We start from the raw sequence: 57,671 nt of genomic DNA, 5'->3' as shown, positions 1-57,671 counted from the left end.
TCGATGGAATGCAGATCGAGTCCGCCAGTGAACCCAAACAATACCCTAGCGTGCTCGATGGCGTGGAAGTGACCATCGTTGAACAATCTTTTCGCATTACAGCACAACAGGCGGGTAGCTTTAATCTCAGTGAGCCAATCTTAAAAGCAAGCCTGCTCTACGGTAACCAATACAGTGGTGGTACACGTTTAATCCCACTGCTCACTCAACCCAAAACGTATGCGATCACCGTGCTCAAAAAACCCGCAAATTATCAAGGCTTCTGGCTACCGACAGCCAAATTACACCTTAGTCAAAACTGGTCTGATGGTCAGAAAACACTAAGTTCACCTGAGCAATACGAAACACAGGTCGGCCATGCCATCACGCGAGAATTGCGTTTACAAGTGAGTGGCCTCACTCAGCAACAACTGCCTAATTTCAGTATTGAATACCCCGAATCCGTTAGCGTGTATGCGGAAAAGCCCCAGTTCAGCACACTCGACAACGGAGAGACTCTGATGACGCTTAAGCAGGTGCTGATCCCTCGTCAAGCGGGAGATATTTCCTTGCCCGAAGTCAGACTCCATTGGTGGAACACGCAGAAACAAACAGCACAAATGAGCCAAATTTCAGGTTTAGTTCTACACGTCAAGCCCAGTGAAGAAGCCGCGTTACCCACCGTGCCAGCGCTCTCAACGACAACACCGAACAACCCACCAATTAGTGATGCAGGTTATTGGCCATACCTGACCTTACTCTTTGCACTACTGTGGTTAGCCACTAGCCTATTCGCTTGGTGGCAATGGCAACATACAAAACGTTCACAACAGATAAGCTCCAACCGTTCTGAGCTATCATCTGCGTATCAAACACTCCTTCAGGCGATTGAGCAGCAAGATCTTCTAGCAATCAGCCAAGCAATACGTACATGGCAAAGCGAAATCATCTTAGATCAAGATGAGCAGCAAGCGCTGACGGCATTGCTTTATCCTTTACAACAAGCCTGTTATTCAGAGCAACCACAAACTCCAGATTTCAGTGAATTAAAGCGCTGGGTTATGGTCAAACAGAAGCAACAACGTAAAAGCACTCGCCGACAAGAGACAGAATTACCTCAGTTATGACACTGCTGCAATTTCGTGTTACTGGGGGATAGCGTGTTCGTTGCCACAAGAGTAATTTATGGCGAAGCAACACCAAGTACAGCCAAACCGCTGTGACTTCAATATAGAAAAGAATAACGGTCAAATAATGGGAGGAAAACCATGACCAATATGAATACCAAAACCGCCAGCGTACTTGGCCTGAGCCTGATTATTGGGCTGGCCGCACTGGGTTTTTTGGTACAGCAAATGGCTGTTAAGTTTAAAGAATATGAACGAGTCGTCACCGTAAAAGGGTTATCGGAGCGTGAAGTCGTTGCTGACACGGTCATTTGGCCTATTCAGTTTACGGTTGCAGATAATCAGCTTTCTTCACTCTTTGAAACGGTGGATCAACAGACTCAACTCATCACTCACTTTTTAGTTGAGAAAGGTATTGATAGTACGGCAATTTCCCTTTCGGCCCCAGCCGTAGTCGATAAAAAAGCCCAGCAATATGGGGAAGACCGTTCAGAGTTCCGCTATCTGGCAACGCAAACGCTCACGGTATACAGCAAGAAAGTGGATTTGGTGCGTAACATCATCAGCGAGATTGGTCAGCTCGGTAAACAGGGCGTCGTATTTAACCAAGATCCTTACAACAATCGCGTTGAATTTAGCTTTACAGGGTTAAATGACATCAAGCCAGACATGATCGAAGAAGCGACCAAGCAAGCGCGAGAAGTGGCACTGAAGTTTGCAACCGACTCACAAAGCACGCTAGGTAAGATCAAAACCGCCTCACAAGGACAGTTTTCTATTTCAGATCGTGATAACAATACGCCGTACATCAAAAATGTCCGCGTAGTCACCACGGTTGAATACTATCTCTCTGATTAACGGCAATCCGATTTCTAGTAAATCGATACGAAATCCTCTTTCTAGCCTGCTAGGAAGGGGATTTTTAGTATCTGTAGGCATATTACGTAAAAGCAAGCCTTCGGAGAGTCACGGCTTAAACCTCGGCTTCGAGGAATGTAAAAAGGGGCGTGGTTTTCACCACGCCCCTTTTTTAATTAATCTGTGCTAATTACAGCGCAGTTACTTGAGCCGCTTGTGGGCCTTTTTTGCCTTGCTCAACTGTGAAGCTTACACGCTGACCTTCAGCCAGAGTTTTGAAGCCTTCAGAAACGATAGACTTGAAGTGTACGAACACGTCTTGACCGCCGTTGTCTTGAGAAATGAAACCAAAACCTTTAGTTTCGTTGAACCATTTTACTGAACCAGTCATTTTCTGAGACATAGTAACCTCTAATATAAATTTGCTATGGGTTGATTTGGCTGATAACGAAAGCTATTGAATGGTATATCAAGACAAAGTTGACGCAGGTTTAACGAGAAATCGATAACGATCTGAGATTGAACTTTCACTGAATTTAACATTAACAACTCTTACCTAAGAGCCGAGGTAAACTATACACGTATTTTCCTGAAACGCTACACTTATTTGTGAAATTTGCCATACAGCAAGAAATCTGCTGAAAAATGCTACATTTCGGCCTCTATACAGTCGATATTTTCAACAATAACACCAACCACCTGATTTCGCCCCTGACTTTTAGCGCGATACAAAGCTTTATCCGCTTCTGCATAAAGTTGATCAAATTGAATCTCCCGAGGTTTGTAGCGTGAGGCAGCATAACCAATGGAGACGGTAAGTATTGTTCCACTTGGGTTTTCACAATGCTCAATTTTTTCGGTTTCGATACTCTGACGAATACTTTCTGCCAGTAAACGAACTTCATCCACACTGCGATTGGCGGTCAGGAGCAAAAATTCCTCTCCGCCAATCCGACAAAATAGCTCGTGTTCAGATTGGGCATGTTGGCTAAGAATGTTACCAATACGCATCAGGGCAATGTCCCCTTCCAGATGTCCATAGCAGTTATTAAATAGGCCAAAGTGGTCAATATCCAATAAGATGACGCCGTAGCTCACCACCTCTTTCATCGTCTGTTCACAGGTCTGCTCAAGCAGATGTTCTAACATACGGCGATTTCCAAGACGCGTTAGAGGATCTAACTTCGCCATGAGATCCAGTTTTTCGTTGGCTTTTTGAAGATCACGAGTGCGATTGCGCACTTCAAGCTCCAAAGTTTCGTTGAGTACCGATATCGCCTCTTGGGCTTTCGCCCGCATTAACACTTCCGTTAAGTTTGAAGCAAACATGCGGATCACTTCTCGCAGTTGTGACGTCAACGGTGAACGACGGATCAAATTATCTGCCGCAATAAAGGCTATCGGCGTGCCTTTATCGGTCAACATGGTCATTGCCGTCCAACCATAGCCGACAATTTTGCAATCGTGGTAAATGGGTACCCCTTCTTTGAAAACGACTTCATTTGGATAAAGTTTCGCAAGATCGACGATGTCATTTTCGTGGGTCGACCCTCGGAAATAGGATTCATCAACGATATTGCCTTGAATGTCGGTTCCCCATGTTCCTTGAATATACGAGCACGCTTCATCGGTCAGAAATACAGCCATGCGATCAATCCCCATCCGGTTAATCGCGAAACTGACGGCAGACTTACACACTTCGCTGACGGTCATACAACGGGATAGTTCCACCATGCTGGCATGCAGCATACGGACATTCTGTTCTTGTCGTTTCCGAATGTAGATTTGAGCCAATAATGATCCAAAAGACTCCAACATTTGCTTTTGGTATTCAGTGATCGGCTGACGATGAATGTAATTGTCAATCGCTAACCAACCAATGGTGTCGTTACCATCACGCAGGATCAGCATCCCATTCCAACCTTGGCCAACCACTTGGCCTGCGGTGTACAGTGGCACATCTTCAACCACCATTAAATTGCACTCATCGTTAGACAAAGCTTCTAAATACTGGGGTTCCACTTGGTGCAAGTCATATTGGGTATGGTGTTCATCAACCGTATTACCTTCTTCATTCGTACCATAAGTACCACTGAAGCAGCGCTTTTTCATATCCAGTAATAAGAAAGCGGCACGATCAAAACCGAGACGATGACGCACCGCTTCTACTGATGCACGATGCAGCTCATCAAGATTGGCTGGATTGGAGAGTTCGACAGCGACCTGATGCACCAACTTCATGTTGTCAATGAACTGTTCTCGCTGACGAATTTCACTCAGGTACTTCGCTTCTCGTAAATCACGATTCTTAAACTCTTTCGAGGCCTCAATCTCGGCACGTAAGCACTGCCATTTTGACGCAATTAGCTGTAAAAAATCTAATTCGCCCGACTCGGTACTCAAATGCACTTTATCCGCGCTAGCCGCTTGAATAATTAAGTAAGTACGATGTTGAGGGTGGTTATCCAACATTAAGATGAACGACTCTCCCCCCATCTGTGGCAGGTAATCCCAGCGACAAGTATTGATTGCAAAAGGAATTAAACCATCTGACGTATCAAACTGTGCAGCCCATGTCCAAAAGGCTTCAGGGTAGCTTTCTAAACACAAAAAAGATTCATGGGCTAAAACCACCTCTGCTGCGGCCGCGTTTGATGGCGCGTAGACAATCCCCGCGGCTTGTGATTCTAAAAACGTGGTTAAATACTCGAACGTGGTATCGGCCAACATTCGATAATTTCGACTTGAGGTGACTCTTTTTAATAGGGTTCTAGGAAACATGCACAGCCTGACATTGGAATTATGTTTTATTAGAAATAATGGCTGATTTTTTAATAAGCAATCAATTGGCTACCTGACTGGCTGTTAACTGCGCCGCATTTTTTCCAGATAACTGATTACATCCTCGGCACAGGCAGCATTTCTGCGATGTTGTTTCCATTTATTGCATCTATAAGCAATAGTTTTTAATAATTTTCTCATTATTGATTCAACCACACATGAGGTTCTCGGGCTGTTTTGCATACTTGATCAACCATGTAAATCATAAGTACCGTCATTCGGCTCCCTCTTCAGCAAAAAAGTTCCTCACAAAGCGGTATCGATGCGGGCGAGAATAAACAAACGTCACGGACATCACTGCAATTGCAATGAGGAAGCCGCTAAAATCAGGTTCGATTGCATTGACTATGGATTCTTTATGCGCCTTTTCTCTTTTGCTTTATTAATACTATGGATTTTCCCTTGCGTTAGTTTTGCTCAGGTCGACCTCGTCAAAGTCGATAAGTCGAAACGACGCCTGTATTTGTTGCAAGGAGATCAAGTGGTTCGTGAGTATCGCATCGCTTTGGGTAAGTCCCCCAAAGGGCATAAACAGCAAGAGGGCGATCAGCGCACGCCCGAAGGGAACTACTACTTAGACTTCATTACTCAAGATTCCCATTTTTACCGGGCGATTCATATTAGCTACCCCAGTCCACAAGATGAGCGACATGCGGCTCAATTAGGTGTTAGCCCTGGAGGTGATATCAAGATCCACGGATTGAAAAATGGGGAAACGGCAGACCCCGCATTTATTCAAAGTTTTGACTGGACCAACGGCTGTATCGCGTTAACCAATAGTGAAATGGATGATTTTCTGAGCTTAGTTCAGCCTGGTACGCCTATTCACATCGAGTGGTAATCAAACACAACCTACTTGGTGTCGGTCCCTATCGATCATTGTTTTAAAGGTTTGACTAATGCCTCTAACCCTTCAATTTTAAGAGCCAAACAGAGTTCCAGTAGGACACCGAGCTCACCTTCTGGGAACCCTTGCTTTTGAAACCACAACAAATAAGGTTCAGGGAGATCAATCAGCACGCGGCCGGCATATTTACCAAATGGCATTTTCATTCGAGCCAATTTTAAGAGATGTGTTTTTTCAAACATGGATAATTCTTAACTTTTCGCAAAATGATGGGTAGCCTAAATCTAAGGCTTGGAAAAGTAAATCCTTCTCTGCATCTGGATGCAGGATGAAATAGCTGAGTAAATGTGATTCATCACCCATGATTTTATTTTTTGTTAGCGCATTCTCAATTTATTCATTTCCCAGATGACGAAACTCTATTTTCATACATAATCAATCTGGGTTTGAAATGAATCATTTCAAATAGGTGAAAATATGAGAACGTACAACAACTCTAGCTTTTGGTTTACCCTCGATTATAAAATCGCTTTCTTCTTTCCTGCGTAATCCTTTCTCGCATGGATAACGTGCCATTCTGCGCAATCGCTTATTGCATGGAGGGCTTGTTTATTCAGCCATCTTACTCACTTATAGCTTGGTATTCATAATACTGGACATCTTTTATCAATGAATTTTATATTCGTTGTACAGAGGACTTTGATGGTTATTTGTTATTCTTAACTTTCATTCATCAATGTTCGCTCCAGCATTTCACCTAAAAGTCAGTAAGAATTAAAAATTCATTCTCCATGGCGTAAATTTATTTTTTAACGCCAGAGGGATCTTATTTAAAAAATTCATAAGCAAGGAATATTAAATTTATTCCTGATAAGACTTTTTTTATCAAAATTTAGGACTAACCAACATGGAAAACTTTAAACACTTACCAGAACCTTTTCGTATTCGTGTTATTGAACCGGTAAAACGTACCACACGTGAATATCGTGATCAGGCGATTTTAAATGCCGGCATGAACCCTTTTTTACTCGATAGCGAAGATGTGTTTATTGACCTACTGACCGATAGCGGCACTGGCGCAATCACTCAAGAGATGCAAGCCGCGATGTTCCGTGGTGATGAAGCCTACAGCGGCAGCCGCAGCTACCATGCACTCGCGAGAGCGGTTAAAGATATTTTTGGTTATGAATACACCATTCCAACTCACCAAGGGCGTGGTGCAGAGCAAATTTATATTCCTGTTTTGATTAAAAAACGTGAACAAGAAAAAGGCTTAGATCGCAGTAAAATGGTCGCCTTATCGAACTACTTTTTCGATACCACTCAAGGCCATACCCAAATCAACTGCTGTGTTGCCAAAAACGTATATACCGAAGAAGCGTTTGATACTGGCGTAAAGGCCGATTTTAAAGGCAATTTCGACTTAGAAAAGCTCGAACAAGCGATCCTTGAAGCGGGTCCGGCGAACGTCCCATATATTGTCAGCACCATCACTTGTAACTCTGCTGGCGGTCAACCGGTTTCGATTGCTAACTTGAAAGCCGTGTATGAGATTGCCCAACGCTACGACATCCCCGTGATCATGGATTCCGCTCGTTTTGCTGAAAACGCGTATTTTATTCAGCAACGAGAACGCGATTACCGCAACTGGACCATCGAAGAAATCACTCGCGAAGCCTATAAATACGCAGATGGGCTCGCGATGTCAGCCAAAAAAGATGCTATGGTGCAGATGGGCGGCTTACTCTGCTTTAAAGATGAACGTTTCTTTGATGTGTACACCGAATGCCGAACTCTGTGTGTGGTTCAAGAAGGCTTCCCAACCTACGGCGGTCTAGAAGGCGGCGCGATGGAACGTTTGGCGGTTGGCTTGTATGACGGTATGCGCCAAGATTGGCTCGCATATCGCATTAATCAAGTCGAGTATTTGGTGAACGGTCTCGAAGCGATTGGCGTGGTTTGCCAACAAGCTGGTGGCCATGCCGCGTTTGTCGATGCCGGAAAATTGCTACCTCACATCCCAGCAGATCAATTCCCTGCACATGCTTTAGCTTGTGAACTCTATAAAGTCGCAGGTATTCGCGCAGTAGAAATTGGCTCACTCCTGCTTGGCCGTGACCCGGCAACGGGCAAACAGCACCCTTGCCCTGCCGAATTGCTCCGTTTGACCATTCCTCGCGCGACTTACACTCAGACACATATGGACTTCATCATCGAAGCGTTTGAGAAAGTGAAAGCCAATGCCCGTAACGTAAAAGGATTGGAGTTTACTTACGAACCACCAGTGCTACGCCACTTTACGGCTCGTTTAAAAGAAAAAGCCTAATACGGTGTTTAAAAAGTGCAGCCTGCAAAGGCTGCCTTTTTTTGACCTAAACAACATAACAACAAAATCAACAATAACGTGAAACCCAAGGATTTTATCATGTCTAAACAACCCTCTCTGTTTGGGGGAGCCTGCATTATTGCCAGCGTCTGCGTAGGTGCTGGTATGCTTGGTCTCCCTAGCGCAGGTGCTGGTGCATGGACTCTCTGGTCAATGCTGGCACTGATATTAACAATGGCCGTGATGACGCTTTCAGGCTGGATGCTGCTTGAAGCCTTTAAACATTATGATTTGCGAGTCTCCTTCAACACTGTTACCAAAGATATGCTTGGCAGCCATATCAATCGCTTTAACAACCTTACCGTTTACTTTGTCGGCGGCATTTTGCTGTACGCCTACATCACCTCTTCTGGCTTAATTTTGCAGGATCTACTGCATATCAACAGTAAGCTCGCTTCTGTATTGTTTGTGGCGGTATTTTCTGCGTTTGTCTGGCATTCAACTCGTGCGGTGGATCGTATCTCAGTCGTGTTGATCGTGTTTATGGTATTGAGCTTCATCTTTGGTGTATCTGGTTTAGCCATGAATGTGAAAACCTCGATCCTGTTTGACACGCTCAATCAAAGTGGTGAATACGCGCCCTATGCTATGGCGATGCTACCTGTCGCTCTGACATCTTTTGGTTATCACCATTCTGTTTCATCCATGCGCTCTTACTATGGTGAAGAACGTAAAGCTAAGTACGCCATATTAGGAGGAACAGTGATTGCGTTAAGCCTTTACGCCCTTTGGTTATTCAGCATTTTTGGCAATTTGCCCCGCACCGATTTCGCTCCAGTCATACAACAGGGGGGAAATGTGGATGTACTATTGAAAGCCTTAGGTTCAGTGGTGGAATCAGAAAAAGTCTCTCAAGCCATCAATGCCTTCTCCATGGCGGCAATCCTCTCCTCTTTTATTGGCGTTGGCTTAGGGGTGTTTGATTTTCTGGCTGATCTATTCCAATTCAGTAACTGCAAACAGGGGCGAACCAAAACTTGGCTAGTGACTTTCTTACCGCCACTCATTCTCTCTTTACTGTTCCCTTTCGGCTTTATTATTGCGATTGGTTATGCCGGCGCGGCGGCAACCATCTGGGCCTGTATTATCCCTGTACTCCTCGCACGTAAATCGCGCACTTTAGCCAATGGTGCACAAGGTTTTGTTGTACCTGGTGGTAATGTGGCACTGGGTGTCGTGCTGATCTTTGGTGTGCTTACTGCGGTTTTCCACATGATGGCGATGGCCAATTGGTTACCGACTTTTGCTGGGTAAAATGATAACCACCTACTTAATAAGTAGGTGGTTATTCACTTGTTACTCAAGACTCCAACATTTTTCTACCTGCGCTTCTGCCACAAAATAATCATCATGACTGACGATAATCAATGCGCCTTGGTAATGCGCCAGTGCCTTGGCTAAGGCTTGTTTGGACTCCAAATCGAGATGATTATCCGGCTCATCGAGCAGCAAAATAGGTTCATTGGCAACATGGCTGACCATGAGCATCGCCAATTTCATTTTTTCACCGCCACTGAGGTGTTTGGCAAGCCGATACACCGTGTCTCCACGAAAACCAATCCCCGCCAAAAGCAGGCGTGCATCATTAGCGGTTAAACCCTCACAAAACCCCGTCAAATTGTCGAGCAGTGACTGGTTTAAATCCACTAACGCATAATGCTGATCGAGATACATCACAGGCGCGTTGCGCTGGATATGGCCTTGATATTCATCATGCAGACTCGCAACCGCTTTCAGAAAACGGCTTTTACCGCCTCCATTGGCAGCCGAAAGACGGCAATGTTCTCCCTGCCTTAGAAGCAAAGTCAGTGGTAAATGGTTAACCCCGTCAGCGCGGTAATTCTCGACACTCAACAAGGTGCGTTTTTTGCCGTTACTGATCTCGGTAAGATAAAGTTTGGGATCCGACTCTCGCACCAACGTCGATTGCAACCCTTGCAATTGCTGCTGATTTCGCTGGCGTTGGTTGCGAGCGTTCACTAACGCTGCAGAGCGGCTTTTCTCGGCACTGTTCTTTTTCGCATCCATCAATATTTTCGGTTGGCTACCCGATTTCAGCGCTTTAGCACCTTGATTGGCACGCTTTTGCGCCTTCTCCTGACTCTTTTGTATTTCACGCTCAATCGCTTTCTGCTCATTTTGTAATTGAACCACACGCCGACTCAGCGCCTCTTGTTGTTGCTGCCATTGCTGTTGATAGTGAGCGTAGTTTCCTTCAAACCAATGCAAACCCTCAGCCGTGATCCGAACGATGCGATCCATCTGCATTAACAGCGCTCTATCATGGCTCACCACCAACACTGGGCGATCCTCTTGTCGCAACTGATCAATCAGCCATTGGCGCCCTATCTGATCGAGATGGTTACTTGGTTCATCCAGCACCAACGCATCACAGTTCGACAGAAACAGGCGTTTGAGCTTGAGTGCTGCCAGTTGCCCACCACTGAGCAGACCACAACGGGCATTCAGAGGTAGCGTGATGCGTAGCTCATCGAGCAGCGCTTGGGTGGTTTCAGCAATGTCCCACTGATCTCCTAAGTCATCAAAATGCTGTTGTTCTATACTGCCAGTTTCAATTGCACGCAGCGCATTGAGCGCTTTAGCAACGCCAAGAAACTCGGCAAGGCAACTCTCGGTGTCGAAATCAGAAGAGTGCTGAGCGTAGTAGCCTATTTTCCCATGGCACACCACATGCCCAGAGGTCGGTTCTCGCTTACCGAGCAATAACTGAAGCAATACCGATTTGCCGATACCATTACGGCCAACAATCGCGGTGCACCCTTGCGGAAAATGAAAATCAAATGGATGAAACAGCCACTCACCACTTTCTAATTGGTAGCTTAATTGGTGGGCATGAATAATGGGCATAACAATCCCCTCTACTGTTCAAAGAAAAGTAAAGAAGCCAGTAAGCAAATAACCACGCGAGATAGGCATTTTTGGGCGAATCATAGCCAAACACATGCGCTAAAAAGTGGTGAATCAGGTCAAGGTCAACACTCTGTTAACCAATAGAAATGCAATAACGCCTACTAACTCCAAGAGCCGAATGAAATTAAGATCATCGGTAATAAGGAAGTTAGATATCCATGTTGGCGTTATCTCCGAAAGAAAGGATGCCGGGAGGTTAACAAGAGAGCGACGGCATTGTCAATCCGCGGCGTCGCTCTCTAAAAGTCATACAAAAGAAATTAGCGCATGACAAATTGCTCTTCGTGGAACTGGCGCGGTAGGTCAACTTGGTACGGTTTAAGCGCTTTTTTCAAACTCTTAGAAAATGCCACTGGCCCACAGAAATAGAATTGAAAACGGCTTAAATCTCCGCATCGACGCGCTATATCTTCCGCCGATAGACGAGGATCAACGCTCGAATCAATAATGGTTAGAGCACACTGACTCAACAACGCATCTGTCGTCGCTACCAAGAGCAGCGATGGCGGAGCCATAAAAATAAAGCCAGTCGTTTGACTGGCTTTGCAATGAAGAACTTAGAACTGGCCGAGATATTCCCAGTTACCATTAGTTGGATTGGGATCGGTAGGGAAAGGGAAATAACCATACTTAGTCACTTTCAAGCGGTAGTAGTGGTAGCCGCCACGGAACACATATTGGTAGATGTCGTTCACTTTGCCACGCTTACCATCACTGCCCCATACGCCCATCGCATCTTGCTGATACCATTCAAGTAGCGCGCGCTCAAAGCTCGCCAGATCACGATTTAATTCCGCAAGATAGGTTTGAATGGTGCTGTCACTCCCCAAGAAAACCCAGTCTTGGTTTGACTCTTCAAACGTCGGGAACGCATCCCCTTCTCCTGGGCGTTTTTGGATAAAGTAGTGGTTTTCACCCTCGATTTGTCCAACAAATACGGCATTCGGCGCATTATCCCAAGTGGTTGAGGTGCGCTCATCCCAAGTCAATAAACGAGATACTCCAAAGTAGCTTTGTACACGAGCTTCAATGCTCACACCGGCGGCTCTGTTGAGCTTGATTGGGTTGAAAGCAAAGTTAACGTGATCATCAGCCGAACCTAGGTATTTCCAACCTTGATTACTGGTTTGATCGATCGGGAATGCACCTGCATCCACCATGCGCATCACAAAGTAATCACGTGTTCCGGTTTCTGGGTTAGCAAATACGTACAAAGCTCCTGCTCTGCGCTCGGCTTTAGTCACACCATTATTCAGCATGCCACGGTCGTACTGCTCTGCCACAAACGCATCAAACTCAGCGATGGTTGCAAAATCCGTGTTCACCAGAGTTTCATTCTGTGCGAAAGTCGGGGTCATATCGACCACTTGGCTGTAACCGTACTCTTGGCCAATGATGATTGGACCTTTCAGTTGATCTAATGGTGGATTTTGATCCGGCGTGAAAGAGGTCAGCGCAGTGTTGCCGTTAAGGTCACTACAGCTCAAACTCACTTGGGTAGGCACACCCTTTTCCATCGATAAGTTAACATGGAACTTGTTGCTTTCGGTCGATTTGTGACGATTACCAGCCAATGCCACACGAGTTGAACCATTGCGGTGTTCTACCACCAACTCACAGCGACGTTGAGAGGCTAAGGTTCTCGACAACACTTCGCTATTACGAATTGCATAGCTCCAAACGCGACCTTCAGCGTTATTTTTCACGCCTTCGACTTGCTCACAGCGGCCATTGCGAACAAAGCCTGCCCCGTCATGACTACCGTTATTGTGCGGCTTGTTTAGAGTACACAGTTGCATTTCTCCAATCTCCGCATTCGGAGTGTAGGTGACATTACCTGCACCAAATTGTGAAAGTAACTCATACTGCCCTACTGGCGAATCAATCTGATAATCGTTATACCAGCGCATATCTCGGCTACCTTCACACACGTTACGCTGTGCATTTAAGCCGCCAACAAACGTCGCGCTTTGACCATTGGTATTGGTGTAATCAAAGCGGCAAATTGGCAGTTGTTGCCCATCAATCAATAACGTCTGCCATTGGTTGTATTGGATTTCGGCTTGAGTGAGATCCCCGGCTGCTTGCCAACCTTCTAGCTGATACTCACCTTGCTCTGGCTGTGGCAGTTCAAACACGTTGCCATAATTTGAATAAACCAGAGGATAGATTTGGCTAGGGTTCTCATTCTGCGGATCGTAAATCCCCAATAAGGTCACTACCGGCACACCCACTTGCTGGGGTTTGGGTGTATCCGTTTCGACGGCTTTATAACGTTGCGTCGCCTGATCCCATTGCACATAGCCGCTTGGGCTGTGGCTATCTAGGTTGAAGCCGTTGTTCATCCAACGCTGTGCTTTGCGCGACTGAGCCGGATGCTCCAAGGTAAAGCGGCTGATGGTGCCAACGTACTCTTGCTCTCCGCCATTTTGCGCATCAACTAAGAAACGGAAGGCATCTTTAAACGGTGGCACAATATCATCACCTTGCTGTTGGGTGTAAACATCGCCTTTCCAGTGTAAGTTACCAATAAAGCGTTGGTGGAACGCATCCCACCCCCAACCGGACTCCAGATCGTGAATCGAGGCCATGTACGGCCAATGACCTAGGCCATAGTTATGCCCAAGCTCATGAGACCACTCGTTACCGGTCGTCGCTTCCAATGTCACGATGCCACCGCCACCGCTGCCGCCATGCACGACGACTTGCGGTAAATCCGTGTCTTTTTTGGTGTAGATGCCCACATTGGTATGGGCAGTGATGTGGTTAAAACGTCGATTGTACTGCTGCGAATAACCCGCACTGCTCACAATACCGACGTTGGCATTGTTGATACCCGTAGAGACCATGGCTTTACCGATCGCTTCACGCATATCACCGCTGTGCCAACCGCCCGTACTTGCGCTCTTATCGGTATACACCACACCATTTGGCATGGTCACGACGGGAAAATGCGCAGGGGTATAATCGGCCATCACCAGTTTAGAGGCTGGAATTTTCTGGAAATAATCCGCCGCAAGCGTAGGCAAGTTTTGGATCATGGTGTTGCGATCCCGCGGTGGCATTAACATGCCGATATCGATGTTCTGGATCACCAACTCAGGCGCACCGCCAAACTGGATTTCACCTTGGCTGAGCACACCCTCACGGCCTAAGTTGTCAATCAGGCGCAGCGATAGTCCCGGCTTCATCCAATCCCATTGCAGGGGCAGCGACCATGCATGATGCGAAAACACCACTTTCATGCGACCATTCTCTGGCTGATCCGACGCAGCCAGAGCGCTTGGCGGCAGCATCAAGGTGGTTTGCACTAATTCGCCATCGAGGAACACTTCGGCGCGGACTTGGTTAATCTCCTCACCTTGCTGCGGCGTAAACAGCAGTAAAGCTTCACGGTTCATGATCGCATCGAGATGGCCTTGTCCAGTCAGCTCATTGCCATTGGGCATCACTGACGTGTGCGTTTGAGTAATGCCTAATCCTCCCATTAAACTGCCTTGTAGGTGATTAGGTACTGCGATTTCATCCGCAAACCCTTCACGCGCATCTAGCGTGGTAAAACGAGCTGATTGAGGCTTCGCACAATCGATCGCATTGCAGGCGTTCAACACCATTTCGTATTGGGTTTGTGGCTTCAATCCGCCAACAAAAAAGCCCGCAGAAACACTCTCAAATCGGCGTACATCGCTAGCATCGCTCAAATTGGTCAACGTGAGTGTGAGATTGTCTGTATCGTGTTGCCCTTGCCAGTCAAAAGAGACACCTTGATCTGATACGCTAGATACAGTCAAAGAAGAGAGGGTTGGCAGGCTCAGAGCACCACAATCAGACGTTTCAGTGCGGTAAATAACATCACGCTCCCACACATAACTTCCATCAGCTCGTTTCGAACCGTGTGCCGCAGGTATGTATTCAATGAAGCAGCCTTGTTCATCTGATTCGTAAACACCAAATTTGCGGCTCATCAAATAGAAGCCGCCGTTATACATTTCAAATTCCCAACTCGGATCGACAAAATCAATCACATTGCGGTAAGGCGTATCATCGCCACCTTGATAAGGCAGGAATGGGAATTGCAAATCGTTTTTGTAACTGAGGCGATATTCAATCCCTTTGTAATTGATCCAGCGTTCGCCATTACGCTCAAATACCCCTTCTCCACGTTCAGTCATCGCTTTAATCGATTCTAGCCGCTCGACCGTTTTTTTACCGATTTGAACCAGAGTAAGTTCATCTTGCGCCCACGCTGGTGCGCTCGCTAATAGCCCTGCTATTAGAAGCGTTAATGGTTTCTTATTCATCATTAAATTACTCATTTTAGTTGTAGTGGTGCGCCTAAATTTAGGCAGCAGTAACCCTCGAAATCTAAGCAGCGCAAGCAGCCGTAGATTCCGTTCGTAGACAACCGAGTTACCCGTTTATTATTAGTGACAGAACGCTATTCCGATAGAATCATCAAGAACACAACGAGAGAACCGTTCCAACTCCATCCGTGGAACGTTATAAAAGTGAGAACCTCTGCCATAAATAGGCAATTAACTTCATATAAATTCAGTAAATGGCAAAATGTAAAACATAGAAATTGATAATAACAATAATGATAATAAGGACAATAATACCAGCACTTTGAGTATGGTTATTCTTAAAGATAGGACAATATGATGCGAGAAATGTGCAGAAAAAAGGTCGCCTTATGGCGACCTCGATACTGTTGATAATTAGTGGTCAAGGCCACAATTTGCATGGTCGTGCTCACTCTCAACGTCTGGCAACGCGCGACCGAGAGTCGGTGAACTCCAACCGCCAGAGTACTTCACTGGTGTCCAATTCGAACTGAATGTCCAACGATTTCCGTTTGACCAGTACACGTTCGGTAGTTGCGTACACTGTCCACGGTCATTGACGAATCCAGTACCATAGAATCCCTTAGTATCCACCTGACACAATGGTTGACCATTGGAGTGCATAACAGGCTCACCACTCATCTCTGGGTTGTAAATGGAAAGCCATTCAAAGGTGTTCAATTCAGATTGTAGCGGTACTTTTGAACCATCTGGGCGTCGATAAGAAATACTGCTACCCGCTTCACAACGTGCGCTATCGCCTTGCTCAGCAACAAAGCCAAAATACTGTTCACCATCTTCGAAGGTGAAACGGCACAGGTAAGGCTTTTGCTCACCCATCGGGTAATTCGCTACATAAATTCGCTCTAAAAAGTTCAAGTTCTCAACCGCGCTGGTGCTCATCTCCAAACCATTTTGTAACCAACCTTGGGGCATGTCAGATTGAGACATAAAGTAGTTCTCAAGTGGGTACATGTGGTTTGGATCGCGGTGTTTACGTTTACGAACATCGACATCAACATGATGATAAGGAGCATGTTCTGGCTTATAGAAGCCATTGATATTGTCATCCATATAAGGCAAATCACCTTTGCGGATATGGTAATTAGCGAGCTGGGTGATTAAGGGTTGCCAGCCATTGCCACCATTCGCGAAGCTGGTGTCATGGCTATATCCAGGACCACGACCATCGAAACCGTGGCCAAATTCGTGAGCAATAATGCCCCAACTTCCGTAGTAGTGGGTGTAGAACATCCATGTATCGACTCCGGTAATCGATGTACCACCTAAACCTCCGCCAATTTGGGTTACCCCTCCGTTGACATTAGGTCGTGTCATCAAAGAATCATAGTAATACTGATAATCTTCTGGGGTGAAATAACCTCCGGGCTTTTGAACCGCTCCCGCAGGGCCGTGCATGTTATAGCCAAAGATATGTTCAAAGTTAAACCAGACGTGTTTGAACTCTTCTTCAGATACCATGTAAGCCAAATTGGTGAGGATAATCAGCCATTCACGCGCATAAAGTGCGTTCATCTCACGCCAACCACCCTCTTTATTCGGAGCAAAACGTACACTCCATATCGGCTTCAAGGCGGCCAGTTTTTTAGCAAAGACATCTGTATTTGAGCTAAAACGGTAATCAAACAGGTTGGCATACTCCATTGTGCTGGAAAACACGCTTGCCAAATCAAGCTCACCAGCACCATCACTGGTATTGAACTGACCGGTACCAAAAGAGCTCAGTGGCAGCGTAAATTGCGCATAAGCGGGAATACGGTCAAGATTCGCGAGTACAACCCAATGATCGACACCTTCCAATTTCAGTTCCAGATTGATATCCGTCAGCTCTACGGCAGCATAGCTGGTGACCTGTACGGTATCCTTATCGAGCAATACGGTTTTGACGGGGGAATTAATTTTTACTGAACGTAATGATGGATTAGTCAGGATATGATGCGGCTCATCAAGTGACAGAATTTCGCCGATAGAAAATGGCGCCAACTCGTCAAATTTGAGTTTGGTTGTCTCTACGGAAGCATTAGGGGTAAATGTCACGGCACTGGTGCGTAGTGCATCAAAGTGAATTTGTCCTGCTGCCGCCGTTATCAGTTCATCATGCGCGAAATGCAGATCATTCAGGTTACCGATCGGTGCGCCATTCAGTTGGGTAATCGTTCGGATTGGGTTGGTAAACTGGAATTGGTTGGCAATCACATCGCTCACCTTATGCCATTCCAATCTGCCATTGCGGTTCACGATCAGCTGTTCACCATCTTTATCGATTTTCTGCAGTTTTACATCCAGTCGTTGTTCCGCTTGCAACGGAACGCCCGCCGCAGCGGCAGATTCCACTTTGTTCAAGTCGTAGATGTAGTAGTTTTTATTTTCACTCTGCACAAGCAGGTAGTGATCTAACACGTGCATTTGCACCTTACGGTGAGTGTACTTACCTTCAAACTGTAAAGTGGCGAACTGCGGTGCACGTAAGTTATTTTCTGGTGTTGCATCTTGCTGGCGGTACACCTTGATTTTGTCTGAGGCGTCAGAAACCACTACATAATCACGCGTTGTAGTAACGGCTTGTGCATGCAACAACGAATTTGTACCCGAGTGGTGGCCCGTACCTAAACTCATTACATGTTGATGGTTGTTATCTAAATCAAAAATATCGACACGGTTGGAGGAGAGTGATGCCACATAAAGGAGATTGTTGTCGATATAAAGTTCATTGATCCGTCGATAAGTCGACATGCTAGAACCTTGTTGAATGCCTTCGATTTGCCCTAGCATGCTTCCTGTCTGCGCATCAAGAATCAATACCACACCCGGCGTAATATCATGCGTGACGTAAAGTCGGTCTTGGTAACGTTCAACCGCCGAAATGTTCAGCCCAGAGATACCCAGCATGTCACCATTTAAGGTAAGCCCACGCTCAAAGTATTCAAAGTGAGTAGTGACAATGTCACCCACCGGTGGAGTTACATCATCGCTCTCTTCTGAGACCCATACCCAAGGCGAATCCCAGCTATTTTCTGTGATACCGGCAGGAGACTGACCAGCATTCGCCCACCACTGAGTTTCATAAATATTGCCATTGAAAGAGACTTGCTCTCCGGCTGGATAATTTTGACTTGGGTTATAAAGCTCTGCGGCTGACAAAGAGCCAGAAAGCATGATGGAAAGGGCAATCAAGTTTAGTTTCATTTTAGACTAGCTCGCTTATTGATTCATTCAAGGAGGATAAAAGCGTATTTTTGTTATGCCGCCAGAGAATTTAGGCAGCAGTAACCCTCGAAATCTACAGCAACAGATTCCGGAAATAGACAATTGGGTTACCGCCTTATTATTAGTTACCGAATGGCATTTCGGTAGAATCACTACCGCGACAACGAGACAGGGGTTCCAACTGCGTCAATTCAATATGCTAAAAATGAGATCTTTTGCCAAGAATAGGCAATTACCATCATATAATCCAACCGAGAGGTAATAATGAAATCAATTTAACACACTGATAAGTAAGAATTTACTGACGATAGGTATTTGTGGAGAAGAAAATGCCCACAATACCCCGTGAGCATAAGGAAGATTAAAGGGTTAACTTTTCAGCGATTTTGTCACACAGATATTCGCCAATGGGCATTGCGGAAGTGGCCGCTGGAGAAGGCGCGTTACACACATGCAAACTGCGCGGACTTTCGGCAAACAGAAAATCGTGCACCAGCGTACCATCACTTAATACCGCTTGGGCACGAATGCCTGCGGGGTAAGGCTCAAGATCGGTCAGTTCGATACTTGGGCAGTATTTACGTACCAACTGTAAGTAGCCCGCTTTCCACCATGAGTTTTTCATTTCGACCATGCCCGTTTTAAAGTGCTTGGCACTCACTTTCCAAAAGCCGGGGAAGCGAAGCATATCCCGCACATCGCGTAGGCTAACATTCCATTTGCCATAACCTTCACGCTTAAAACCTTGTACGGCATTGGGGCCAACGGTCACGCTGCCATCAATCATGCGAGTTAAATGTACGCCGAGAAACGGCAATTCAGGATCGGGGATCGGGTAGATAAGATGACGCACCACTTGGTTATGCTTGGGTGCCAAACGGTAATATTCGCCACGATAGGGGATGATCTGAAAATCCGTTGGCAAACCGAGCATTTTGGTTAAGCGATCGGCCATTAATCCTGAGCAAGTCACTAGAAATCGCGTCTGATAACTCACGCGTTGGTTCATCTGTTGGCAAGTTAGCGTGACCGAGGATGGCGTTTCTTCCAAGCCCACCACTTCCGTGCCTATTTTCACATCCCCACCCAACTGCATAAAGGCTTCGGCCATTTTCTCGGTCACCAGACGATAATTGACGATACTGGTCGCTTTCACCAAGATCGCCCCCAAGCCACGAATATTGGGCTCTGCCAGCTTCAACTGCACGGCATCCAGTTTTTCAACGTCGATCTGATTTTGTAAGCAGCGATCATAGAGTGCGTGCATGCGTTCGAGTTCTTGCTCATTGGTGGCCACCAGTAACTTGCCGCAGTTTTCCACTGGAATCTTGTGCTGCGCGCAAAACGCCAAAGTGCGTTCGACTCCGCGTTTACAAAAGTCAGCCTTCAAACTACCGGGAGCATAATAAACCCCCGCATGGATCACCCCGCTGTTGTGACCGGTTTGATGGCGGGAGAATCCCGCCTCTTTTTCCACCAGCAGAATCGATTTTTCCGGATAACGCAGTTTCAGTTGCCAAGCCGTGGAGACGCCGACAATCCCACCGCCAACAATCACATAATCATAAGTCATGCGGATTTTGCTCCCCGTACTGCGCTATGGGCACGCTCAACACGCGCTGCCGTTTTTCCAGAGTAGATAAAGATAGCGATAAACAGCGCCACACAGACTAAACGGATCCAAATCGGCAAACTTGGCCACACCAGCAGCACACCGATCACCGCCAACAGCAAACGCCATAAGAGATTCAGCCGCCCTTCCAGATAGCCTTCAATCGCGCCAATCATGGCGTAAGTGCCAAAAATCGCAAAGATGCCGATGGTGACAACCGTGGTCGCATCCCAACTGATGAGTTGGGTATAGGCAATCAACACGGGAACCAAATACAAGCCTTTGGCAATTTTCCACGCGGTAAATCCGGTGCGCATCGGCGGGGTTTTGGCGATGGTGGCCGCGGCAAATGCCGTCAAACACACCGGTGGCGTCACGTTACTGTCTTGCGAGAGCCAGAAGATAATAAGGTGCGCCGAAAGCAGAGCCAGACCAATCGCTTCTAACCCTAAGCTTTGTTGTAGCAAGGTTTCCACAAAATCCGCGGGCACAAGGCTAATCAGCTCATGGGCTTTTTCCGCCGCCATGGGCGCATTGAGCAAACTGAGTTGATCCGGTGCCGCCAGCATGAAAATCGCTTTGGCTTGTTCCGGTAATTGCCCCGAAACCATCAAATCCACCAACTGGCTTTCGGCCAGCAGTTTGTACAGCGCAGGAGCCGAAAGAGTACCCAGCACAATATACGCCGCCGTTACTGGCAGCCCCATCCCCAGCACTAAAGAGGCCAAAGTGATCAACACCAGCATGGTCAGCAGATCGCCATTTGCCCAGTTGTTGATCATCAGTGAGAAAGTATTGCCGATGCCTGTCGTGCTAATGACGTTAATCACCAAGCCGATGCCGACCAGCAATACCGCGGTAGTCGCCATGTTTTTCGCACCTTGCTCCAACGCTTCAATGATCGCTTTAGGACCCATTTTGTGATTTTTGGAAAACCACGAAGCAACAATCACCGACAGAATCGACAAGCCCGCCGCGTACGTTGGGGTAAAGCCTACCACCAATAAGGTCACTAACACGGCGAGTGGGATCAAGTTATGCCAACCCGACACCAACACTTTCATAAACGGCTCTTGACTCGCCGCGACAATTTGTACACCCATGCGTTTGGCTTCAATACGCACGAAAAACGCAACAGAAAGGAAATAGATAAGTGCAGGAATAAACGACACCGCGACAATATCCACATACGGAATTTGCGTGTACGACGCCATGATGAACGCGCCTGCGCCCATCACCGGCGGCATGAGTTGCCCACCGGTCGAAGCTGCGGCTTCCACCCCTGCGGCGAAACGTGCGGGAAAGCCCGCTTTTTTCATCATAGGAATGGTAATAACGCCCGTAGAGACCGTGTTCGCGACACTGGAGCCAGACACCGACCCCATCAAACCCGAAGCCAGTACAGCAATAAAACCGGGGCCACCCACCACTTTACCTGCCGCAGCGCGTGATACATCCATGATGTAATCGCCGACACCAGAGCGCACTAAGAAGGCACCAAACAGGATGAACATGAACACGAAGCTCCAGCTTATCGCTGCAATCGAGCCAAACATGCCTTCCGAGGAATAGAAACTTCGATACAGCAGGGTTTCGGCACTTAAGCCGGGGAAATGAAAAATGCCGCCTGCCCATTTGCCCCAGACCGAAACATAGGTCAGACAGATCAAAATCAGCGAGGGGATAAACCAACCCATGGTGCGGCGGATCATCTCCATCACAATCAAGATCGCGAGAATTGAGAACACCCAATCGCTGGTGACAAATTTCACGCCGCGCTCATAGAGTGCATCTTCCGCCAGCATCAAGTAGATCAAACATGCCAGTGCCAACAGCGCTAACACCACATCAAACGCCAGCGCAACTTTGCTCTCGCGCCAACGAGGTAAGGCGGGATACCACAGCGCACAAATCATCGCGAAACCCGCGAAGTGGATGGCCGAAATCCATAATTCTGACCACGTGGATAACGTATTAAACCAAATGTGCGCCAGTGACAGCAGCACACACAGTACGGAAATCGTGCGCGTTACCCAGCCAAAACGGGTACGGGTCGGCACTTCGAACTTTTCCAGTTCTTGTTCTACTGAATTGCTCATTGCGTTACTCCAACAGCGAGACAACTAAGCCATATCCCCCGCGCGAAGCGGCGGTATGGCAACCACTTCCGGCGGTTTTGGGATAGACGAAGAAAACAGAGATGCCCTTTCTTTAGATTGACTTCATGTTGAAAGGGTAAGACTGCCCGCTCCCGAGCAGTCTTTCGCGTTTGCCGACCTTACTGTGGCATCAAGTGCGCAGGAATTTTAATCCCCACTTCTTGGTAGTAACGCGCCGCACCGGCGTGCAGTGGCATGGGCAAGCCTTCGATGGCTTTTTCAATCGCCATATCTTTGGTCGCTTTGTGGATGCCTTGTAGGAAAGCTAAGTTCTCGTACATGGCTTTAGTGAGCTGATACACATCCTCTTCCGAAATGTCGGTACGCACCGCGAGGAAGTTCGGCTGAGCAATGGTGGTGATGGTTTTATCGACGCCCGGATAGGTGTTCGCCGGAATATCAAACTTGGTCCACAAATTGTAGTTACCGTTGGCTTGTTTAATCTGCTCATCAGTGAAAGAGAGGATCTTGATGTCGTTGCCCATCGCCGCAAAAGCTTGAGTCACCGCACCAACCGGCACACCCGCAGGCGTGTTCATGCCATCAATGGTGCCGTTTTGCAGCGCACTAGCACTGCCGCCGTAACCCAAATAAGCCAGATTAAAGGTATCAGGGTCAACGCCAATCCCTTGCATGATCTGCCGTCCAGAAAATTCCGTGCCTGAGTTTTTCGAACCAATCGAAAACTTTTTCCCTTTCATGCTGGCCAGATCGGCAATGGTGCCGGTTGGCGCGAGATCAGAGCGCACAATAAAGTGCTCCACGTTCTGCCACAGCATAGAGACGGAACGCAATTGGTTTTGACGCTCCGCATACGGGCCTTCGCCCGCCCATGCCCAAGCACCGTACAAACCTTGTAAAATCGCGAACTGGGCTTCGTTATCGTTCATCAACTTCACGTTTTCACCCGATCCAGCCGAGCTAATCGCGGAGAGTGAAAAGTGGTAGCTCGGGGTGAGTTTGACTTTGGTCAGGGTCGCCAGAGCTACACCTACGGGGTAATAGGTTCCTCCGGTTGACGCGGTGGCAAGAATGTAGCTGCGTTCTTCGGCTGCGTAAGCTCCACCGATTAAACCAAACGAAGTGATGGCGGCTAATAGGGTTTGCGTAAGGCGCTTTTGTTTCATCGTGACTCTCCATGTTGTGATTATTTTTCGATGCTGCACCGTTTCCAAACGTACAGCATGAGCAATATCAGTAAGAGCAAAGAAGATGCCAAAAATTAATCCATTGTTTTATAAGGCATTAATTTTCAAAACAGATAAAAATGAGCAAAATCTTGCTGATTGAGCCTAAAGTACATCAGCAAAAAACCGCCGATCATCGCGCGTGTTTTAGGCTCAAAAATCAGGAGAGCGATCACGCAAGGTTAACTAAATGTGATCGATGTTAATAAAAACCATTGAAAAGTGATGAGCAAAATTTTGCTCATTCCTCCTGCGCAGTAAAATCACCGCGAAGCAAACCAAACTTCTGCATTTTCTGATTCAGAGTGCGCCTTGGCAAATCCAGCTCTTTCATCACTTCACTGATGTTACCTTGATGGCGATACAGCGCCTGAGCGATCACTTTACGTTCAAAATTGTGCACTTGAATGGCAAGCGGTAACCCCGCTGAGGCTTCTTCTTCAGTCATTCCCGGACGTGAAACCAGTATTTCCCCAACACTGATGCTGTCATCCAGCGCATAACGCAGCGCGACATTACGCAGCTCGCGCACGTTACCCGGCCAACGATAAGTGAGCAGCGCCAACCGATCCGCTTCACTCAGGCTGCGCCAAGTCGGTTTCACTTGTACACAGAAGTGTTCAAACAGCAGCAAAATATCGTCTCCTCGCTCACGCAGCGGCGGTAAATACAACTGCGCGACATTGAGGCGGTAAAAGAGATCTTGGCGAAATTCCGCGTGCTGCCGCAGCTCTTCCTTAGCCGCCGCAATCACACGTAAATCAATGGTGATCGGCTGATTACTGCCCACCCGCTCCACCACATGATCTTGCAGCACGCGGAGCACTTTCACTTGCATGGCCAGTGGCATGCTCTCGATTTCATCCAGAAACAGCGTGCCTTTATCGGCCAGTTCCAGCTTGCCAATCCGCCGCTTCACCGCACCGGTAAACGCGCCCGCTTCATGGCCGAACAGTTCACTTTCAAACAGGTTTTCTGGGATCGCGCCACAGTTAATCGCCACAAACTGACCACGCTGACGCTCGCTGGCTTGATGCAGACACTGCGCCACCAGTTCTTTGCCACAGCCAGTTTCGCCGTAAATGATCACGTTGGTATCCATCGCTGCGACTTTGGCGATTTGCTCGCGCAGCAGTTGAATCGACTTACACTGCCCAATCAAGATCTGCTCTAACCCTTTGGCAGAAGCAAGATAGTGGGCACGCGACTGCGATGACAGCGCGTTTTGGTACTGACTGACCGCTTGCGCCACCGTGTTGGCAAGACGTTCTGGTTGGAATGGCTTCTCGATAAAATCGAACGCGCCTTGATGCAGCGCTTTCACCGCCATGTCGACATCGCCATGTCCAGTGATCAAAATCACTGGCATCAGCGATTGCACATTTTTCAACGCCACCAACAGACTCAATCCATCAGTATCGGGCAGGCGCACATCACTCACCACGGCGGCGAAACTCTGCTGGTCAATCGCCGCTAACGCGGATGCGCCATCTGCAAACATCGCCACGTCAAACCCCGCCAGTTGTAACCACTGGCCTGTGGCTTGGCGCACAATGTCGTCGTCCTCAATCAATGCAATCCGTTGGCTTTCCACACTTGACCCCTTGTTCTATACCCAAACAACTTGGAGTTGCAGGTAGGCGGCAAGTGAGTGAGTCCCCATGAGCATAGATAGACTATGTGATTGGGGTGAACGAACGTAGCCAACACCGCTGCAGCTTCAAGTAGGAAGGGTATACTTGTTGTGCGGCTAAAGTAAGCAAATTTGTCGAGCTTGGAAAGGAGCCGACTCTCACTTCTGAGTTACCCGTCATTAACATTTATCGCTTTCGTTGCTAAGTTGAAGCGTCAAGCTCGGTGCTCGTTTTAAATAGGAAAATGCTTTGAAACTTAATAAAGCAAGTTGGATAGTGTTAATCATTGTGCTGCTGATCGCGGTGCGATGGGGCTCGCACGCCATCAGTGAAAACTGGCAACTGGGGCAAGCGCAGCGCCACGGCGAGCAGCGTTTGCTCGATTACATCAGTGATGTGAGGCGCACTCTAAGTCGCTTTTATCATTTGCCGTACCTGATGACCAATGAAGCCAACACGCTCAGACTGTTTCAGGGCGATGATCGCCCGCAAGCCCAATTACAGCAGCAATTGGCACAACTGGATAAAGCCGCGAGTACCAAAGGTTGGTACATACTAACCCTCTCCGGATCCGTGTTAGCGGCCAGTAAAAATGCCGAAAGCTGGAAGCTCTCTGATGGTAAAGCCATCATCAACAAAATTTTGCAGCAGCGTGAAGGGATTTCGATTGTCACCAAATCCGTTGGCACTAAGCCTATTTACTTTGTGGCCGCCCCTGTTTACTTAGATTTGGAAATCATAGGCGCTGTTGCAGTACAAGTGGATTTAAATGTATTGGCTGATCAATGGTTCGCTAGCGATGAGTTGATCTTATTCCAAAACGCCAGCCGCCACTATTTTCTCTCCAGCAGCGCACTGTACAGTGCCGATTGGATTGCCACCCATCCTGAAGTCGCGGAAGCGGCACAAAGACGCACCCTATTTGATAGCACACGCATCACTCTGTGGAATGTGGACAAAGCACCATATCTTGCTCAATCGGTCATTTTGGACGACTTGAATTGGACCATTACCTACCTCACGCCACTTAACACGATCAATGCAACCGTGATGTGGTTCAGCGCTAGCGCCGTCGTCACCGTATTACTGCTGTTGTTATTGGCAAGGCTACGGTATGAGCAGTATCAAAAGCGCCTCAGTGAAGCCAAGATTCAACAGGTGTTGTTTGAAGCTGAAGAGCGCCAACGCAATATGATCAACAAAACCCACGTTGGGCTGCTGCTGATCGATGGACAAGGCCGCATTGAAGAGATCAATCCGATGGCGAAGCGCTATTTCAGCCTCTCGGAAAGTATGGTGCGGCAGCTGCAAGCGTGGTCGCTGTTTGATACTGGAAACCCGAATGCCACCGTGCCACTGCTGCTGAAAAATCTCACTCAGCATCAAGAGCTGGCCGACATCACCAACGTGGAAACCGTCGCGCGGCGCAGTGATGGCAGTTTGTTTCCGGTGCTGTTCTCCCTGATTGCGGTCAGTTGGAAAGATCGCCGCCACTATTTGGTGACACTGATTGATATCAGTAAACGCAAGAAAGCGGAAATCGCACTACAGAATGCCAACCGCGATTTGCAAGAGCGGGTGGAAGAGCGCACCGCAGCGTTGAAATCCGCTCAACAAGAGCTGATTGAAGCGAGCAAAATGGCGGCACTGGGGCGTATGTCAAGTGCGATTACCCATGAGCTCAATCAGCCCCTCACCGGTTTGCGTACTCTGCTTTCGAGCAACGAATTGCTCCTTGAACGCGGTGAAACTCAGCTGCTCAAAGCCAATACCAAGCTGGTGCATTCTTTGATTGATCGTATGGCGGCGATGACTTCCCAACTCAAATCCTTCGCGTTCAATCGACCCGATGCTTTGCAAGCCATCTCGCTGCCCGATGCACTACAGGAGATTTTGCGTATCCATCAAGCACGCTTAACTCCGGTGGATGTTCGAGTTCGGCTTTCTAGCGATCTGCCGTTGGTGATGGGAGAAGAGCAACGCTTGCGCCAAGTGCTCGGTAATTTGGTGTCGAATGCGTTAGATGCGATGAGTCAAACCTTAGAACCGAAGCTCAGCATTAGCGCCGTGAGTGAAGAGCATCAGGTGATCGTACGCGTAAGTGACAACGGTTGTGGGATTGCCCCTGAGCTTCTCACCACCATGTTTGAGCCGTTTCAAACCAGCAAGAAAATGGGCGAAGGATTAGGGCTTGGTCTAGCGATTGTCGCCAATAGCCTGCGAGATATGCAAGGCAGTATCGTGGCAACGAATAATCCCGATGCGGGCATGAGCTTCGAAATCCGCTTGCGTGCCGCCCAATAGCGGCAACATGCTTGATTAAAAAGAAAAACAGGTTGTACGAGACAACCTGTTTTGGCGAGTGACTGCCTCTTTTGACTGCATATCAACGCTCAGTTTGTCAAAGAGGCAGCGCGCTTAGCGCCACACACCCCATTCGCCTGTGGTTCCCGGCTCTTCACCTTGTGTCCACCACTGGGCAGTCCAGCTCTTGCCTTTATGAGTGACTAACGCGCCTGCGGTATAAGTCTTGCTCTTATCCCATGCATTTTCGGGTTGAGTCGGTGGAGTGGTATCTCCCTTCGTCAGCGATAAACGGTAAGTGAGGTTACTGTTTGGCGCAAAGACTTGGTTGGCGTACAAATTTTGCGTATCAAACATGTAGTGGTTCATCTCTTGGTGCCAAATACCAATAAACCATTCGCCGTTTTTGAGTTGATTAAACTGACCCGCTAGCTCGGCAGGCCAAGTCTCCAAATTGTTGGCACCGATTGGCAAGGCAATATCTGTCGTTTCCATACCTGTCGCATCAAATGTTCGCAAGCGAACACTATCTCCGACTTCAACAGGGCCAAACCCTTGCGGTACGTAGTAACCCAGAGCAGTGAGCTCAACCGGATCGGTCGGGTCCGTCGGATCTGGTGGCGTGGTAGCGCCGCCAAAGGTGATGTCACTACAGTTGTAGAAGCCTTCACCACCTGCATCTACCCGCTGCCAGCGCGTGTAAAGAATCGCATCGCCACTGCGATCTTGTGGCAGTGTGACTTTAAAGCGGTATTTTTTATCACTTCCCGCAGCCACATCATCCGAGCTGCCCACCAATTCCAAGTCATCCCACGTCAGTGGCTTGGTGTGGTCGTAATTCGCTTTAGTTAAGTAAAATTGCCAATACGAGGGATTGTGAGGCGTCGCCGCATGGAATACGACCTCAATTTGACCATTGGCATCTAGGGTGATTCCGGTTTTTTGCCAATGGGCAGAAGGCACATTCAAGCCCGCTTTGGCTTTATCGCCTGCCGAACAGAGCTCACCATCTTTCACCACCGCTTTTACCGCTGCCATATCCCGATACTTCTGCACATTGGCCGAGACTTCATTGCGCTGCACAAACGGAAACGCGCCGGAAACATCATAGGCCGCCTGACACGCTTGATTTGGAATCGCGTTATCCCAAAAACCACCATCGAGGTAACAGGTGTTTTGCCTTGCGCTTGGGAATTCCACCCAACCATGTGCTTGTACCTGCGGTGTAGCCAAAGCCCCGAGCATGACTGAGCCTAGCGCACTGATTTTTAGTCCGTATTTCATGATTTTTCCTTATTGATCCTGACTTATTCTTTATCGCCACTTTTGTTTACAAATGGCTAACAAAAGCTAGCAATAACCAGAAAAAAGCGTGTCAATTCCAACTCAAAGCCCAAAGGAAAATGATCAATTTGCTGCCTACTTTCCAGCCCCCGCTTGTAACAGCGACCTATTGCGCCAAGCCTTCGAGTCACTTCAAACTCTGCTACGCTCGCCAAATCGAGGGCATGACAGGATGAAATTTGGCTAACGACTAACAGTGTCAATAAAACCACCACCAACTCACCCTATATCAAAAATTCCAACCGTACTTTTTCAAAAGCTTTACGCTTCCTGACGGACTCTTTACACAGTGAGCGTTAGGATGAAACGGTGTTATTCAAACAAGGACACCTCTTGCTAAGAGATGTCGCTCACTCAATCAAAAGGACAGCTATCATGAAAAAAATTATTCTAGGTCTGACTACCTTAGTCGTTAGTGCAGGTGCTTTTGCGGGTCTCGAAACGAATCACAATGAGCGCACATTATATGCGGGCGTATATTCCAGTCAGGAACAAGCCTATGTGGCTGGCTTTCAAAAGCTGGATCAGTTGAAGGCTCTGCCATCACAAAAACTGGCGAATGAGCTTTTACTACAAGATGCGGCTCTACAACCTAAAACCTTAAAAATTGATAGCAGTGAAGTGCAAGTTCAAGCCTTTTCTCAGCAACGTGGTACTGTCCAATACCGCGCTATAGTGAAGGTTGATTACCAATATCAATCCCGTGAAAATCGTCGCGGTTAAATCTCTGAGATGGCAATGGAATGCCATCACCCCACCCTCTTTTCACATCACAACACCACTCTCCGTCCTCTCTTGCATTGCTCCATTAACGAAAACATTTAATTTTCGTTCAATTTTCATTTGATTTCAGATGAAAATTTCGCCCGCATAAAATCTATGGAATTGCTCCAAATCGATAAATTTTGCGATTGAAGTCAACAAAAACGAAAATTTACAATTTGTTTTTATAAGTAAAATAATTCACGTGCCACATCAATCACAGTAATAACAATTAATAAACATAACAATCGCCTCACTTTCGAACGAAAGCAGTTTGTTCGTTCGCTCCTTTCTTTACGTTTTCACACTCAACCCTCTCTTTGAGTCAACAAACCGTAAAGGAAGATACAACTCAAACGATTGGAAACGGTATCGAAAACGTCGCAACCAATCTGTTGGGGAATACCATCGCCAAAGACAATGAGGTCATTATGTTCGAGCTCTTCAAACCGGCTGCGCATACGCAGCGGCTGCCATCCGATAAGGTGGACAGCGTCTATTCACGCCTTCGTTGGCAACTCTTTATCGGTATTTTTGTGGGGTATGCCGGTTACTATCTAGTCCGTAAAAACTTCAGTCTGGCTATGCCTTACCTTATCGAACAAGGTTTTAGCCGCGGAGATCTCGGTGTGGCATTGGGCGCGGTTTCGATCGCGTATGGTCTGTCTAAATTTTTAATGGGCAACGTTTCAGACCGCTCTAACCCTCGTTACTTCCTCAGTGCGGGTCTACTCCTTTCGGCACTAGTGATGTTCTGCTTCGGCTTTATGCCGTGGGCAACCGGCAGCATTACTGCGATGTTTATCCTGCTGTTCTTAAACGGCTGGTTCCAAGGCATGGGTTGGCCTGCTTGTGGACGTACTATGGTGCACTGGTGGTCACGTAAAGAACGTGGCGAGATCGTGTCGGTATGGAACGTCGCCCACAACGTCGGTGGTGGTTTAATCGGTCCAATCTTCCTTTTGGGCTTGTGGATGTTCAGTGACGACTGGCGTGCCGCATTCTATGTCCCTGCTTTCTTTGCGGTTCTGGTTGCCATTTTTGCTTGGGTCATTATGCGTGATACACCGCAATCTTGTGGCCTACCACCGATTGAAGAGTACAAAAACGACTATCCCGATGATTACGACACCTCACATGAAAATGAGATGAGTGCGAAAGAGATTTTCTTTAAGTACGTGTTCAATAACAAATTGCTGTGGTCGATTGCGATTGCTAACGCCTTCGTTTACCTGATCCGCTACGGCGTACTTGACTGGGCTCCGGTTTACCTTAAAGAAGCCAAACACTTCACGGTTGATAAATCATCATGGGCTTACTTCCTGTACGAATGGGCAGGCATTCCGGGTACTTTGCTGTGTGGTTGGATTTCCGACAAAGTGTTTAAAGGCCGTCGTGCGCCAGCGGGTATCCTGTTTATGGTGTTGGTAACGCTCGCCGTTCTGGTTTACTGGTTCAACCCAGCAGGCAACCCAACTGTGGATATGGCCGCTCTGGTCGCGATCGGCTTCCTGATCTACGGCCCTGTGATGTTGATTGGCCTTTACGCCCTTGAACTGGCTCCAAAGAAAGCCGCCGGTACCGCTGCAGGTCTGACTGGTCTCTTTGGCTACTTAGGTGGTGCTGTGGCAGCTAACGCGATATTGGGCTATACCGTTGACCACTTCGGTTGGGATGGCGGCTTCATGGTCTTGGTTGCCTCTTGTGTACTCTCCGTGATCTGCTTGATTTACGCTTTCGTTGGCGAACGCGCTCACCATAACGATAAGCTTAAACAAGCGACCATTTAAGAGCGTGTGTCATCAAGCAATAACATCGTCAGTATAGCTTGTCCCCCTCGCCGCGCTCTTGCCTGATTAGGAGCGCGGCAACTCAATATCCCCAACGAACATAAATGACATGTTCAGCACCTATGGGGAGTCACAAAAAAGGATTTCATGATGCTAAAACCATTCTCGCTTTCTCTGCTGGCTCTGGCCTGCTCAACCTCGCTATTTTCAAGCATTCTTTCTGCAGAACCATTAGTGATTGCTCATCGCGGAGCCTCTGGCTACTTGCCAGAACATACTCTAGAAGCCAAAACACTGGCTTATGCGATGAAGCCGGATTACATCGAGCAAGATGTAGTGATGACCAAAGACGATCAACTCGTGGTGTTACATGATCACTATTTAGATCGCGTCACCGATGTTGCAGAGCGTTTCCCCAATCGTGCACGAGCCGATGGCCGTTACTACGCGATTGACTTTACGCTAGCCGAAATTAAAACCCTGCGCGTGACAGAAGGGTTCGACATTGATGCTCAAGGTAAAAAAGTCGCCGGCTTTCCCGATCGTTTCCCTTTATGGAAAGGGGATTTCACCGTCCCGACTCTGGCAGAAGAAATTGAGCTGATTCAAGGGCTCAACAAAACTCTGGGTTATGACATTGGTATTTATCCTGAGATCAAAGCACCTTGGTTCCACCGTCATGAAGGCAAAGATATTTCTCAAGCCGTTCTCAAGGTTCTTAAGCAGTATGGCTACGACAGCAAAGACGACAAAATCTATCTGCAATGTTTTGACCCTATCGAGCTAAAACGCATAAATAATGAGCTGCTGCCAGCGATGAAGATGGATCTCAATCTAGTTCAGCTACTGGCGTACACCGACTGGAATGAAACCATGGTTTATCAAGGTGACCAAGCCACACCGTATGACTATGACTGGATGTTTGCCGAAGGCGGCATGACTAAAGTCGCGCAATACGCCGATGGCATCGGCCCGTGGAAACCTATGCTAGTTGATGATGCGTCAACCAAAGACAATATCATTATTAAGCCGTTGATGAAGCAAGCGAAAGAGGCCGGTCTGGTGGTGCATCCTTACACTTTCCGTGCCGATAAAGGGCGCATTGCACCTTGGGCAGACAACTTCGAAGGGATGCTGGATGTGTTCTACAACCAAGTGAAAGTCGATGGTCTGTTTACGGACTTCCCTGATAAAGCGGTGGCTTTCTTAAATCAATAATGCTTTAAATTGACATTATCGTCAGTCAGCGAATAAGCGAGGGACACCTCGCTTATTCAAAACTGGCCACAAAAGCACGCAGAGCTTCAAGATCTTTGATGATAAGTCCACGCTCACCTTTTTCGACCAATCCCCTATCCACTAACTCTTTCACCGCACGGCGGTACACTCGGCTCGATGTACCGAAGCGCTCCGCTTCTGGCTCCATCCGTTCAAAGCCACCCAGATTGACCCGAGTTTCATGCTGGAGCAGCAGATCATGCGCGATGTTAAAGCTGATTGAATGCATCAAACGCTGCGTGTAAATATCCAGCGACTCTTGGTAATCCTGCGCTAAAGCAGACGCAAAAAACAGACTAAGCACAGGTTGCTGTTCAAGGCACTCTTGCAATGCCTGAGCGCAAATCACTGCTGCTTGAATCGGCTCTTCGGCCACCACATTCCACTGACAAGGCATGGCGGTAAAAAACTCCATCTCGCCAAATAGGTGATCGTCACACTGCACTTCTCCGAGTTGAAAACGGCGTCCATTAGCCGCCAGAATATTCATCGAAACTCGGCCGCAAGACACCACATAAAGAGAGTCAACAGGTTGGCCTTGCTGCAACAGTGCTTCACCCGCATCAAACCTTTTTGTCGCCGTTTGGCACTGAGCCAACGCCAAGCGAAACGCAGGCAGTTGCGCATTCAAATAGCCTGAAAAACGGCCGGTAGTATTCGCGGTAAGTTGCATAGCGTTTGGAAATTCGATTCACATAGGCATAGGCTACCTGTTTTTTGCTATTAGGCGAAGCTCTACCTAGATTCCTCACTCAACTGAGCAATACCGCTCATTGAGTGAGGCCATGTTATGGGTCGTAAATAGGTTGGGGCTAATCGAATTTAAGCGCGTTTAATGCATGCAAAGCCGCACGTGCAGCCAGCGTTTCGCCCTGCATCATCCTTTGATCAGCATTGACGTATTGATTCACGCCCTCTTGCACATCTTGCTCATACAACACCACATTATTGAGAACGGAAGCGACCTGTAACCCGCGTAAACGGCCAACCGTGAGCAGTGCAGAGGTTTCCATATCCGCCGCAAGAATCCCCTTGCGACTCCAATATCGGCACAACTTCACTTCTTCATCGGTGTAAAAGCTGTCATGCGAGCGAACAATGCCTCGGTGAGTCGGCACTGACTGCGTAGCTAAAAAGCGTTGCATCTCCAGCACCAATTCAAAGCTTGAGTAAGCCGGATAAGCGGCGCCAATATACGCCTTTGAACCGCCCTCATCACGCACTGCACCTTCCACCAAAATCAGTTCACCTAATCCAATTTCTGGCTGCATTGCGCCTGCGGAACCTACTCGCACAATGGCTTTTGCGCCACTTCGTACCAGCTCTTCCACCGCGATGATCATGGATGGCGCACCAATCCCTGTGCTGCATACGGTGATCGGTTGCCCTTCAAACTCACCACTGAATAAGCGGTATTCACGGTTTTCAGCGACAAGCTCTGCATGATTTAACAAGCTGGCAATACGGTTCGCACGATTCGGTTCACCGCAGACCACAACGCGTGGCGCAACTTGGGCAACATGAATGTGGGGTTGAATGCTCATGCAGTTGCCTCATTGGTTAGGTTTTTTTCTGCATTTTGACGAGCTGTCTGCATCCAAGCTCGGGTGCCATTGGCGGCAATGAACAGCAAAATCGCGTATTCGATAGAGAGAGCATACACACCTTGCGCCGCATAAATTCCGACACTGATGATGTTGATAACCACCCACAGAATCCAGTTTTCCACGTATTTACGTGTCATCAAAATCTGCGCCACCACCGAAAGCACCGTCATCGTCGCATCCCAGAATGGGAAAGCATCTGGAGATAACACTGGGCGATCCAGTTGTGCACCAAACAGATTCAATACATCAACGGTAATATTGGCTAAAGAAAAGAACACCGGATCAATGTAAATGGTCATCAAGATAATGCTGATCACGCTAATGCATGCCGTAAGCAGCAATTTTTGGCGGCTCATCCAACGCACCACGAGCGTATCCCCTTGAGCATTCGGGCGAGTCCACGCATACCAACCATAAATGTTGGCGCAGAAGAAAAACAGCTGTAGCAACAAGATTCCATACAGTTGGATCTGATAAAAAATGACCGCAAACAGCGTGACATTAATCAGGCCAAACAAGTAGTTAATGGTTTTTTCTTGGCTCGCAAACCAGATACACAGCAAACCAAACAGTGTTCCCACCGCTTCAATCCACGACATGGCATATCCGCCACCGATCGGAATATTGACTAGGGTGTAGTTAATATCAAAAAAAGTCATCAGATCCATTTGTTCTATCTCTCATTGTTATGACTTGCCACACTATAAGGAACAATATGAGGAAAGAGAGAGGACATTTGTCCTCTTGCGTTGATGGATGCCTCAAAAATAGGATCTAATAGAGACGTCTAACCGGAGTAGAAAAATGACGCGATGAAAGTAATATACTGTTTTAATCAAAAATGAAAACTAGGATGGAAATTAAACAACAATATACTATGGTGTAGTCACTTTATTTTTAAATAACCATTTCTTAGTTAAAATTTAATTCACGATAGCAATCATTAATTATCTAATGGATTGAGTTACGTATCTATTGCTTGAAGTTGGGTCTCATAACAGCATGTCTGATTACGTCCATGCATTTTTGAGTAATACATCGCTTTATCAGCTCTTGAAATTAAATGGCGCATACTACTGTCGTTTGGCATAATCTGAGTCACACCAAGGCTAATCGTTACTCTTACAGAACAGGTCTCTAATTCACACATAGTTTCCGCTAAGCGGATACGCAACTTCTCGGCAACTTTAAATGCTTTGTCATGATTAGAATCTCGAAGAATGATTCCAAATTCTTCACCACCTAAGCGACCAATAACATCAGTCAAGTGAAGTTCTTGTTGAATCACTTTCACAACATATTTAATAACATCGTCACCTGCAGGATGCCCAAGAGTATCATTGACCCATTTAAATTTATCTATATCGAATAAAATAAGTGAGAAAGGTACTCCATAAATATCATATTCTTTTATCGCTTGAGAAAGTAAAGAAGAAAATGAACGACGATTATGTACTTCGGTTAATGTATCCATCTCGGATAATATTTTTAGCCGCTGCTCTAGCATTTGCTGTTGAGTAATATTTTTCGCAGTCCAAATGACGGTTCTCTCCTCCCCTTCTAATAAAGGTAAAGGTTTTATAATGCCTTCAAACCAGATCTGCATAGGCTTAGGAACATGAGCGGGTAGCTCAATCATCTGCTCCTCTTCAAACTTATACTTCACTCTTTGGGTTGTATTTGCGTTCAATGCTCGATTGATATAACCAAGAAACTCATCGGCCATCTCGCTAGGCAGAATGTCATGCAGATGACGTCCGATAAAATCTTTACAATCAAAACCTGTTTCATTTTCTGCACCACCAAAGACATCCACATATCGTCCTGATTCTGAAAAGATAAAGATATGATCCGGTAGTGAATCCAATATGGTGTAGTAGCGATGACTTTCGCTCATGTGCATCCCTGAATAGAGAAATGAAAAAATATCGCTATAAAGTATGCTGTCACTCAAATAGGAGTCAACTGACTCTTGTTACTAAAGAAGTAAAAAAGTAAATAAAATGTATCCGCTATGCGAGGCTAATCTCACTTATTTAAGGAACACACACTACTACGCACCACTAAAGTCGGCTCTAACTGTACAACTTGCGCAGTGGTGTCTGGATTTTCCAACCGATAAAGCAGGGTATCTACAGCGGCTTTGCCGAGACGATATTTAGGCTGATGGATGGTGGTTAAAGCAGGGGTCATAAATTTAGCAATATGCACATCATCGTAACCAATCAGGGAGAGATCATCAGGGATTCGCAAACCTCGCTGGTTAGCCGCTTGAATCACCCCCATCGCCATCATGTCATTACACACAAACAGTGCGCTTGGCAGTTTTCCACGCTCGTACAGCTTTTCAAAAGCTTGGTAGCCACCTTCACATTCGAAGTCAGATTCCACAATCCAATCTGGATTAATGGCAATTCCCGCTTCCGCGAGCGCACGTTTGTAACCTTCATAACGCATTTGCGCTTGGTGGCGAATCAGCGGCCCCGTGATACAACCAATTTCTCTGTGTCCACACTCAATCAGATGTTTGGCCGCCATGTAGCCACCTTGCAGTGAGTTGTCTTGAATTTTGTCACTGGCAAACAGGATCGGGCCCCAATCCATCACAACAACAGGAATGTCGGGATAGCGGTCAAATACATCCAACCGTTCTCCCTCAAGGGTTGAACACATCAGCAATAAACCATCGACACGCTTTTGCAGCAAGGTATTGATGCTGGCTTTCATGCGTTGGTTATCGCCTTCGGTGTTACACAGAATCAGGTTATACCCTTTGTGATAACAACTACGTTCTACGCCTTTTACCACTTCACCAAAAAATGGGTTGGTTGAAGTGGTCACTAACATACCGATGGTTTTGGTGCGGTTCATTTTTAGGCTACGCGCGAGGGCGGAGGGTGCGTAATTGAGTTGCTGAGCCGCGTTGTTCACCCGCTCAGCAATTTCATCACTCACAAAACGGCTTTTATTGATCACATGGCTCACGGTTGAAGTGGAGACGCCTGCAAGTCGAGCGATATCCTTCATGGTGGCCATGTGTTTTCTCCTATGAGTGTTCTGCTAAAAAGACCTCAACTTCCGCACGAGTGGGAATCGAGGTTTGCGCACCAAAGCGTGTTACCGAAATTGCGGCGGCAGCATGGGCAAACTTAATGGCTGATTCTAGAGGCATTTCTTGCAACAAGCCAGTCACCAATGCACCGTTAAAGGTATCACCTGCGGCAGTGGTGTCCGTGGCTTTCACCACAAAACCGGGAATTCGTTGCCCACGACCATTTTCGCTTAGCCAAACACCTTTTGAGCCAAGAGTAATGATAACAATCTCGATGCCTTTACAGTGTAAAGCGTCCGCCGCTTGCTGCGCGCTAGAATCATCATAAACCGTAATTCCGGTGAGCACTTCCGCTTCGGTTTCATTCGGCGTGATCAGATCTACACACTTCAGCAACTCATCAGGCAGTTCACGGGCTGGTGCAGGGTTAAGAATCACATTGGTTTTGGCCGCTTTGGCCTCTTGCGCCGCTTTTAAAATGCCATCAAGCGGCGTTTCTAGTTGCATCAGCAGATAACGTGCATCACGAATTGCCGCGAGATCTGGCTCAATCGCAGCGGCCGTCAGCTTGGCATTGGCTTCTGCAGAAATGCAGATACTGTTCTCGCCACTGTCGGAGACTTGAATCATCGCAATGCCGGTTGGGCAGTTCGGTTGCAGCTTCACGCCCGCCGTATTAATGCCATCTAACTTAAAACTTTCACGAATATTAATGCCAAACGAATCATCGCCAACACAGGCAATAAAACCCACATCCGCTTGCATACGTGCGGCGGCAACCGCTTGGTTTGCCCCTTTTCCGCCCGGAATGACTTGATAATTGCGCCCGTGTAGGGTTTCTCCTGGGCGAGGAAATGAAGGCACTTGCAGCACATGGTCTGCATTGACGCTACCCAGAACCACCAACTTATTCATACGGTTATCCTTTGTATTGATGAGGAAAAACAGAGTGGTTTAATGGCTGATACCCTTTGTATTGTTTTGGGCAAAACGTGGGAGGTAAACCCGTAAACCGCTCGGTTTTCCCTCCTCATGTGAGGAGGGAAATGGGTGATTATTTTGAAATCACTTTCAGAGCAACAGGGATATAAGCTTCCACTTTTTCACCCTTGAGCATTTTGTCGGCGGTTTCAACACCAATTGCGCCGATCATGTCTGGCTGCTGTGCGACAGTGGCTGCTAATTGGCCGCGCTCTACCGCTGCGATGCCATCATCGGTGCCATCAAAGCCAACAATCATCACAGACTTGCCTGACGCTTGAATCGCACGCAGTGCACCCAATGCCATTTCATCGTTTTGCGCGAAAACCGCTTGAACATCTGGGTTCGCTGCCAGTAGGTTTTCCATCACGTTCAAACCTTTAGTGCGGTCGAAGTCCGCAGGTTGACTGGCCAGCAGTTGCATCTTGCTGCCTTTCACTGCATTCATGAAACCTTCACCACGCTCACGCGCCGCTGAAGTTCCGGCGATGCCTTCCAGTTGGATCACTTTGGCATCGCTGCCAATTTTCGCTTCAATAAAATGGCCTGCCATTTCACCGCCGACCACGTTATCGGACGCAATGTGGCTCACTACCTCACCACGGCTCGCGCCACGGTCAAGCGTCAGTACCGGGATCTTGGAGCGGTTCGCGATACGAATCGCGTTAGAAACCGCATCCGAATCGGTCGGGTTGATCAGAATCGCTTTCACGCCGCGCACAGTCAGATCTTCCACGTTCGAAAGCTCTTTGCTTGGGTCATTTTGCGAGTCCAGCACAATCAGGTTGTAGCCAAGTTCTTTGGCTTTCGCTTCGGCCCCATCCTTCATGGTCACGAAAAACGGGTTGTTCAGCGTTGAAAGTACAATCGCCACAGTATCTTGCGCTTGCGCCGCAAAAGAAACCGAAGTGGAAAGTAGAGCAGCAGAGATAAGAGTGGTCAGTTTTTTCATTCTCATAGTCCTTTTTGGTTGCGCCTCGCAGTTCTTGCCCTGCTGAGGCGGATTCACGTTTTATTTATTTTTGTTGTCTACCAAGACCGCCAGCAAAATAACCACAGCTTTCGCAATCATTTGGTAGTAGGAGGAAACATCGAGCAAGTTCAATGCGTTGTTTAAAAATCCGATGATGAGAGCGCCGATCAGCGTGCCCATGATGCGACCTTTACCGCCCATCAAACTGGTGCCCCCGAGCACCACAGCCGCAATCGCATCCAATTCATATCCCATACCCGCGGTGGGTTGCGCTGAAGAGAGGCGAGAAGTGACAATAATGCCCGCTAGTGCAGCCAGTAAACCGCAGATGGCATACACGCCGATTTTGACGCGATCTACGTTGATACCTGAAAGGCGAGTCGCCGATTCGTTGCCGCCCACTGCATACACATAACGGCCAAAGCGAGTGTGATTGAGTAGATACCAAGCGCCGGCAAACACCACTACCATCAGCCATACCGGGACAGGAATGCCCAACGCGTAGCCTGTGCCAAACCATGCAAAGGTGTCCGCCGTATCGGTAAATCCGGTCGAAATCGGACGCCCATCGGTGTACACCATGGTCACGCCGCGCAGCAGAGTCATGGTTACTAATGTCGCGATAAAGGCCTGCACTTTGCCTTTGGCAATGATGATGCCGCTGATTGCGCCAAGCGCAGCGCCGGCCAGCAAAGCCGTCGGTACAGCTACCAGAACAGGGACTTCCATCGCCACTAAGGTGGCCGCAAAAGCGCCACACAAGGCAAGCACCGAACCGACGCTCAAATCAATCCCTGCGGTTAAGATGACCAAGGTCATACCCACCGCGATGATCGCGTTGACCGAAGTTTGGCGCAGAATGTTCAGTAAGTTATCAACCGTGAAAAAATTCGGGTTTAAGAAAGAGACGACAACCACTAAAAACAGCAGTGCGATCAGCGATTTTTGTTCAATCAACCACTCTTTGCTGAGCAGTTTTTTACGGTTATCAGATGTCGTATTAGTCATGGTTCGGGTACTCATGCTGTATCCTTGTTTCATGCTGCGTGAGCAGGGTTACGCCCTACCGCACACGCCATTAATTTCTCTTGATCGGCTTCGCTCGCCATAAACTCGCCGCTAATCCGCCCTTCATGCATCACCAGAATGCGGTCACTCATGCCCAGCACTTCGGGCATTTCTGAGGAGACTAAAATGATGCTCATGCCTTCAGCTTTGAATTGGTTGATCAGTTGGTAAATCTCTTTTTTCGCGCCAACGTCAACGCCGCGAGTCGGTTCGTCCAAAATCAGTACTTTGGGTTTGGTCATCAGTCCTTTAGCGATCGCCACTTTCTGCTGATTGCCCCCAGAAAGGTTGCCAATGATTTGCTCACGACTTGGGGTTTTGATGTTGAACAGACGAATAAAGTCATCCACAGCAATCACTTCATCGGCATGACGAATTTGCACACCTTTGCTCAGTTGATCGAGCGCGCAAAGTGACATGTTCTCTTTCACCGAAAGACCGAGTACCAAGCCATCGCCTTTACGATCTTCAGAAATATAGGCGATGCCATTGGCCAAACCATCTTGCGGGCTGACGGGGTTAACCGTGCGCCCGTTGAGGTTAATCACGCCACGCTCCGAAGGCAGCGCGCCATAAATCACCTTCATCAGTTCAGTGCGCCCAGCCCCCATCAGGCCAGAAACGCCAAGTATTTCACCTTTTTTGAGCGTAAAGCTGACATCGTGCACACCCGAGCCAGTTAGGCCAATCACCTCAAGGCTGATGTCACCTTGCTGCGCGGCAATACGTGGGTACTGCTCTTCCAGTTTACGGCCAACCATCATCTCAATCAGGCCATCTTCATTGGTATCGCATACGCGGCACTCACCAATAAATTTGCCGTCACGCAGTACGGTGATGTCGTCACAAATCTCAAAAATCTCTTTCAAACGGTGCGAGATATACACAATGCCGCAGCCTTGTTCGCGCAGTTCATTAATGACATTGAACAGAGATTCGGTTTCGGTATCGGTCAGCGCATCGGTCGGTTCATCCATGATGATAACTTTCGATTCAAACGACAGCGCTTTGGCAATTTCCACCATCTGCTGCTCACCCAAGCTCAGCTCTCCGAGCAAGGTTTTAGCACTGTGTTTCACATTCAAACGTGCGAGCAGTTGATCCGCTTTACGATGCATTTCATCCCATAGAATGCGTCCGAATGGCGAAGTCATCTCACGACCAAGGAAAATATTTTCCGCAATCGTCAGCTGCGGGATCAGGTTGAGCTCTTGGTGAATAATGCTGATGCCCGCCAGTTGCGAATCTCGTGGGCCTTTAAAACTCACAGGTTGGCCTTGATACTCAATGCTGCCCGCATCTTTGCTGTAGATGCCGGTCAGCACTTTCATCAAAGTTGATTTGCCTGCGCCGTTCTCACCCATTAACGCCATTACCCGCCCCGGATAGACATTCAGGCTCGCTTTGTCCAAGGCTTTTACGCCAGGGAACGCTTTTTCAATTTGGCTCAGGGCTAAAATTGCTTGAGTCATAGTGGTTCCTCCATGGTTGGGCGTGGTTAAAACACGACACCCGCTTGGAAAATCACATTGGCGTAAGGTGTACATTCACCGGTGCGCACTACCGCGCGGCTTTGCAGCGTGCGTTGTTTAAACGCTTCATGGCTGATGTATTGGATGGCAATTGGCTTACCGCACAACTGTTCTTCTGCTTTCAGCTCGCGACATAAGGCTTCATGCAATACCGGACTTACTTGAGCAAACTCTTGTGCCACGATGACACTTTCAATCTGTGATTCAGACAAAATCACCCGTACTGTTTCCAAAAAAGAAGGCACCCCCTGAGTCAGCGCGAGATCAATACGTGTCACTTCATCAGGGATTGGCAGCCCAGCATCACAGATCGTGATTTCATCGGTATGGCCGAGTGTTGCCACCAAGTAAGAGAGTTCAGAGTTTAGTAGGGTACTTTTTTTCATGGTGATACCTTTTATTGATTCACGTTTGAATAACGACAGCATCACTTTCAATTGGCGAAAAAATGCACATCGAAACGTTTCGATGACATAATAGTTTACTCAATTAAGTTTGCACGCGACAAATCGACAGAATGTGAAAACGATCAGCAAAATGGGGCTTCACATACGCAACTGAATGAATTCAATTCGAGATGGCACCATCTTTTCGCGCTGATTTAACACAGCGGCATCTCGGTTCGGTATAGTGGCAGCAAGTAATGAAGATTTGATGAGGATAATTGATGAAAAACACTCTGCTGGTGATCATGAGTGCGCTCACGCTTTCGGCCTGTAGCGAAGTGGGCAGCAAAGCTTGGTGTGAAGATATGCGCGAAAAACCAAAAAGCGAGTGGAATACTCAAGACACGCTCGACTTCGCCAAACACTGCATTTTCAACAATGAAGTCGGTAGCAAATCTTGGTGCGAAGATATGGATGAAAAATCCAAAGGTGACTGGACAGCCAAAGAAGCAGGTTCGTACGCTAAATATTGTGTGCTGTGAGAAGGAAAAACCCCAGAGCACATTTGGCTCTGGGGAATAATACATTATCTATTCACTAACCCAAAAGTGACGGTAACCTTGAGCATTTTCGAACACCCCAGGCATACGTTCCCCTTTCACTGTAGAAATAACTTCGTTACTTAGATTATCAAACCATCTTCCACTTATTGGTGATTCGTCGTTAGGGAAAACAATCCATCTTTGTTTGATATTCTGAGTGTGGAACAGCTTATCTACTCCTTTATTACGTGCATGATCAACTAAATCTTTTGGATAATGTAGCATGTCCCGATAACTACTATCATCTAAATCATATAACACTGTAACTAGAGCAGCTTCAAATGCCCAATATCCGAAGTAATTTGAAATCCTACTTTTATGACGATCAAACCAATAGCAATCTTTCATCCTTTTATACCAAGTCAAAAGATATTTTTTAATACTTTCTTGACGCTCTTCTTTAGTCGGAGAAACACCATCACCTTTCATTGAGTTATAAAGATGTTCATATGTTCTAGGGAAAACTAAATCTTCAGAACGAGGTAATCCTATATACCCAACTCTAGCAAGAAGAATACTAAGAATAGGATCATCTTTACCTAGTGGATTTTTCCCCAACATTCGAACAATCACTTTTAACACGTTAATGTTACCTGATAGAACAGCGAAACTAAAAGCAAGAACTAGAAAATTGAATGAATCAGGCTCCCAATATAGATATACTTTCGATGGGAAATCATTTTTATGTCTTTCAAGATCCAAAAGAGCGTCTTCAATTAGACTATTTACTTTTAGAATGTCTCCCCCTGCTGAATACTCTAATATTGCATATTCAAACTTACCTAAAGAGATAGACCAACTAATTCTTGTCCGTAAAGCTAAGCTATTACTCAAGTCTCTAACTTTATTATAACGCTCATTTTTATCTTCTTTAAAGTAGTCACTTTGCTCTTTATATACATCAAACTCTAGAAGCAGATCTCGTCTAGTTAAATCGAAGTCAGTTCTTTCCTTACTCATAGTATAATCTCTTCAATACTTTTTGCATTTTCGTCTAACTTAGTTACGTTAGTAACATGTCCACTTTCATCAACAATGATTAGCCAACGTTCATACTCTGAATCCATCACTCTTTCCGCCTCTCTGCTTGTTAACTCAGCCCTTATTCTAGGTTCAATCCACGCATCACTCATCTGCGTAGAAGCAGGGAATCCTTGTGATCCTTTTGTTTTAGATAAAAGTGTCTCTTTAGCTAAGCCATCATCATCAATAAATTTACCTGATTCAGTCCGATATTTAGTCTCAGTAATCACAAAAGGTGGAGGTGGAGCCAAATTTTCATAAATACCATCAATACCACGACCTCTTGGTTTATCAGCCATAGTGCGCACTTGTCTATCCTCAGGCAACATATTTTTGAATCGGCGGTTTAGCATAAAGTTATCGCTAATAATTTCACCATATAGCCCTTTCTGTGCATTAGTCATACGGATAAACTTTGGATCTATCGCTGCAACACTTTCATCCAACTGATGAACAACAGCTCCATTTGGTAAACCCTTGAAAGACGTTGGAAGCTGGTTAACCTCATTTTCGACCTCATCAGCAGAACGTCGAAGCAAAGATTTAACTTGTTCCAAAATATCACTTATAGGTTTCTGAGCAGAATCTCGAATATTTTTTACTATGGAGAATGAATAGTTAAGACTTAACGAAACATTATCTGGTGCAAATGGTTTTATTTTATTAATGCAACTGCCAATTACCGAAATAATATTGTCGAACAATGACATTAACTGCTGTGCACTTATTGAACTAGCTAATTCCCTTAATTGAATGGCTACAATTAACATCACATCTTTGGAACTCTTATTACCAATAATTCCCTTTACTTTAGGATCATTTAGAAATGAAAAAATTGGTTTTAAAGCTAATCTAACAACTATTCCAACATCGTTTCCTGCTCTGCGAATATAGAGGAATAATATTTTTAAAACGCCCTTCACTGCTGAGCCTAATGTAGGAATTAATCCAATGAGGGTAAGACATAAAGCAATCCATGCACCTGTATCTGATTTATCTTTATGAATTTGTTTACAATTAGCAATAACGTCCCGACAATCCAAAACTTGATCAACAACAGGAATTAATCCAAGAACTGCATTAGCAGCTATTTGACCTGTTGTAAGATTTTCATTAAAATCACCTTGCAAAGCTTCCCAAATCCATTCAACGGAAGCAACAGCTGAATTAGCGACCTCTTGAGCTTTGTTTTTTATGTAATCTTCACCAGAACTATAAGCTTCTAATAAATTATCATATAAAGATTGAAAGAGTTCATTTCCCCACATTGTTATTCACCTAATAACTGGTCAAGACGAGAATTAAGATTACTAATTGGTTCTCTAGGTATATCAACAAAAGAGCTATCTAATTCATAGATTATTTGAGCAATACCATTTGGTACGTTTTCTATTTTTGCATACCCATTTGCATCAAGAGAGCCAAAAACTTCACGCCTATCACTTAATACTGCTTTATATTTCGCAGTAGCTATGGGTTCTAGCTCACTATTGACATAATAAAACTCCATCGTGTTGGGAGTTAATTCCTCAAGTAGCTGTTTTGCATTTAATGGTGGTAAACCACCATAAGCGCTACCGCTGCCTGCACTGCCGCCCGCGTTTAGGTTAATGGCAGGACCGACTAAGTGCACGCCACCTGCATCGACTTTTACAAAGCTGCCCCCTGCTTTTAGGGTTAACTCCGCTCCGGCTTCAACCACGATTTTTGCGCCGCTTTTGAGTGAAATCTCTTTGCCCGCCTCGACAGCAATGCGTTGCCCTACTTTGTGTTGTCGTGACGCGCCGACTTCATGGCTGCTATCGAGTGCGATTTTGCTACGGACTTCACCTTCAACCGTCAAATGTTGGTTGCGCTGAATGCGAGTAAAGCGATCATTGTCCACAGTGAGATGCTGATCGTGGCGAATCACTTCGGTGTGATCATGCTCAATCAACGCATCCCAATCTTTTTGCGCATGCAGCAAAATCTGTTCGCTGCCCGCTTGATCCTCAAAACTCAGTTCGTTGTAACCTTGCCCTTGATGAGTCTCAGTGCGCAGCACGGTTTTGGTTTTGTGATCAGGCAAGGCGTAAGGCGCGGTATTGGTCGCATGGTACGTACGACCCGTGATGATGGGTTGATCCGGGTCGCCATTGAGGAACGAAACAATCACTTCATGGCCAACTCGCGGAATCGCCATGCTACCGTATTGGCTACCCGCCCATTCTTGTGCCACTCGCACCCAGCAAGAGCTTTTTTCGTTGCTACTTGAATAGCGATCCCACGGGAAATGCACTTTCACACGACCAAAGTTATCGCAATAAATCTCTTCACCTTGTGGCCCAACCACGGTGGCGATCATGGGGCCATCCACTTGCGGCTTAGCACAAGGCCTTGCTCGCCAAGTGATGTGAGCAGGGATAAGTTTTAGCTGATTGCTATAAGTGGTGGCACCTGAACCGCCCTCTTCTTGTAACGCTTGTGGCTGCGTCCCTTGGTGATTGGCTTGTACCACGAGCCAATCTCGATTCATTGCGAGATCAAGGTGATCTTGCAAGTCAAAACGTACTCCAGCCAACAGCAAAGGTTCGCCACTCTTCGCATAAGCCAGCAAAGCATCGCGGCGTAAATACTCTAAGCGAATTTGGCTAAAGGCCTTGCCATTTGCATCGTCTTTGTAGCGTCCCGGAGCATCAAAATGCTCATAATTTGGCTGCTGATAAGCGATGTCTTTGCCCTGCGTGCGCTGAGTAAATCCGTAAGCAGGCTTTTTAAAGCTGTAATCCTTTAGCTCGGTATGGCTCACTTGTGCGGTGGTTTTGAATTGCAGATCGACCACATAAGGGAGATTGATCTCGCCACCCGCCAGCGCATTATAGGGTACTGGCTTGGCTAACTTTGGCTGATTATCAGTGCTGTCAGTAAACAGTAGCGTGTGTTTCTGCGCCTCATGTAGGTGGCTGTAAACCAAGCCTTCTTCGGCGGCGATACGGTGTAAAAACTGCAAATCCGTTTCACGGTACTGCACACAAAACTCACGCCGGGCACACTCACGCTTAAGGGCAAAGGCGTAATCTTCAATCCCCATCTCTTGCAGTAAAATAGAGATAATCTCTGGCACGTTTTGCTGCTGGAAAATACGGCTATTACTACGCAGAGAAAGCCTTTCCAACGCAGGAACTAGCGTTAATGAATAGAACGTATGTCGATGGCCGGTATCCCCTTTGCTGAATTGACGCACAATACCGTTTATCTGCTGCACCACTTGCCCGTCACGCAGTATAGTAAGGTGCGCAGTTTGATCGACAAATTGCTCAGCCGTGAGGTTGCTTAGCGCACTGGCTAAATCAACCTGATAGCGAAAACCATAGCAGGGCTCACTGCGCCATACAGAATCAGACAAGGACTCTTGCCCTTCAAATCCGCGTACGACGAGGGATTCATCCTCAAGGCCATCCACTTGCAATAGAAACTGTAACCTAGCCATCCCATTTTCCTTGTTCGCTTTTTATCGACTGCGTTACTAAACGTCACAGCCATATTAGATTGGGTGAAATCATGTGTGACAGAGATTGGCAAACTCAGTGCCAGCTTTTTACTCATGTTTCCTTTGTTGTACCGCAGTTTACTCTCATCGATGAGCAATCCTTTGCCCCAGCGAAGCAAAAAACTGCCTATGAGCGAGTTTTTGCCTCAACGGCTCACTCAGCCATCACTGCAACAAAGTCGCATCACCGATGCGCAGCTCAAGCTCGGCAATTTTCCAACTTAAGCTATCCAGCCTCTGTTTAAGAATCGCGAACTCTTTTTGTGCATTAGGAATATCACCCTGTTCAAGAAGGCCCTGCACATAATCGACACGGCCATAAATAGGAGACAAACTCACAGCGAACTCTTCTAATGATTTGGTCTGCTTTTCCAACTCAGCCCACTTTCCCCGCTTAGCCAGTAATGCGATATTGGCCATTTTGGTACGAATTTCGCTAAATTTAGCCACAAACAGCGCGGTTTGCTCCAATGCGGCTTGTTGCTGCAAACCAAAGGTCTGGCTTAGCGTATTCACTTGCTCATTATCAGGATAGAGTGTGCGTAATAAGCTCAGTTGGCTTATGGCCTGTTGTTTAGGTTCACTGAAAGAAGCGGCCAAATTTTGCTCTAACGTAGAGCGATAAAGAGGGACCAGATCACGCTAATGCCGTTCACTTAAGGTGAGCGGCATTGTATTTTCTAGGGTATCGGCTTGGCTTCTTCTTCACGACTCTAGGGAAGGCTCTTTCTCGCCTTGGCTCAAGTATTAAGCTTCCACTCATTGCGTAGAAGTTTTGCAGTTGCCTTGGTATTGCTCCTGGTGACGAGTAGGGAAGTCCCACTATTAGGCGCATGATGTGGGCTAAGGCTCCATTGAAGCTCAGTTGGTATGGCAAGTAGTCTCCATTCAACGTATTACACATCTGCACCATTTGATATCTGACTAAGTTGTATGTCAGGAGTATTCCCCAGAGCTCTTGTCTCACCAGCTCTGGGAGTCGGCTTCGCAGTGTAAGACGGTTACCAAGCATGTATTGCTTTTGCTCTCGGTACCCCTGTTCAATTTCCCAACGGTATTCATATAAACCGACTATATCTGATTTCGGATAACGCATCGGGTCAACCATTGAGGTGAGAACATCGTATTGTTTCCCCTCTTTAGCTCTCGTGATTAAACGTACCACTACCTCTTCTTCTAGCTCTGGCCATTTCTTACGCGCTTGCGGGTTACTCTTCAGTTTTATCAGTTTATCTTGTCGGCCAAAAGACTGAACAACTTCATAAATCAGCCCTTTTTTCATGGGGATAAGCCAATGTCGATTGATGCCTTGCGAACACCATGCTTGAAGTAAACCTAGGGAGTAAAAGCCTTTGTCGAAGAGCGTTAAGCTGTTATCGGGGGTTGTGTCGATAAGCTGCTCTGCCAGCTTCATTTCATTAACGGTATAACAGCCAAAAGCGCTGCCTGTGATTAAGTGACTGCTCAGCTCCATCTGACAGACCATACGTACCTGTGGGTACTGTGTTTCTTTACCATCCCGATTAGTGGGCTTAGCAAACGCTTCAGCGTTATCTTTTGAGTCTTCTGTTCGCCATAAAACCCCATCAACACCCAGTAACGTAAGTCCGTTCCAGTTTGGTAAGTTAGCCTGTTTGAACCAATGACGTTGCGTACACTCAAAGAGCGCTTTAGCCGCTGACTCACCAAGGTTTTTTCTTCGCTGTGTTAATGCACTTGGAGCAACGAATGGCTTGCCTGTGCGGTCAACAATATCGAGCATATTTACAATGTCAGCCATGGATTTATCGTTATAGATAGCCATGCCAACCAGTAACCATGCCATCGACTCTAAAGTGAGCTTTCGTTTTCTTAGAGTCACGGTATCCGTAAGCTGATAAGCACTATTGATGAGTTCAATGGGCAGGAGGTCTGCGAGTGTTTCAACGTGATTGGGTTTATAACTGTTGATGATGTCGAGGGCTTGAGAAACGTGCATAAAAAAATCCGATAAACAGGGTCTACCGGATTTTTACATACAGGCAGGATCGTTCAACTGATCTGCCGATTAAAGTCTTAACTGATCGGCATTAGACCAGATCACGCTGCCAACGCTCTCGTTCAGATTGAGATGACTCTCGAATAAGTGCTTGCGCTTGCTCCGCGTGATTCAGCACCGTGACCAATTGCGGTTGGGCATAAGGTGTGGTGTAAAACCAAGGCCAAGCCCAATATCCCGCGATCACTCCTAGAGCTAGTCCCACTGCACCAAACATGCACAACCCATAACCGCGCTGCCAAAATTTCGGCTTGGGCGGCTGAACCTTCTCCTGCTTTTTCAACAAGCTGTGGTACTGAGTTTCGATTCGATCGATATGCTCAAAGAGAGCAAAACCCACCCCTTCAAAGTCCACTTTGTATTCGGTTTGTTGCTGCTCAAATAGCTGGTGTAACCGCTCACAGTGTCGCTCAGCACGATACAAATCACGCAGCGATTCGTGAGTCGGTTTCAGTGCTTTTAACTCCTGCACCACACGAGCATTGACCCAATCGAGGATCTCTTTGCGCACTTTGGCACTTTTCACATCACACTCACCTTGGTTGGCAAGGCTCGCACTCATCAGCTCCATGCCTGTGGCATAACCCGCCAGCCCCTGAGTTTTCAGGCAGGCTACCGCATAGTAACCGCAGATCAGAAAGTCCATTCCTTGGTTACAGGCAAGTTGTTCACAGTACTCTTTTACCACTTCCCAATCCGTGCCCCCAGCAATCGGATTGAAACGACGATTGATCTCCTCACGAACCTTTGCATAAGGCTCTAATCCACGAATCTCCTCAGAATCATTAGTTAATCGGTAGCAAACGGAATCAATAAAAATTATGTTGGACATAACAACTTCGTCCTAAAAAAGCCAGAGCGAGACACTCGCTCTGGCTACTTATTAATAGAGTGTTTTAGACAACTTGAACGACTTGAACAGACGTTCAGTAAATGGGTTTGCATCGGCTTCTGAGTTGATGCGATAAATCATCTCGCCACCATCGACGATAAACTTAAAATCAACCGAAGTCGGGCTTGCAGAGACAACATCACCTTGATCCAACAAGCGGAAGAACGCCCACGGGCCTTGGATCTGCAAACTGCGTGGCGACATATTGGTTTTAGTCGGGATCAAGGTCACCTTCGACACCGCCGAATCACGCAAGGTATTCGGCCAAATCAGCTCAACGTTTTCACGCGGGCCGTGGCTATACGCTAGAAATTGCCCATCCACATTCAACACACTGCGACGTTTGTTGTTACTTAAACTCAGCGGCTCAACCGAGAAGTTCACATCAAGAATGCCCTTGCGGTTAAAGAATGCTTCACGGATTTTCTGCGCCTGTTTGATTTGATCCAAGACTTCTTTGCGAATGATGGATTGCGCAGAATCATCCTCAGCTACCGTAATATTCTCTTCGATAAACATCTTCAACTGGTGGTTGTAGAAATTATCCAATGTGCCATTCGGAGCAAAGAAAGATTCGAAATCTTCCAGAGAAGCGTCTTTACTGGAAGTGGGATTAAACGGATAACGTCCAGCCAGCTTGCTTTGGAAGGTTTTGTACACATCTTCCGTCCAGCGGACTTCAAGATGTTTGATCGCTTCTTGCTTTACCACGTACCAACTTTCATCGGCCAGTTTCGTCATCATGGTATCTAATGGTTTAGGCAAACCAGATGAGATGCGTTTCAATGTGTAAATCGGATCAGCATTGACCAATTTAACGCGCGCTTTGGTTGCATCTAAAGCCGCCATTCCTACATCCGGCGCATCTTGAATCGATTTTAAATAACTTTTCAATTCATCGACTGATGCCAACACTTCTGTCATGTAAGCCGGTTTGCTGCCTACCGGTTTCAGCATGCCATTAAGATCCGCAAACGGGGTTTCGATCATCGAAGCCACTTTGTATTTCGGACTTTTCAGCACTTCTTTCAGTGCCGATTCATCTTTAGGTAAAGCGCTATAAAGCTGGGTATTACCGTCTAAAGTGCGCAATAAGCGTTGCATCGGTTCAAGGTTACTGGTGATGTTTTCCAATACCAGTACCGCATCGTTGATGTCATTGAAGTATTTCACATCAATTTCATTAAGCGCTGCTCGCCACGTATTGGTGTAATCCGCGACGTAAAGGTCACGAATTTTATCGCGCAGGGCTTGCTTATCCGCCTCGCTAAATTGCGCCGTTTTGCTTTGCCCTAAAACCCAACTGTCAATCAGTGCGAGCTCAGACACCGATTCCGATTGCGGCATAAAGTAGTCATCAAACCCACGTTTAGTGAGCATCTGAGGAATGTATAAATTGTTGCTATTGAGCACACGTTCTTCAAACACCACATCGAAAACCGGCCCAATCAGGCTGCGTAGATTGATCGAAGGTCCTAATACTGTCTGCGCACTCAGCTTTAAATTACGATATACACGCTGATCGTTCGGCATTGAACCGAGTTCAACCTGAGATCGAGCGATCACTTTGTCGTAAGGGCGCATCACCTGCTCTGCCCCTTTATTCCCATTCAGACGTTCTGTCGTCAGGTCAGTATGGCGCATCGCATAATCTAAGTGGCCCAGCAACTCTTCTTGGATCTGGCGCTGACCGGAGAACGACTTCTGCCAATATTTGGCAAAATAATCCATCACGTAATCTTGGTAACGCCCGCTCTTATCCACCAACATGCGATAAACGCGCAGCACTGCCAGTTTCTCTTCATCGGTCTGAGCTTGATTCAGAGCCACCACGACGTCCGCCATGAGTAAAGGTAAGAAGCGAGTCTCTAACAAATTAAGGTAGGTTTCTTCCACTTTAGGACCAATGGTGTGCCCTTGGTACAGGCCGAAATCGGAAATATACTGTGGCTTGTCACGGAAGAAGCCGAACTCAAGTGTTGCTTCACGGATCTTGTTCAGCGGCTCTAACACCTCTTGTTGTGAGGCTAAAGATCGGCTGGTCGGGAACTGCTCTTTATACTGGTTGACTTTCGTCAGCACTGTATCCGCGTGCTGCACGTTATTGAGGTAGTTACGATGCCAAGTACCCGCCAGCAGTAAAGTGGCGATCGAACAAGCAACAAAAGAGAGCAGCATTAAACGCCGTTTGTTTTTGGCCACTCGGAAGTTGTCGGAAGCGAGACCAGCTTCAGGATAGATGATGTGAGTAAACAGTTTTTGCGTGAAATAAACGGTTGAATTCTTCGCGCGTTGCGCGGTATTGATTGCATGTGAAAGACCGTACCGACGCGATGCCGCGTCATCAAAAGCGTTGGTCGGAACCCCTTGTTGATAAACAGAGGTGAAATACGCCCCACGCACCAAGGCAGACGTGGAAAACTGATCACTCGCCAATGCTTCTTGGAAAAATTGTTGCAAGATCTCTTTAAGACCAGAAATTTGGCGAGTAAAACTGTAAATCGCGTTTCGCTCTTCCAGCGTCATCGGGGCTGAAACCGCATGGGGCAACATGGTATTCATGCGCTCCACAAACTGACCGTATTCTGTGGCAAACTCTTCCAACCATGAATCTAAGTTATCCACCGAATCCATCGAAAAAGTAAAGCCAAGCACTTCTTCGCGCTGGCTTTTGGTGTAGTGCTTAAAGAAAGGTTCAAAGCCATGCAGCAGATCGAGCTTAGTCAACGCGATATAAACCGGAAGGCGAGTGGATAAGGTTTCCATCAGCTCACGCAAACGAGCACGCAACAAATTAGCATAAGCTTTGCGCTCAGATGCCGTTGCAGTCGCGAGATGAGAAACATCCAACGCCAAAACGATCCCGTTCAATGGTCGTCGGCTACGAGTGCGCTCCAACCAATTGACAAAGTGCATCCATAGGCGGCGCTCCAACGCACCATCATTTTCTTCACTGCGATTGCCTTGGGTAAGCAATTCACCATCAGGATCAATCAGTACCGATTCATCACCAATCCACCAGTCAAACGAGTACGGATTTTCACTTTTTTGTCCAGAAGCTCGCATCACCGAAGAGAACACAAAGTTCTGCCCAGAGCGGTTGATCAAACTGGTTTTGCCGGCATTTTCTAAACCCAGTACCAGATACCAAGGCAGCGCATACAAGTAGTTATGCTTATTCAGGCTCTGCTTCATATTGAGCATCACCTGATTCAGTTCCACTTCTTGTCGCTCTTCGTAGACTTTGATCGGGTCTTGGCGCAGCTGATCTTCGCGTTTTTGATCCGCTTTGAACGCTTGCAGCTTACGCCACTGCCAAATTCCCCAGACCGCTAAACACCCAAGAGTAAACAAGCTGCTCGCCATAACGCGAGCCATCGTCGACTCTAATGGTTTATAACCAGCCACCTCTAGCCAGGGGCCGGCCCACCAAATGGCAACATTCAACAAAATGAATGTAGTGAATAGCAAAATAGGTAAGGCTGCCACGACCGTGGGTTGAAAACGCCTTACTATTCCGACAATGAATTTCCACATGAATTGTGTCCTTGTTTACTCTGACGTTGTATATCTTTGAATTTGTTCTACTAAACTCGGCTCCCACTCAGGTACTGACAGAGTCGTGACCTGAGTAAACAGAGTTTGATACTGCTCATTCGCCATGGCATCGAGATGATTTGCACGCAACAAATCTGCCGATAGCAATCGCCAATAAAATTTGTCGCGAGGTTCAATGGCACTCACTAGGCCATCATTGAGCATCGAGAGCGCCACGGCGATTCCGCCTTCTTTGGCCAGTTGAAACGCCTCTTTACGCTTCTCTTGCCAATCCCCACTGACGGATTGCGCCGAGCCTTGGTGCTGGCCTGCGCTCGCTAACCACTCTTTAACCGCATCGCTGACAAACGGCTCACCCCCTTTGAATTTGAGCTCAAGCAGCGAAGGTAAACGGCGTAAGAAGTTTTGTGTTTCCTCAACGATCGCTTGGCACCAATCACTTTTTCCCAGTTGCTGGGCGATGGTGTAACTCATCCACTGCCCCTCAAACCAATAAGGCGCCATGGTTAGGCTCTGCTCCACTTTGCGCCACAGTGCTAAGTCAGGATGACGCAATTGATCTTGGTAATCTTTAACCCGATCCGCTTGCATGCTGCGTAGCAGGGTTTCACCATCAGGTTTATGATCGGGCAATGAGGTAATGCTGCCCCACACCGCAAAACGGCGCAGGCGAATCGACAGCGCAATCCCAAACTCTTGTTCGGCAAGAAAATCTGCCACTTTGAGTAGCGTTTGTTTCGCCGCTTTGTCACTCGAATGATCGACCACCATACTGGCTGTTGGTGAAGAAGGGGCGACACTCGGTGTTTCACGTTCAGAGCTCTGCGCAGCTACTTGTTGACGCTGTTCCGCACGTTTGATTTCCGACTCAATACGCACCACAACGGATTCGACCAGATCCGATGATAACCCTTGCTTTTCAACCGCTTGCTGCCACTCTCCGACCGCAGCTTGCAATGCTTGGCGATCAGCTTCATCCAAATGATGAAAATCGAACTTTTCGATCACTGCCGCAAAACGTTGCGCCATCTGGCTAAAGAATTTACGGCGCGGCAAATTGCCACGAGCCCCCGGCGCGGGGTAACTGTCATTCCAGTATTGGTTAAGAAATTCACTCATCACAGCAAACGAGGTGATGAGGCGTGCTGGCGTCACTTGGTTATGCAAACACTGCAGTAAATACACCAACAGCTTAATGTCTTTACTCTGCTCACCCAGCAATTTGAGTGTGCTGTGCTCCACTTCATCCCACTGCACTGAAGCGTGAGATAGAGAACCCACTTTCATCATTTGATCTTCGATAAAATCAAATAATGGATGATCGACCAAACGTTCACCCACAGGACTACTGCCACTGATCGGTTTAGCAATACATTGACGATATTCGGTCATTTCCATACTGCCCCCTTACCAACCACAACGTTCACGCAGTGCATCAAGGGCTTCATTTAACCCTCGTGTATCAAACTGCAAGCCATCAGCAAAAGGCGCATTCGAACGAAGAAGGATACGAGGTTCACTCGCCGCCAATTTCATCATCTCAATTGCGGGCATGCCACGTGCCGAAGAGAACAGGACACCATGATCATCGCTGCGCCAGAACTGCTTTTCATGTCGAATAGAGACTTGAATACGAGCATCCGCCACTTCTTTGGGCAGCGCAAGTTCAACTCGACTCAAGTTGTTAATGCAACTGAGCAAGAGAATGGGTGGCGTTTGATCAACCGCCACTCGATTTTGCGCAGGTAAGGCAATCCAAGCACTGCTGCCTTTGCCCTTTCCTTCCGTTACTAAAGCCCAGCCCGACTCTGAGACGGGTTGAGCTAAAGCAGACATTGCCCGCTGCCATTCAGCAGGATAAGGATTGGTAGGGGCGGCCACTACCGTTTCTAACGGGGTCGCGAATACGCGGTCAAAACAGGCTAAACGATCCAAACGAGCCGGGATTTCACGACATTGTTCCGCTTGTGCCACAAGCGATGCTGAGGATTGTGCCCAAACCGCAGAAGTGGACAAACCAAAGAACAAACTGGCCACGAGAGTAGGTATTTTCATGGGGTTTTGATCTCCAGTTTCAGGCACTTATAGGCCAAAGTACGCTTAGGAATACCCAGACTTTGCGCAGCTTTTGCGCGATCGCCAGAAAAACGAGTAAGACGTTCGCTAATGATCTGCGCTTCATATTCATTCAGCGCCTGCTTCAAATCATTGATGACGGCAAAGTCCGGTTCAGTGTTCATCACAGAGGGATGGGATGTTGCCGGAATTTGCAGGGCAGAAGAGTTCACCGGGGCAGATCCATTTAAGCACTCCATTGCTTGCAATCGGTGCGCAAAGCAACTGGCTTCCACTTCGGTACCATCGGTGGTTTGCGCGCAACCAAACTCAATTAAATGCTTCAGTTCACGCACGTTGCCCGGAAAGTCATACTGCTTCAGGCAATCGATCGCACGATAGTTCAAGCCACGAATACGCGTGTTGTGTTGTAAATTAAACACACGCACAAAATGCTCACCCAGCAGTTCAATATCTTCCAAACGTGCCGCTAACCGCGGCAACGTGATCGGATATTGGAACAAGCGATAGTAGAGATCTTGGCGAAAGGCTTTTTTGCGTACCTGATCGAGTAAGTTAACGTGAGTGGCAGAAACAAGGCGAAAGTCGGAACTCAGTTCTTGCTTGCCACCAAGAGGGCGAAAAGTGCGTGACTCTAATACCCGCAACAGCTTAGCTTGCAAAGTCAGCGGCATATCGCCGATCTCATCCAAAAACAAGGTTCCACCATTGGCTTGAGCGATCAACCCTTGTTTATCTGAATCCGCGCCAGAAAATGCGCCTTTGCAATACCCAAATAACTCACTTTCTAGCAGGTGCTCAGGGATCGCCGCACAGTTGATCGCGACAAATGGCGCCGACTTACGTGAGGAAAGCTCATGCACCGCTGCGGCAACCAACTCTTTTCCCGTTCCCGTTTCACCTTGCACCATCACAGATAACTGAGAATTGGCGGCAGAGACAATCTGCTCACGCAGTTTTTGCATGGCCGCACTCTCACCAATCAAAGTGCGCGATAACGCATTCGCGAGTGAGCGTTGCGCTGAATCACGTTCTATATCGGTCAAGGATTGCTTCAACGCTAAGCGGTTTTGCTCTTCCCGTTCCATCTCATTGAGCAACGACCATTGTTGCGAAAAGACATCGACAAATTTCAGGAAATCGTCATCGGCAAAAGCATTCACAATGCCGTGACTTTCGCCCATCAATAATAAAATGGAATGCACTTGGCGTGTGCTCATCGGCAAAGGTTGCACCCAGACCGAATCAAACATGCCCACTTTGGCCGTCAACTGGCTAAAGGTTCGATTAGATTGCCAGAAAACCAATTCTTCTGCGGTTAAATGCATGGCATTGGAAGATTGCAATACATGGGCAAACGGCACATCAAAATCGGTAACAGACCATGCAAGCTGACGCTGTGGATCATGAGGCACAAGCAAGCGTCCATCAGATGATGGTAACAACAAAAGGCTATCACTCAGATCCAAACCTTGAGTCAGCAGATCAACAAATTGCAGCGCAAGCTGGTGGGATCGTCTCACTCCCACCAATTGAGTTGCAAACGTCAGCCATTGACTCATGGTTACGCCACCTCTCCAATAAACTCACCCTCTTCCGCCGCTAGGCGAATACGCTCAACGGGCGCTCTTTCCGCTAGCTTATTGAGCAGTGCTAACGAGACAGGAGGGAGCAGTTGACCTTCAATGATCGCCTCTAACATACGTGCGCCATTTTCACTCCGTGTCGCACGGTTCAAGATCTC

40 protein-coding genes and 4 pseudogenes (2 of these 44 cut by a window edge) are annotated in these 57,671 nt (G+C 47.2%); 11 read left to right on the top strand and 33 right to left on the bottom strand.

Annotation, left to right across the window (positions count from 1 at the left end):
* Together MKA69_RS14640 and MKA69_RS14635 are read left to right on the top strand one after the other, a co-directional pair.
* On the top strand, window positions 1–1,106 hold the 3' portion of the coding sequence (locus MKA69_RS14640; RefSeq protein ID WP_305848374.1) for a BatD family protein. The gene continues 538 nt to the left of window position 1, outside the view; only the last 1,106 of its 1,644 coding nucleotides appear in the window; its start codon lies beyond the left edge, outside the window; the stop codon is at window positions 1,104–1,106.
* A 141-nt stretch (window positions 1,107–1,247) separates the two neighbouring features.
* Window positions 1,248–1,964: an SIMPL domain-containing protein gene (locus MKA69_RS14635; protein WP_055027895.1), complete on the top strand. Its 717-nt coding sequence runs from the start codon at window positions 1,248–1,250 to the stop codon at window positions 1,962–1,964.
* A 190-nt stretch (window positions 1,965–2,154) separates the two neighbouring features.
* On the opposite strand, the gene MKA69_RS14630 is transcribed toward MKA69_RS14635, so the two are convergent.
* Window positions 2,155–2,367, bottom strand: coding sequence for a cold-shock protein (locus MKA69_RS14630; protein ID WP_000078819.1), 213 nt, complete (start codon window positions 2,365–2,367; stop codon window positions 2,155–2,157).
* A 245-nt stretch (window positions 2,368–2,612) separates the two neighbouring features.
* Window positions 2,613–4,694 carry a sensor domain-containing diguanylate cyclase gene (locus MKA69_RS14625; protein ID WP_258463781.1) on the bottom strand — a complete coding sequence of 694 codons (2,082 nt, stop codon included), beginning with the start codon at window positions 4,692–4,694 and terminating at the stop codon, window positions 2,613–2,615.
* A gap of 469 nt (window positions 4,695–5,163) precedes the next feature.
* On the opposite strand from MKA69_RS14625, the gene MKA69_RS14620 reads away from it, so the two are divergent.
* A complete protein-coding gene (locus tag MKA69_RS14620) occupies window positions 5,164–5,646 on the top strand; it encodes a murein L,D-transpeptidase family protein (protein WP_001236195.1) in 483 nt (160 codons plus the stop codon).
* A gap of 35 nt (window positions 5,647–5,681) precedes the next feature.
* Here MKA69_RS14620 and MKA69_RS14615 read toward each other — a convergent pair whose 3' ends face one another.
* On the bottom strand, window positions 5,682–5,894 hold the full coding sequence (locus MKA69_RS14615; RefSeq protein WP_000462099.1) for a DUF3820 family protein: 213 nt from the start codon (window positions 5,892–5,894) through the stop codon (window positions 5,682–5,684).
* 235 nt (window positions 5,895–6,129) lie between these two features.
* Between MKA69_RS14615 and tnaC the strand changes: the two genes are divergently transcribed.
* From tnaC to MKA69_RS14600, 3 genes are all read left to right on the top strand, one after another.
* Window positions 6,130–6,201, top strand: coding sequence for a tryptophanase leader peptide (tnaC, locus tag MKA69_RS18240; protein ID WP_081017583.1), 72 nt, complete (start codon window positions 6,130–6,132; stop codon window positions 6,199–6,201).
* Window positions 6,202–6,559: 358 nt separating this feature from the next.
* On the top strand, window positions 6,560–7,978 hold the full coding sequence (gene tnaA / locus MKA69_RS14605; RefSeq protein ID WP_055031123.1) for a tryptophanase: 1,419 nt from the start codon (window positions 6,560–6,562) through the stop codon (window positions 7,976–7,978).
* Window positions 7,979–8,077: 99 nt separating this feature from the next.
* On the top strand, window positions 8,078–9,292 hold the full coding sequence (locus MKA69_RS14600; protein WP_055029372.1) for an aromatic amino acid transporter: 1,215 nt from the start codon (window positions 8,078–8,080) through the stop codon (window positions 9,290–9,292).
* A gap of 42 nt (window positions 9,293–9,334) precedes the next feature.
* Here MKA69_RS14600 and MKA69_RS14595 read toward each other — a convergent pair whose 3' ends face one another.
* From MKA69_RS14595 to MKA69_RS14560, 8 genes and pseudogenes are all read right to left on the bottom strand, one after another.
* The gene (locus MKA69_RS14595; RefSeq protein ID WP_305848373.1) at window positions 9,335–10,906 is read right to left on the bottom strand and encodes an ATP-binding cassette domain-containing protein; all 1,572 of its coding nucleotides are present in this window, start codon (window positions 10,904–10,906) and stop codon (window positions 9,335–9,337) included.
* 323 nt (window positions 10,907–11,229) lie between these two features.
* Window positions 11,230–11,430, bottom strand: a pseudogene (locus MKA69_RS14590) (ferric reductase); the annotation flags it as partial.
* A 96-nt stretch (window positions 11,431–11,526) separates the two neighbouring features.
* Window positions 11,527–15,270, bottom strand: a complete 3,744-nt coding sequence (locus MKA69_RS14585) for a M66 family metalloprotease (protein ID WP_305848636.1) — start codon at window positions 15,268–15,270, stop codon at window positions 11,527–11,529.
* 417 nt (window positions 15,271–15,687) lie between these two features.
* Window positions 15,688–18,519, bottom strand: a complete 2,832-nt coding sequence (locus tag MKA69_RS14580) for a hypothetical protein (protein ID WP_305848372.1) — start codon at window positions 18,517–18,519, stop codon at window positions 15,688–15,690.
* 382 nt (window positions 18,520–18,901) lie between these two features.
* Window positions 18,902–20,113: an L-2-hydroxyglutarate oxidase gene (lhgO, locus tag MKA69_RS14575; RefSeq protein WP_305848371.1), complete on the bottom strand. Its 1,212-nt coding sequence runs from the start codon at window positions 20,111–20,113 to the stop codon at window positions 18,902–18,904.
* Entirely contained in the window at window positions 20,110–22,251 is a 2,142-nt protein-coding gene (locus MKA69_RS14570; RefSeq protein WP_305848370.1) for a TRAP transporter permease, read from the bottom strand. Before MKA69_RS14570 ends, lhgO begins: the two co-directional genes overlap by 4 nt.
* A gap of 179 nt (window positions 22,252–22,430) precedes the next feature.
* A complete protein-coding gene (locus MKA69_RS14565) occupies window positions 22,431–23,438 on the bottom strand; it encodes a TAXI family TRAP transporter solute-binding subunit (RefSeq protein ID WP_000810881.1) in 1,008 nt (335 codons plus the stop codon).
* 301 nt (window positions 23,439–23,739) lie between these two features.
* Entirely contained in the window at window positions 23,740–25,092 is a 1,353-nt protein-coding gene (locus MKA69_RS14560) for a sigma-54 dependent transcriptional regulator (protein WP_305848369.1), read from the bottom strand.
* A 289-nt stretch (window positions 25,093–25,381) separates the two neighbouring features.
* On the opposite strand from MKA69_RS14560, the gene MKA69_RS14555 reads away from it, so the two are divergent.
* The gene (locus MKA69_RS14555) at window positions 25,382–27,436 is read left to right on the top strand and encodes an ATP-binding protein (RefSeq protein ID WP_305848368.1); all 2,055 of its coding nucleotides are present in this window, start codon (window positions 25,382–25,384) and stop codon (window positions 27,434–27,436) included.
* Between the two features lie 114 nt (window positions 27,437–27,550).
* Here MKA69_RS14555 and MKA69_RS14550 read toward each other — a convergent pair whose 3' ends face one another.
* The gene (locus MKA69_RS14550; protein ID WP_305848367.1) at window positions 27,551–28,720 is read right to left on the bottom strand and encodes a lytic polysaccharide monooxygenase; all 1,170 of its coding nucleotides are present in this window, start codon (window positions 28,718–28,720) and stop codon (window positions 27,551–27,553) included.
* A 435-nt stretch (window positions 28,721–29,155) separates the two neighbouring features.
* Here MKA69_RS14550 and MKA69_RS14545 point away from each other — a divergent pair, with 435 nt between their 5' ends.
* The 3 genes from MKA69_RS14545 to glpQ all read left to right on the top strand — a co-directional run bounded on the left by MKA69_RS14545 (window position 29,156) and on the right by glpQ (window position 32,550).
* On the top strand, window positions 29,156–29,503 hold the full coding sequence (locus MKA69_RS14545) for a DUF3316 domain-containing protein (protein WP_055027898.1): 348 nt from the start codon (window positions 29,156–29,158) through the stop codon (window positions 29,501–29,503).
* A 470-nt stretch (window positions 29,504–29,973) separates the two neighbouring features.
* Entirely contained in the window at window positions 29,974–31,332 is a 1,359-nt protein-coding gene (gene glpT, locus MKA69_RS14540; protein WP_305848366.1) for a glycerol-3-phosphate transporter, read from the top strand.
* 150 nt (window positions 31,333–31,482) lie between these two features.
* Entirely contained in the window at window positions 31,483–32,550 is a 1,068-nt protein-coding gene (glpQ, locus tag MKA69_RS14535) for a glycerophosphodiester phosphodiesterase (RefSeq protein WP_305848365.1), read from the top strand.
* A gap of 52 nt (window positions 32,551–32,602) precedes the next feature.
* Here the strand turns inward: glpQ and MKA69_RS14530 are convergent, their stop codons facing one another.
* From MKA69_RS14530 to rbsD, 10 genes are all read right to left on the bottom strand, one after another.
* The gene (locus MKA69_RS14530; protein WP_248373029.1) at window positions 32,603–33,283 is read right to left on the bottom strand and encodes a Crp/Fnr family transcriptional regulator; all 681 of its coding nucleotides are present in this window, start codon (window positions 33,281–33,283) and stop codon (window positions 32,603–32,605) included.
* 139 nt (window positions 33,284–33,422) lie between these two features.
* Window positions 33,423–34,154, bottom strand: a complete 732-nt coding sequence (locus MKA69_RS14525; RefSeq protein WP_305848364.1) for a nucleoside phosphorylase — start codon at window positions 34,152–34,154, stop codon at window positions 33,423–33,425.
* On the bottom strand, window positions 34,151–34,885 hold the full coding sequence (pnuC, locus tag MKA69_RS14520) for a nicotinamide riboside transporter PnuC (protein WP_371131866.1): 735 nt from the start codon (window positions 34,883–34,885) through the stop codon (window positions 34,151–34,153). Before pnuC ends, MKA69_RS14525 begins: the two co-directional genes overlap by 4 nt.
* A gap of 296 nt (window positions 34,886–35,181) precedes the next feature.
* The gene (locus MKA69_RS14515; protein WP_305848363.1) at window positions 35,182–36,114 is read right to left on the bottom strand and encodes a GGDEF domain-containing protein; all 933 of its coding nucleotides are present in this window, start codon (window positions 36,112–36,114) and stop codon (window positions 35,182–35,184) included.
* Between the two features lie 131 nt (window positions 36,115–36,245).
* Entirely contained in the window at window positions 36,246–37,253 is a 1,008-nt protein-coding gene (locus tag MKA69_RS14510) for a substrate-binding domain-containing protein (protein ID WP_305848362.1), read from the bottom strand.
* A gap of 10 nt (window positions 37,254–37,263) precedes the next feature.
* Window positions 37,264–38,184, bottom strand: a complete 921-nt coding sequence (gene rbsK / locus MKA69_RS14505; RefSeq protein WP_305848361.1) for a ribokinase — start codon at window positions 38,182–38,184, stop codon at window positions 37,264–37,266.
* Between the two features lie 139 nt (window positions 38,185–38,323).
* Window positions 38,324–39,202 (bottom strand): ribose ABC transporter substrate-binding protein RbsB, encoded by an 879-nt coding sequence (rbsB, locus tag MKA69_RS14500; RefSeq protein WP_000737178.1) that lies wholly within the window; start codon window positions 39,200–39,202, stop codon window positions 38,324–38,326.
* 60 nt (window positions 39,203–39,262) lie between these two features.
* Entirely contained in the window at window positions 39,263–40,246 is a 984-nt protein-coding gene (gene rbsC, locus MKA69_RS14495; RefSeq protein WP_000107607.1) for a ribose ABC transporter permease, read from the bottom strand.
* 14 nt (window positions 40,247–40,260) lie between these two features.
* Window positions 40,261–41,763, bottom strand: a complete 1,503-nt coding sequence (gene rbsA / locus MKA69_RS14490) for a ribose ABC transporter ATP-binding protein RbsA (RefSeq protein WP_000189455.1) — start codon at window positions 41,761–41,763, stop codon at window positions 40,261–40,263.
* A 26-nt stretch (window positions 41,764–41,789) separates the two neighbouring features.
* A complete protein-coding gene (gene rbsD / locus MKA69_RS14485; protein WP_305848360.1) occupies window positions 41,790–42,209 on the bottom strand; it encodes a D-ribose pyranase in 420 nt (139 codons plus the stop codon).
* A 281-nt stretch (window positions 42,210–42,490) separates the two neighbouring features.
* On the opposite strand from rbsD, the gene MKA69_RS14480 reads away from it, so the two are divergent.
* Window positions 42,491–42,751 (top strand): DUF3012 domain-containing protein, encoded by a 261-nt coding sequence (locus MKA69_RS14480; RefSeq protein WP_000799239.1) that lies wholly within the window; start codon window positions 42,491–42,493, stop codon window positions 42,749–42,751.
* 48 nt (window positions 42,752–42,799) lie between these two features.
* Here the strand turns inward: MKA69_RS14480 and MKA69_RS14475 are convergent, their stop codons facing one another.
* The 11 genes and pseudogenes from MKA69_RS14475 to tssH form a co-directional block, all read right to left on the bottom strand.
* A complete protein-coding gene (locus MKA69_RS14475; protein ID WP_305848359.1) occupies window positions 42,800–43,771 on the bottom strand; it encodes a DUF1911 domain-containing protein in 972 nt (323 codons plus the stop codon).
* Window positions 43,768–45,102: a hypothetical protein gene (locus MKA69_RS14470; RefSeq protein WP_305848358.1), complete on the bottom strand. Its 1,335-nt coding sequence runs from the start codon at window positions 45,100–45,102 to the stop codon at window positions 43,768–43,770. The genes MKA69_RS14475 and MKA69_RS14470 overlap by 4 nt, the downstream gene beginning before the upstream one ends.
* Before the next feature lie 293 nt (window positions 45,103–45,395).
* Window positions 45,396–47,303: pseudogene (locus MKA69_RS14465) on the bottom strand (type VI secretion system Vgr family protein); the annotation flags it as partial.
* Window positions 47,304–47,528: 225 nt separating this feature from the next.
* Window positions 47,529–48,002 (bottom strand): annotated as a pseudogene (locus tag MKA69_RS14460) (type VI secretion protein); the annotation flags it as partial.
* A 13-nt stretch (window positions 48,003–48,015) separates the two neighbouring features.
* On the bottom strand, window positions 48,016–49,341 hold the full coding sequence (locus MKA69_RS14455) for an IS4 family transposase (protein ID WP_305847582.1): 1,326 nt from the start codon (window positions 49,339–49,341) through the stop codon (window positions 48,016–48,018).
* 94 nt (window positions 49,342–49,435) lie between these two features.
* A pseudogene (locus MKA69_RS14450) lies at window positions 49,436–50,233 on the bottom strand (type VI secretion system ImpA family N-terminal domain-containing protein); the annotation flags it as partial.
* A gap of 51 nt (window positions 50,234–50,284) precedes the next feature.
* The gene (gene tssM / locus MKA69_RS14445) at window positions 50,285–53,830 is read right to left on the bottom strand and encodes a type VI secretion system membrane subunit TssM (RefSeq protein WP_095468684.1); all 3,546 of its coding nucleotides are present in this window, start codon (window positions 53,828–53,830) and stop codon (window positions 50,285–50,287) included.
* A gap of 15 nt (window positions 53,831–53,845) precedes the next feature.
* Window positions 53,846–55,249, bottom strand: coding sequence for a type VI secretion system protein TssA (gene tssA / locus MKA69_RS14440; protein ID WP_055029347.1), 1,404 nt, complete (start codon window positions 55,247–55,249; stop codon window positions 53,846–53,848).
* Window positions 55,250–55,258: 9 nt separating this feature from the next.
* Window positions 55,259–55,906 (bottom strand): type VI secretion system-associated protein VasI, encoded by a 648-nt coding sequence (gene vasI / locus MKA69_RS14435; RefSeq protein WP_305848357.1) that lies wholly within the window; start codon window positions 55,904–55,906, stop codon window positions 55,259–55,261.
* Entirely contained in the window at window positions 55,903–57,489 is a 1,587-nt protein-coding gene (locus tag MKA69_RS14430; RefSeq protein WP_055029346.1) for a sigma-54-dependent Fis family transcriptional regulator, read from the bottom strand. Before MKA69_RS14430 ends, vasI begins: the two co-directional genes overlap by 4 nt.
* A gap of 2 nt (window positions 57,490–57,491) precedes the next feature.
* Window positions 57,492–57,671: the 3' end of a type VI secretion system ATPase TssH gene (gene tssH, locus MKA69_RS14425; RefSeq protein ID WP_305848356.1), read on the bottom strand. Its footprint extends 2,430 nt past the window's final position; the window shows 180 of its 2,610 coding nt (coding positions 2,431–2,610); its start codon lies beyond the right edge, outside the window; it ends in the stop codon at window positions 57,492–57,494.

Source organism: Vibrio sp. AH4, from assembly GCF_030710545.1.
In the GTDB taxonomy this organism is placed as follows: Bacteria; Pseudomonadota; Gammaproteobacteria; order Enterobacterales; family Vibrionaceae; genus Vibrio; species Vibrio metoecus.
Note: the sequence above shows the minus strand (reverse complement) of the source record. Positions and strands in the feature narration are given on the sequence as shown.

What these genes read in the sequence shown, in the direction of transcription:
- MKA69_RS14545 (WP_055027898.1), top strand. Translation starts at nt 29,156, where the DNA reads ATGAAAAAAATTATTCTAGGTCTGACTACCTTAGTCGTTAGTGCAGGT.
- tssM (WP_095468684.1), bottom strand. Translation starts at nt 53,830, where the DNA reads ATGTGGAAATTCATTGTCGGAATAGTAAGGCGTTTTCAACCCACGGTC.
- MKA69_RS14635 (WP_055027895.1), top strand. Translation starts at nt 1,248, where the DNA reads ATGACCAATATGAATACCAAAACCGCCAGCGTACTTGGCCTGAGCCTG.
- MKA69_RS14630 (WP_000078819.1), bottom strand. Translation starts at nt 2,367, where the DNA reads ATGTCTCAGAAAATGACTGGTTCAGTAAAATGGTTCAACGAAACTAAA.
- MKA69_RS14510 (WP_305848362.1), bottom strand. Translation starts at nt 37,253, where the DNA reads ATGGCCACCATGAAGGATATCGCTCGACTTGCAGGCGTCTCCACTTCA.
- lhgO (WP_305848371.1), bottom strand. Translation starts at nt 20,113, where the DNA reads ATGACTTATGATTATGTGATTGTTGGCGGTGGGATTGTCGGCGTCTCC.
- vasI (WP_305848357.1), bottom strand. Translation starts at nt 55,906, where the DNA reads ATGAAAATACCTACTCTCGTGGCCAGTTTGTTCTTTGGTTTGTCCACT.
- pnuC (WP_371131866.1), bottom strand. Translation starts at nt 34,885, where the DNA reads ATGGATCTGATGACTTTTTTTGATATTAACTACACCCTAGTCAATATT.
- rbsD (WP_305848360.1), bottom strand. Translation starts at nt 42,209, where the DNA reads ATGAAAAAAAGTACCCTACTAAACTCTGAACTCTCTTACTTGGTGGCA.
- MKA69_RS14430 (WP_055029346.1), bottom strand. Translation starts at nt 57,489, where the DNA reads ATGAGTCAATGGCTGACGTTTGCAACTCAATTGGTGGGAGTGAGACGA.
- MKA69_RS14615 (WP_000462099.1), bottom strand. Translation starts at nt 5,894, where the DNA reads ATGTTTGAAAAAACACATCTCTTAAAATTGGCTCGAATGAAAATGCCA.
- tssA (WP_055029347.1), bottom strand. Translation starts at nt 55,249, where the DNA reads ATGGAAATGACCGAATATCGTCAATGTATTGCTAAACCGATCAGTGGC.
- MKA69_RS14585 (WP_305848636.1), bottom strand. Translation starts at nt 15,270, where the DNA reads ATGAATAAGAAACCATTAACGCTTCTAATAGCAGGGCTATTAGCGAGC.
- MKA69_RS14525 (WP_305848364.1), bottom strand. Translation starts at nt 34,154, where the DNA reads ATGAGCATTCAACCCCACATTCATGTTGCCCAAGTTGCGCCACGCGTT.
- MKA69_RS14475 (WP_305848359.1), bottom strand. Translation starts at nt 43,771, where the DNA reads ATGAGTAAGGAAAGAACTGACTTCGATTTAACTAGACGAGATCTGCTT.
- MKA69_RS14625 (WP_258463781.1), bottom strand. Translation starts at nt 4,694, where the DNA reads ATGTTGGCCGATACCACGTTCGAGTATTTAACCACGTTTTTAGAATCA.
- rbsC (WP_000107607.1), bottom strand. Translation starts at nt 40,246, where the DNA reads ATGAGTACCCGAACCATGACTAATACGACATCTGATAACCGTAAAAAA.
- MKA69_RS14470 (WP_305848358.1), bottom strand. Translation starts at nt 45,102, where the DNA reads ATGTGGGGAAATGAACTCTTTCAATCTTTATATGATAATTTATTAGAA.
- glpT (WP_305848366.1), top strand. Translation starts at nt 29,974, where the DNA reads ATGTTCGAGCTCTTCAAACCGGCTGCGCATACGCAGCGGCTGCCATCC.
- MKA69_RS14550 (WP_305848367.1), bottom strand. Translation starts at nt 28,720, where the DNA reads ATGAAATACGGACTAAAAATCAGTGCGCTAGGCTCAGTCATGCTCGGG.
- MKA69_RS14455 (WP_305847582.1), bottom strand. Translation starts at nt 49,341, where the DNA reads ATGCACGTTTCTCAAGCCCTCGACATCATCAACAGTTATAAACCCAAT.
- MKA69_RS14515 (WP_305848363.1), bottom strand. Translation starts at nt 36,114, where the DNA reads ATGAGCGAAAGTCATCGCTACTACACCATATTGGATTCACTACCGGAT.
- tnaA (WP_055031123.1), top strand. Translation starts at nt 6,560, where the DNA reads ATGGAAAACTTTAAACACTTACCAGAACCTTTTCGTATTCGTGTTATT.
- rbsK (WP_305848361.1), bottom strand. Translation starts at nt 38,184, where the DNA reads ATGAATAAGTTGGTGGTTCTGGGTAGCGTCAATGCAGACCATGTGCTG.
- MKA69_RS14620 (WP_001236195.1), top strand. Translation starts at nt 5,164, where the DNA reads ATGCGCCTTTTCTCTTTTGCTTTATTAATACTATGGATTTTCCCTTGC.
- MKA69_RS14530 (WP_248373029.1), bottom strand. Translation starts at nt 33,283, where the DNA reads ATGCAACTTACCGCGAATACTACCGGCCGTTTTTCAGGCTATTTGAAT.
- MKA69_RS14595 (WP_305848373.1), bottom strand. Translation starts at nt 10,906, where the DNA reads ATGCCCATTATTCATGCCCACCAATTAAGCTACCAATTAGAAAGTGGT.
- MKA69_RS14580 (WP_305848372.1), bottom strand. Translation starts at nt 18,519, where the DNA reads ATGAAACTAAACTTGATTGCCCTTTCCATCATGCTTTCTGGCTCTTTG.
- MKA69_RS14570 (WP_305848370.1), bottom strand. Translation starts at nt 22,251, where the DNA reads ATGAGCAATTCAGTAGAACAAGAACTGGAAAAGTTCGAAGTGCCGACC.
- rbsB (WP_000737178.1), bottom strand. Translation starts at nt 39,202, where the DNA reads ATGAAAAAACTGACCACTCTTATCTCTGCTGCTCTACTTTCCACTTCG.
- MKA69_RS14480 (WP_000799239.1), top strand. Translation starts at nt 42,491, where the DNA reads ATGAAAAACACTCTGCTGGTGATCATGAGTGCGCTCACGCTTTCGGCC.
- MKA69_RS14565 (WP_000810881.1), bottom strand. Translation starts at nt 23,438, where the DNA reads ATGAAACAAAAGCGCCTTACGCAAACCCTATTAGCCGCCATCACTTCG.
- glpQ (WP_305848365.1), top strand. Translation starts at nt 31,483, where the DNA reads ATGCTAAAACCATTCTCGCTTTCTCTGCTGGCTCTGGCCTGCTCAACC.
- MKA69_RS14600 (WP_055029372.1), top strand. Translation starts at nt 8,078, where the DNA reads ATGTCTAAACAACCCTCTCTGTTTGGGGGAGCCTGCATTATTGCCAGC.
- rbsA (WP_000189455.1), bottom strand. Translation starts at nt 41,763, where the DNA reads ATGACTCAAGCAATTTTAGCCCTGAGCCAAATTGAAAAAGCGTTCCCT.